A 56561-nucleotide genomic window follows, 5' to 3' on the forward strand; every position below is an offset into this window, starting at 1 on the left:
CTGCTGGAGGCGATGGAGGAACGCCAGGTCAGCATCGACGGCACCCCGCGGCCGCTGCCCGACCCGTTCGTGGTGGCCGCCACCCAGAACCCGGTGGAGTACGAGGGCACCTACCCGCTGCCCGAGGCCCAGCTCGACCGGTTCCTGATGAAGGTGCGGATCGACCTGCCTCCGCGCGACGCCGAGATCGAGGTTCTCGACCGGCACGCCCGCGGGTTCGACCCGCGCAACCTGGCCGCGGCCGGGCTGACCGCGGTGGCCGGGCCCGACGACCTGGCCGCCGCGCGGCAGGCCGTCGGCGCGGTCGTCGTCCACCCCCAGGTGCTCGCCTACATCGTCGACGTGGTCCGGGCCACCCGGGACACCCCGACGCTCTCGCTCGGGGTCTCGCCGCGCGGGGCGACCGCGATCCTCAACGCCTCGCGCGCCTGGGCCTGGCTCTCCGGTCGGGACTACGTCACCCCCGACGACGTCAAGACGCTCGCCTTCCCCACGCTGCGGCACCGGATCCAGCTGCGTCCGGAGGCCGAGCTCGAGGGGGTGACCGCCGACGCGGTGATCGAGTCGGTGCTGGCCGCCGTGCCCGTGCCGCGGTGACGCCGTGGTACTGACCCGGCGGGCCGGGCTGGCCGGCGTCGCCGCGCTGGTGGCGGTGCTGCTCGCCGGTCTGGCCGGGCTGCCCGCGGGCTGGGTGGCGCTGGCGCTCACGGCGCTGCTGGTCGCGCTGGTCGCCGTCGACGTGGTGCTCGCCGGGTCGCCCCGGCGGGTCCGGGCCGTGCGCGGCGGCGAGACGTCGGTCCGGCTGGGCGAGCCGGCCCGGACCACGCTGCTGCTGACCAACACCGGCCGCCGTCCGGTTCGCGGATGGGTGCGCGACGCCTGGATCCCGTCGGCCGGGGCCGTCGACGGGGTCAAGCGGCTCGACCTGCCCGTCCGGCAGCGGCGGCTGCTGACCACCACCCTGCACCCGACCCGGCGTGGCGACCGGCACGCCGGACCGGTGGTCGTCCGCTGCCTCGGCCCGCTCCGCCTCGCCGGCCGGCAGGCGGCCCAGCCGGCACCGTGGACGGTGCGGGTGCTGCCGCCGTTCACCAGCCGCAAGCACCTGCCCGGCCGGTTGGCCCGGCTGCGCGAGCTCGACGGCCGTTCGGTGGTGCTCCAGCGGGGTCAGGGCACCGAGTTCGACAGCCTGCGCGAGTACGTCCCCGGCGACGACGTCCGGTCGATCGACTGGCGCGGCACCGCCCGCTCGGCCACCGTGGTGGTCCGCACCTGGCGACCCGAGCGCGACCGGCACGTACTGGTGGTGCTCGACTCGGGCCGGACCTCGGCGGGGCGGGTCGGTGACCAGCCGCGGCTCGACCACCTGATGGACGCCGCGCTGCTGCTGGCCGCGCTGGCGGCCCGGGCCGGCGACCGGGTCGACCTGCTCGTCGTCGACCGGACCGTCCGTGCGTCGGTGGCGAGGGTGTCCGCGGCCGACGTGCTGCCGGCGTTCGTCCAGGCGATGGCCGACGTCGAGCCGCTGCTGGCCGAGACCGACCACCGGCTGCTGGTCACCGAGGTACTGACCCGGACCAGCCAGCGGTCGCTGGTGGTGCTGCTGACCGGTCTGGACCGGGTCGCGCTGGCCGAGGGCCTGGTGCCGCAGCTCGGGCTGGTGCTCCGCAAACACACCGTGGTGGTCGGTGCGGTCTCCGACCCGGCGGTGGACGTGCTGGCCGCCGGCCGCGAGGACGCCGCCGCGGTGTACGCCGCGGCGGCCGCCGAGGTCGACCGGAGCGCCCGGGCCGAGACCGCGCGGACGCTGCGGCAGCGCGGCGTCCAGGTGGTCGAGGCGCCGCCGGACCGCATCGCCCCCGACCTGGCCGACCACTACCTCGCGCTCAAGAAGACCGGCCGGCTCTAGCGGCCGCGCTTCGACAGGCTCAGCGCGCGTTTCCTCCTGCGCCTTCGACAGGCTCAGCGCGCGTTTCCTCCCGCGCGCTCAGTTGAGCTCGGGGTCCTCGGTCCAGGTGGAGAACAGCGCCACCTCGTCCGGCTGGCGGCGCAGCGTGGTCCGCCACAGGTCGAGCGGGTGGTCGCTGAACACGTCGGAGTAGACCGACGGCACGACGTGCCACATCCCGCGGGTGATCTCGTCCTCGAGCTGGCCCGAGGACCAGCCGGCGTACCCGGCGAAGATCCGCAGGTCGCGGTAGGCGCCGGCGACGATCTCGATCGGGGTGTCGAGGTGCAGCAGCCCGATCGAGTCGAACATCGGCCGCCAGCCGGGCGGTTCCTCGGAGCGGTCGGCCACGCTGGCCAGGCAGATCGCGCCGTTGGGCGACACCGGGCCGCCGTGGAACAGGAACTTGGGTCCCGAGACCGCCGGCACCCAGTCGGGCAGCACCGACTCGAGCGGAGTCTGGCTGATCTCGTTGAGGATCACCCCCAGCGCACCGTCGCCGTCGGAGTCGAGGACGAGCACCACCGACTGGTTGAACACCCCGTCGTCGAGCAGCACGCTGGCCACCAGCAGGTCACCGGCCGCGGGCACCCTCTCCCTCATCCGGCGGCCACCCGTCGCTGGGCCCGTCGGCGTCGCGCCAGGGCGGCCCAGCCCGCGGCGGCGAGCAGCCCGAGCACGATCCCGCAGCCGTCGGCGACCGCGTCGCGCCAGTCACCGTCGCGGGTCGAGTAGAACGCGTACTGGAGCAGCTCGCTGACCACCGCGTGGACGGCGAACACCGCCGGGACCAGCCAGCGGGCCCGTGCCCCGAACCGGCCGCCGGTGGTCCGGGTGGCCAGCAGCAGCGCGGCGACCGGCGCGGCGAAGATCAGCAGGTGACCGAGCTTGTCGACGTCGGGGAACCAGCCCGGCGACGGCGGCGACGACGGCCGGTAGATCGCCCACAGCTGGACACCGACGGCGAGCCCGCCGAGCAGCCACCACAGCCGGTGGACGCCGGGGTCGGCGGACCCGGCCGGGCGGCCGGACCGCGTCGGGGTCGTCGTCACCGGCCTCAGAGCGCGACCTCGGTCTCGACCGGGAGCTCCTCCGGCCCGCCGGCGGCCAGCCGCACCGCGCGGGCCACCGTGGTGTGCACGTCGGGGTTGAACACGCTCGGGGTGATGTAGGCGGCGTTGAGCTCGTCGTCGGTGACCACCGAGGCCAGGGCCCGCGCCGCGGCGAGCAGCATCGGCGGGGTGATCTCGTTCGACCGGGCGTCGAGCAGGCCGCGGAAGACGCCCGGGAAGGCGAGCACGTTGTTGATCTGGTTGGGGAAGTCCGAGCGGCCGGTGGCCACCACCGCCGCATAGCGGGTGGCCTCGGCCGGGTCGATCTCCGGCTCGGGGTTGGCGAGGGCGAAGACGATGCTCTGCTCGGCCATCGCGGCGACGTCGTCGGCATCGATCACCCCAGGGGCGGAGACGCCGATGAACACGTCGGCGCCGCGGACCGCGTCCTTGAGCGAGCCGGTGACGCCGAGGGCGTTGGTGTGCTCGGCCAGCCAGGCCAGCTGGCCGGTGATGCCCTCGCGGTCGCGGTGCACGACGCCGGCGATGTCGGCGACCACGATGTCCCGGGCCCCGGCGTGCAGCAGCAGCTTGATGATCGCGGTGCCGGCCGCGCCGGCACCGGACATCACGATCCGGACGTCCTCGAGCCGCTTGCCGACCACCCGCAGGGCGTTGAGCAGCGCGGCGAGCACGACGATCGCGGTGCCGTGCTGGTCGTCGTGGAAGACCGGGATGTCGAGGCACTCGCGCAGCCGCGCCTCGACCTCGAAGCACCGCGGCGCCGAGATGTCCTCGAGGTTGATCCCCGCGAACCCGGGGGCGACCGCCTTGGCCACCGCGATGATCTCGTCGGTGTCCTGGGTGTCCAGGCACAGCGGCCAGGCGTCGATCCCGGCGAACCGCTTGAACAGCGCGGCCTTGCCCTCCATCACCGGCAGCGCCGCCTGCGGGCCGATGTTGCCCAGACCGAGCACCGCCGAGCCGTCGGTGATCACCGCGATGCTGTTGCGCTTGATGGTCAGCCGGCGGGCGTCCTCGGGGTTCTTGGCGATCGCCGTGCAGACCCGGGCGACCCCGGGGGTGTAGATCATCGACAGGTCATCGCGGTTGCGGATGGGGTGTTTGGTCTCCATCTGGATCTTCCCGCCGAGGTGCATCAGGAAGGTCCGGTCGCTGACCTTGCCGATGGTGACGCCCTCGACCGAGGCCATCACCTGCACCAGCTGGTCGGCGTGGGTGGTGTCGCGGGCCGCGCAGGTGACGTCGATCTGCAGCCGTTCGTGACCCGAGGCGGTGACGTCGAGGGCGGTGATCGCGCCGCCCGCCTGCTCGACCGCGGTGGTCAGCCTGCTGACCGAGGTGCCGCCGGCGGGAACCTCGAGCCGGACGGTGATCGAATAGGAGACGGACGGGACGGCACTCACGTCCGCGATCTTCTCACGCACCGCGACGGCCGACGACCGGCTGACGATCCGCCGCGCAGGCTGCTGTGCTTGGTGTGTCAGCAGCCCTTCGACAGGCTCAGGGCACCATGGGGAGCGTCGGGCTCAGAGCACCCTGGGTGGGTGTGGCGCAGGCGCCGGTTCAGCGGCGGCGACGGCTGCGCTTGTCGCCGGTCTTCGGCGACGTCCTGCCCTGCGCCTCGCGCGCCATCTCGGCGCGGACCTGGCTCTTCGCCCGGGCGCGGGCCTCGGCGAAGTAACCGACCGGGTCGGTGATGATGCGGCGGACCCGGTCGTCGTTGCTGACGATCGTGCTCACGGCACGTCCTCCCTCCACCGGCAGCGTGTGGTCCGGTCCCGTCGCGGGGCCGGCGACCGGCCCCCGGGATGTCCCGGCGGGTGTCCGCGACACCCTAGCCGTGACCACCGACAGTCGGTCTGGCGCCCATTCTAGCCCGGCGGCGACCCGCTCGGCGGGAGTCACCGGCGGTCGCGTTCGGCCAGTGCGGCGGCCAGCAGCTTGGCCAGCAGGGTCATGGTGAGCAGGTCGTCCTCGGTCAGCTCGCCGACCTCGAGCGCGTCGAGGGTGAGCATCCCGTAGGGCACGCCGTTGGTGAACACCGAGACCGAGATGAACGTCCGGTAGTCGCGGTCCCGCTCCGCGTCCCACCCGGGCGGGGCCTCGGTGTCGATGTCCCGGCAGATCAGCGACCGGTTCTCGTGGACCATGGCCAGGGTGGCGTCGCCGGCCACCGTGCCGGCCACGAAGGTGGTCTGCGCCGAACCGGTGCGGCCGAGCGAACGCACCGGGACCAACGTCTCGGGCGGCCCGGGCAGCAGCTCGAACCAGCTGGCCCGCGACCGGTCCGGGCCGATGTAGTTGGCCGCCGCACTGAGGATCACCTGGATCGCCTCGGCGCACAGGCTGCGCCGTCCGACCGCATCGGCCCCGGCCAGCTCGCCGAGCAGGTTGGCCATCGGGTCGAGCAGGTCGGCCAGCGCCACCCGGGTCTCGACCCGGGCCTCGAGCTCGGCCTCCTCGGCCGAGGCCTGCAGCCGCCGCGCCCGCCGGGTCTCGATCTTGCCCACCACGAAGATCAGCACCGCCGAGGCGACCTGGAACCAGAACCAGAGGTTGCCCGGCCGCCACTGGCCCGAGGCGATCGCCCCGGCCACCGGGTTGAAGGCGACGAGCAGCACGCCGACCACGAGCAGCGAGACGCTGCTGCCCGTCGTCTGCTGCCGCTCGGTCACCGGGTCCACGTCGCTCAGTATCGACCGACGCACTGACACCGCCGGTCCCGACAGGCTCGGCACCGGCGACCCGGTCCCGAAACCGAGAACTCGCCAAGAGCGTCCCGTGATTCACACTGACCTCTTGCGTGTCGCCTTGACATCGGTGACTGTAGGCCGGTCGCACCCCTTCCCCCCGATCGGACGGCCATGGCCCCCCACCTGACCGCCGCCCGGACCGAGGCTCCCCGCACCGCGCTCCGCCGCGGTCGACGGGTCCTGCCCGGACCGGCCGCGCTCCTGCTCACCACCGTGCTCGCCACCAGCCTGGCCGGCGCCGCCGCCTCGACGCTCCCCGCCGCGGCCGACACCAAGGCGCCGTCCGGCACCGGCACGTCGGCGAAGAAGGCCGCCACCCCGACCGCGTTCACGCTCCGGGGCCAGGGCTTCGGCCACGGGCACGGGATGTCGCAGTGGGGTGCCTACGGCGCCGCGACCCAGGGGCTCACCGCCGACCAGATCCTGGCGTTCTACTACCCCGGCACCACGCCCGCGCTGCAGAAGAAGAACGCCTCGATCCGGGTCTGGATCACCGCCGACGACGACAACGTGCTCCGGTTGGTCCCCACTCCGGGGCTGACCGTCCGCGACGCCAGCGGGCACAGCTACCTGCTCCCGGCCGGCGCCGGCTACCGCTCCTGGCGGATCAGCCGGTCCGGGGCCGGCTACAAGCTGACCTACCTCAACCCGGCCGGCGCCTGGAAGACCCAGGGCGGCACCGGCCTGACCACCACCACCTGGACCGCCAGGAACGACGCCGGAATCGTCAAGACGATCCTCCCCGGTGGCATCACCGCCGAGTACCGGGGCACGCTCTCGCTGGTCAAGCGCGGGACCGGCGGCCGGACGGTCAACACGGTCTCGATGGAGAACTACGTCCGCGGCGTGGTCGGCTCGGAGATGCCGACCTCCTGGCCGATCGAGGCGGTCAAGGCGCAGGCGGTCGCGGCCCGGACCTTCGCGGCCAAGAGCGCCACCTACGTGGCCAGGAGCAGCAGCTACGACGTTTGCGACACCACCTGGTGCCAGGTCTACGAGCCCTACGCCGAGAGCCGGCGCGGGCAGCGCTGGGTCAACGAGACCGCGCGGGGCAACCTGGCGGTGTCCGGGACCGCCCGCGAGGTGCTCACCTACGACGGGTCGTTGGCGCTGACCCAGTTCTCGGCCTCCAACGGCGGCTGGACCACGGCGGGCAACCTTCCCTACCTGGTCGCCAAGGCCGATCCCTACGACCAGCTGATCATCCGCAACGCCTGGTCGCGGACGGTCAGCGCCGCCACCCTGCAGCGGCTCTGGCCGTCGGCGGGCACGGTGACCGGGCTCAAGGTGGTCAAGCGCGACGGCCACGGGCGCTGGGGCGGCCGTCCGACCCGGATCCAGATCATCGGCAGCAAGCGCACGGTTACGGTGTCGGGGTCGAGCTTCGCGGCCACCTTCGGTTTCCGCTCGACGCTGTTCACCGTCACTTCCTGACCGGGGGGTGACCACCCCCAGGAGAGGCCGGGCGTCGAGGATGCAGCGCAGCACCAGCCGTAGCCAGCAGGTCAGCAGCACGGGTCGGACCCCCGGGACCGACCGGACGTCGAGCACCGACCGGGCGTCCGGGACCACCCGCGAGAGCCGGCGGCGGGTCACCCGCGCCGCCTCGCTGGCCGCGGCCGTCCTCGGGCTGCCGGGGCTGCTGGCCCTGCCGGCCGCCGCGGACGGGCGAGCCGCCACGGTCCCGGCCGCGAGCGCGCTGCCGAGCTGTGCGGTGCTGGCGACCCGGCTGAGCCTGCCCGAGCGGATCGGCCAGATGATCATGGTCGCGCAGGACTCGCAGCGGTTCAGCCCGGCCGGGCAGCGGGCGATCCGGCGGGACCACATCGGCTCGGTGGTGCTGCTCGGCAACAGCAGCGCCGGGGTCGCCGTCACCCGCAAGCTGACCAACCGGCTCCGCGGCACGTCGCACCCGGCGCACGTCTCGATCCTGCTGGCCACCGACCAGGAGGGCGGGCTGGTCCAGCGGCTCCGCGGGCCCGGCTTCAGCCGGATCCCGAGCGCGGTGCTGCAGGCCCGGCAGTCCGACGCGACGCTGCGGACGAACGCCGCCCGGTGGGGCCGTCAGCTGGCCGCCGCCGGGATCGACGTCGACTTGGCGCCGGTCGCCGACGTCGTCCCCAAGGCCGACCGGACCACCAACGCCCCGATCGGCCGGCTCGACCGGTGGTACGCCTCCACCCCGCTGACCACCTCGCACAAGAACGCCGCGTTCATCGCCGGGATGCACACCGGGAAGGTGGCGGCGACCGCCAAGCACTTCCCCGGGCTCGGCCGGGTGACCGGTAACACCGACACCGCCACCCGGGTGGTCGACACCGTGACCACCCGGCACGACCGCAACCTCGGCAGCTTCCGCAATGACGTCCGCGCCGGGGTGGACCTGGTGATGATGTCCTCGGCGACCTACCAGAAGATCGACCGGCACCACCCCGCGGTGTTCTCCCGGACGGTGGTGATCGACATGCTCCGCACCGATCTGGACTTCCACGGCGTGGTGATCTCCGACGACCTGTTCGGGCGGGTGCTGAGCGGGACGCCGGTCCGGCAGCGCGGCGTGCGGTTCGTGGTGGCCGGTGGTGACCTGGCCCTGGTCGGCGACCCGAGCCAGGTGGACGCCGTCTACGGCGGGCTGCGCGACCGGGCCCGGACCGACGCCTGGTTCCGGCGCCGGATCGACCAGAGCGTGACCCGGATCCTGTCGCTCAAGGCGACCTACGGCCTGGCCGACTGCACCCCGGTCAAGCAGGGCTGAGACGGCTCGCGAGGGGGCACAATCCGGCCGCTCTGGCACCCTAGGGTGATGGAACCCCTGATCGCCGAGGACCTGCTGCTGCTCCTGCTCGACGACGAGAGCGGGAAGCTGCAGCCCAACGTCTACCTCGACTTGGCGGTGGGCAGCGCGCTGCTGGTGCAGCTGGCGCTGGACGCCTACGTGCGTCCCGACGGCCAGGAGCGCCGCTGGACCGCACCCCGGATCGAGGCCAGCAGCACCACGCCGGACGACCCGGTGCTGGCCGAGGCGCTCGCCGTGGTCGCCGAGAAGCCGCGGACCGGCCAGGACCTGATCGGACGGCTGGGCAAGAAGCGTCGCGACGTGCTGCTCGACCGGCTGGTGCAGGCCGGGGTGCTGGAGCGTCGCGAGGACAAGCTGCTCGGGCTCTTCCCGCGGGACCGCTGGCCCACCCGGGACGCCTCCCGGGAGACCGCGCTGCGCGGCCGGCTGGCCGACGCGCTGCTGCGCGGCGGCACCCCCGACGACCGGACGGCGGCCCTGATCGGGCTGCTGTCGGCGCTCGACCTGGCGCACAAGGTGGTCGACCGCCAGGGCGTCCCGGCCGGCGACGTGAAGCGCCGGGCCCGGGAGCTGGCCGAGAAGTACTGGGCGGCCGGCGCGCTCCGCGACGCCATCCAGGCCGCGCAGTCGGCGGTGATCGCCGCCTCGGTCGTCGCGACCACGGCGGCCACCACGACGGCGACCAGCTGAGACGCGGGCCGGCGAAAGAGCCGCGAAACGCCGAACGGCCACGGACGATGATCGTCCGCGGCCGTTCGGCGTACAGGTCTCGTGGAGGTGGCGGGAATCGAACCCGCGTCCTCGAGCGACGAACCAGGTCTTCTCCGGGCGCAGTCAGCTCAGCGTTCTACTCGGCCCCTGCACTCATGCTGACAAGTTGCAGACAAGCCCAGCCACTCAAGGTGTCCTCGTCAGGCTCAGTGGCCGCTCCTGACGAGTGAGTCTCCTAGTCGAGGCCAGGGTCCGGGTCGGAGACGCACCCGGTCTGACCCTTCGGTCACTGCTCAGGCAGCGAGAGCGAAGTCAGTGCGCTTAGAGTTGGCACTTGTTGGTTTCCAAGGGACATTAACGAGTTGACCTTGGATTCTCGGCCCGCTTCTCCTGGAACTATCGTCCCAAGTCGAAACCGATCACCCCCTGTTGAGTTGTGCACCGAGGCAACGCCGGGCTCGCACCCGTTGTTCCCGCGGCCTCCCATGCTAGCGCCTCCCCCGTCCGGCGCCAGGCGATTACCGCTCCGGCAGCACGTCGAGCTTGATCACCGACTTCACCGGGTTCTTCCAGTCCGCGCCCTGCGCGGCCTTGGCGCCGCCGACGATGGTCAGCACGAACCAGCCGACCCACATCAGCGGGACCAGGAAGTCGAGGATGTCCCACGGTGCGACCGAGGACAGGATCGCGGCCAGGATGCCGGCCACCCCGGCGATCAGCTGGAAGTTGAACGCCTTGGCCGCCTCGCGTCGGGTGCGGGTGCCGGGGCCGGACAGTGCGTAGACCAGACCGGGGCCGAGGATCCAGGTGAACAGCCCGAGGAAGTGCGCGATCGCCCCGGGGCCGGTGCTCTGGTCGGCCGGGGCCGGGACGTAGGACTGCTGGTAGACGCCCATCGGGCGCTGCGGCGGGGCGGCGGCGCTCCAGCTAGACCCGAAGGTCTGGGCGCCGGACGTCTGCGGCGGCGGCACCAGCCCGTAGAAGGCCTCGTTGAGCTCGCGGCGGGTGCCGGCCGAGAGGACCCGGCCGATCCGCGAGTCGAACTCGGCCTCGCTCAGCCGGCCGTCGGCGTAGGCCTCCTGCAGCCACTGCTCGGCGCGCTCGCGTTGTTCGGGGGTCACCGGCATCCGCAGACTCGGATGCTCGAACGAGGTGTTCATGACCACCACGATCCGCCCGGCGAGCGCCACGGACCATCGGGAGCGACCCCCGACCGACCCCGAACCGCCCCTGCGTCCCGCTCGGCACCGATGCCCTAGGGTCGAGATCATGTCGAGCCCCAGTCCCGAGAAGCCCGAGGTCGATTTCCCCGGCGGTGAGCCGCCGAGCGAGCTGCAGATCACCGACGTCACCGTCGGCGACGGCGCGGAGGCGACCCCCGGCAGCCAGGTGTCGGTCCACTACGTGGGCGTCGCCTACAGCACCGGTGAGGAGTTCGACGCCTCCTACAACCGCGGCGCCCCGCTCGACTTCCCGCTGGGCGCGGGCCGGGTCATCCAGGGCTGGGACCAGGGCGTGGCCGGGATGAAGGTCGGCGGTCGCCGCCAGCTGGTCATCCCGCCGCACCTGGCCTACGGCGACCGCGGCGCTGGCGGCGTGATCAAGCCGGGCGAGACGCTGATCTTCGTGGTGGACCTGCTCGGCGTCCGCTGAGCCGCCGGGCGGCGGTCACCAACCGCCGCCCCCGCCACCACCGCCGCCGCCGCCGGAGAAGCCGCCGCCGCCGCTGAACGAGCTGCCGCCGCTGCCGAACCCGGTGCCGCCCCCGCTGCCGCTGGACACCGGCGGCGCCACGGCGGTGTCGAGGTTCGAGGCGATCAGCCCGACGTTGAAGGCGTTGAAGTTGAACCCGGTCCCCCCGTACCAGTACGGCGTGCGGTCCGGGATCCGTCCGAGGTCGACCAGCCGCTGGCAGATCGAGGCCCAGCGCTCGGCCAGGTTGAAGGCGATCGCCCAGGGCAGGTACTTGCTGAAGATGTCCTCGCCCTCCTCGAACCGGAGCTGCTCGGCCTCGGCGGTGGCCAGGTACTTCTTGAACCCCTCGACCTGGTCGCAGACCGCCCGGCCGTCGGGGGTGCGCTGGCCGCGCCGGAGCTTGTTCCGCACCACCGCGATGGTGATGATGATCGGCGCGGCGAACACCAGCAGCACGACCGCCCACTTGGCGATCTGGAAGAGGAAGACCCCGATCATCGCCAGGGCGAACACGCCGATACTGCCCTTCGCCTTGGCCGGCGGCAGCTCGCGGAACCAGCCGCGCTGCTGAACCTCGGCCCGCACCTGGGTGACCATCTGGTCGTGGGCGCTCCGGATCGCCGCCCGCTTGTCGAGCCGGACGGCGGTGACGTCGGAGTGCGGCGGGAAGATCCCGTTGAGCAGCACCGCCTCGTGCGGCGCGTTCACCCGTCGCCGGTCGAGCAGCTGGACGCCGTGCTCGTCACCGCCGAGGTCGTCGATCCGGATCGCCCCGTTGACCGCGAGCGAGATCAGCGTGGCCGCGGTCTCGCGGGTGTCGACCTGTCCGTCGACCAGCACGCCGGCCTCGGCGACGGTGATCGGCGGCGGGCTGAAGGCGACCGGGATCTCGATGTCGTGCGGGCTGAACCCGACCCGGCCGCCGGGCGCGAACGTCCCGGGCGGGACGTCGAGATAGCGCAGGTCGCGGCCGCGCTTGCGCCAGTAGAGCAGCCCGAGCAGCGGCGAGCCGACCACGGTGAGCACCCCGACCCCGACCGCCGCGCCGATCCCCGCCTTCTCCCCCGTGGTCAGCTTCGAGGCGTCCGGCTCGAGGTGCGGCTTGTTGTCGGCGATCAGCCCGGGCTTGATCTTGACGCCGATGGTCACCCCGTCGCCGGGCCGGATCGCGCCCTGGCTGAAGCTCGCCGGGTTGGACTCCGGGAGACTGCTGATCCCGCTGTCGCACCGGGTGGTCGAGCGCGGCGGGCCGGCGTAGCACTCGGTGGCCTGCGGGCCGCCCGGCACCGAGGCGGTGATCGACAGCGACTGGATCTGTTCCTGCCAGTTGAAGCCGGTGGCGTCCCAGTAGAGCTCGTCGTAGCTGCCCGAGGTCCGCATCGCCCCGGTCACCTCGTAGGTCAGGACGTAGGTCGCGGTGTCGCTGGCCACCGTCTCGTCCGAGCTGCCGATCCGGTAGGTGGTCGTCACGTCGCGACCGCCGTTCTCCTCGTCGGTGCTCTCGCTGACGTTCGTGTTGACGTTCGGGTCCGGGCTCGAGGCCGTGAACCGGTTGATCGTGTAGACGATGTCCTGGTCCTGGTTCGCCCCGGTGTCGGGTTCGCGGGTGACCAGGGTCCGCTCGATGCCGTGCCGGCCGGAGCTGCTGCCGAACCGGTAGACGATCGTCTCCTTGACGTCGAGGACGCCGGAGGACTGCACCGTGTAGTCGATCCGGTAGGAGTCGATCAGCGCGTCGGCGGCGTGCGCACGGCCGGTGCCGGCCACGGCCAGACTCAGCACCACGCTGGCCGCCAGTCCGAAGGCCATCAGCACCCGGACGACCCGCCCGGCGGCACTCCGCCACGGCGGGCCCGCGGGCCGGGTCGGGATCGGTCGGTCGGGTTCGCTCATCGGCTCGGGCCTCGTCTCGGTCGGTCCGGGTGGTGGCTCTCGGTGCTGGCTTCTCGCTGCTCGACCTGGGGTGCCGGCGGTCAGCGTTCGCCGCGGTTGCGGGCGGCCAGCGCCCGCTCGGCCTCGCGCCGGGCGTCGCGGCTGGCGATCGACTGGCGCTTGTCGTACTCCCGCTTGCCGGTGCCGACGCCGAGCTCGACCTTGGCGTAGCCGTCGACGAAGTAGAGCGAGAGCGGGACCAGTGTGGTCCCGGTGGAGGTCAGCTCGCGCTCCAGCCGGGCGATCTCGCGCCGGTTGAGCAGCAGCTTCCGGGTCCGCCGGGCGGTGTGGTTGGTCCAGGTGCCGTGGCTGTACTCGGGGATGTGTGCCTGGCGCAGCCAGACCTCCCCGTCGTCGACGGTGGCGAACGCGTCGGCCAGCGAGGCCCGTCCCTCCCGGAGCGACTTCACCTCGGTGCCGGTCAGCACAATCCCCGCCTCGTAGACGTCGCCGATGGCGTAGTCGTGCCGGGCCCGGCGGTTCTGCGCCACGGTGGTCCGCACCCCCTTCTCCGGCTTGGTCTTCGGCTTCTGCTTGCCGTTCTGGATCACGTACCCGGCCTTGCTCATGCCGACCATCATCGCGGACGGGGCAACCCGATTGGCCCGGCGGACCCCGGACAGCTGGTCGACAGCAGCTCAGTACCAGCTCATCGGGTTCACCATCGACCCGTCCAGCCACACCATCAGGTGCAGGTGGCAGCCGGTGGAGAAGCCCGTCTGACCGACGTAGCCGATCAGCTGGCCCTGCCGGACGCGCTGGCCGACGCCGACCACGTAGCGGATCGCGTGGTTGTAGCCGGTGGTGACGTAGCGGCCGTCCACCCGGCCGTGGTCGATCATCAGCCGGTTGCCGTAGCCGACGTTGAAGTAGCGCTCCACCACCCGTCCGGAGTAGGCGGCGCGGATCGGCGCGCCGCAGCCGGCGCCGAAGTCGGTGCCGTCGTGCAGCTTCCAGACGTGCAGCACCGGGTGGAACCGCATCCCGTACCCGGAGGTGATCGGGCCGGCCACCGGGTAGACGAAGCCGTGGTGGCTGCTGGCGTCCGCAGCCGGCGGTGCCGCTGCCGCGGAGGAGGCCCGCGCCGCCTTCTCGCGGGCGATCCGGGCGGCGATCCGCCGGGCCACCGACGCGTTCTCGGCCTGCAGGGCGGCGTAGTCGCGCTTGTCCTGGGCCACCGCCCGGCCGGCGGCGTCGGCGGCGCGCTGCCGGCTGCCGACCAGCGCGGCGACCGACGCGGCCTGCTCGGCGGCCCGCCGTTCGAGGTCCTGGCTGGTGCGCAACGCGCGCGCCGCGGCCGCCCGGTCGGCGGCCACCCGGCGTTCGAGCTCGGCCTGGGCGGCCTGGTCGGTCTCCAGCCGGTGCTGCAGGACGGTCAGCCGGTCGAACTCGACCTGCGAAGCGTCGAGCAGGGTGGCCGACATCTGCACCCGGGACTGGAACTCGGCCAGCGAGCTGCTCTGCACCAGCAGCGCGTACGGCATCAGGGTGGTCTGCTTCTGGTACTGCTCGCTGACCGCCTGCGCGGTGAGCCGGCGCTGGGCGTCGAGGTCGGCGGTTCCCTGCTCGACCTTCGCCCGGGCGGCGGCCAGGGCCCGCTGCTGCGTCGCCAGCTTCGCGGCGGCCGTGCGGTCGGCCTGCCGGGCCGCGGTCAGTTTGGTGCGCGTGCCCGCCAGCATGCTCCGCGCCTGACGGAGCGTGGCCTCCGCGTTGCGGAGCGCGGCGACCGCGCGGACGAGCTGCTGGCTCGACCCGTCGAGGTCGTCCTTCTGGGCGCTCAGCTGGCGGTCGAGCCGCTTCTTCTGGTCGTCGAGGCTGTCGGCGTGCGCGGGCGTCAGCAGGGCGACGGCCGGGACGACCGCGAGCGCGAGCGCCAGCCCGGTGCCGAGCAGCAGCCGCCACCCGCCCGCGAGCGCACGCCCCACCGGGCCCGTCCGTGTCGTCGGCACGGGTCGGCGCCGGACGAACGCCTCCCCGCTGCTGTCCGGAACGCCATCGGCGTAGGGAAGATCCGGAACCACAGCTGTCCCCTCGTTCGGTCGACCGGAACGGGACACCCCCGGTGCCCGCGTCGGCCGAATCGTTCAGGTGCTGTCCACCTGCTCCACACACATCGCCCGGGCGCCTCTCACACCCGGAGGTACTTCCTGGTCGTGATCAAGGTCGGCACGACCGCCAGCAACAGACCGACGAGCGCGACGAAGGCCATCGACAGCCCGGCCTGGTTCCAGCCGATCCAGCCGATCGACTGGATCGACACCCGGGCCTTGCGGATGACGATGAAGTAGACGCCGGCCGCGAGCGTCCCGCAGGCCAGACCGATGCCCACCAGCGAGGCGATCACCGACTCGAGCAGGAAGGGCAGCGTGATGTAGAAGTTGCTCGCCCCGACCAGCCGCATGATGCCGATCTCGCGTCTTCGGGCGAACGCGGCGAGCCGGATGGTGTTGCCGATCTGCAGCGCGGCAGCGGCCAGCAGCAGCACCGAGGCGATGATCGTCCCGCGTTGCAACAGGTTCACCCAGCTGAAGAACGGATCGAGGAACTTCCGCAGGTCCTGGACGGTCTGCACCCCCGGCAGCCCGCCGACCGCGCTCACCACCCCCTCGTACTGCTCGGGGTTCTTGAGCTTGACCCGGTAGGACTCCTGCATCTGGTCCTCGGTCAACGAGCCCTGCAGCGGGTTGCCCTCGTAGGCCTTCTGGAACTCGGCGAACGCCTCGGCCTTGCTCTCGTAGATGACCGTCGCGACCTCGGGGTTCGACTGCAGGGCCTGCAGGATCGTCGCCTTCTGCGCGGTGGTCACGTCCTGACCCGGGTCGCAGTTGTCGCCCTGCGTCACCTTGGAGCACAGGAAGACGGTGATCTCGATCTTGTCGTACCACTTGCCCTTGACCAGGTTGACCTCTTGCTGGGCGAGGATGCCGGTGCCGAACAGCGACAGCGACACCCACATGGTCATGATCACCGCGAGGGTCATGGTGAGGTTGCGGCGCAGACCAGCACCGGCCTCGGCGAAGATGTGACGGAGACGCATCGTTCCTGATCTTCCTTACGTCTGGTAGCCGTAGACGCCGCGGCTCTGGTCCCGCACCACCTCGCCGTCGTCGAGCTCGATCACGCGCTTGCGCATCTGGTCGACGATGGTGGAGTCGTGGGTGGCCATCAGCACCGTGGTGTCGGCACGGTTGATCCGGTCGAGCAGCTTCATGATCCCCACGCTGGTGGCCGGATCGAGGTTGCCGGTCGGCTCGTCGGCGATCAGGATCATCGGCCGGTTGACGAACGCGCGGGCGATCGCCACCCGCTGCTGCTCGCCGCCGGAGAGCTCGTCGGGACGCCGGTCGCCCTTGCCGTCGAGCCCGACCAGGTCGAGCACCTCGGGCACCACGCGCTTGATCGTCGCGTTCGACTTGCCGATCACCTGCAGCGCGAAGGCGACGTTCTCGTGGACGGTCTTGTTGGGCAGCAGCCGGAAGTCCTGGAAGACGGTGCCGATCTGGCGGCGCATCGCCGGCACCTTCCAGCTGTGCAGCTTGGACAGGTCGCGACCGGCGACGAACACCCGTCCGCGGGTGCTGCGGAGCTCGCGCAGGATCAGCCGCAGGAACGTCGACTTGCCGGAACCGGAGGCGCCGACCAGGAAGACGAACTCGCCCTTGTCGATCTCGACGTCGACGTTCGACAGCGCGGCGCGGCGCTGGCCGTCGTAGACCTTGGAGACGTTCTCGAATCTGATCACAGCTGCTCTGCCGGCCGGGGTCGGGGACGGGGACGACGCGCGGTTTCCGCGCCGGGTGACGGCCGCTCCGAGTGTAGGTGAGGGAATCTCAGGTCCCGGGATTTGCCGGGCCGGGGCGCGTCGGGCTCAGCCGGCGGTGGCGACCTCGTGGGTCTTGCGCCAGCGGATGCCGGAGTCGAGGAAGCCGTCGATCTCGCCGTCGAAGACGGCGTCGGGGCTCGAGGTCTCGAACTCGGTCCGCAGGTCCTTGACCATCTGGTAGGGGTGCAGGACGTAGGACCGCATCTGCGCGCCCCAGGAGTTGCCGCCGTCGCCGCGGAGCGCGTTCATCTCGGCCTCGCGGTCCTGGCGGGCCTTCTCCAGCAGCCGCGACTGCAGCACCCGGAGCGCGGCGGCCTTGTTCTGCAGCTGGCTCTTCTCGTTCTGGCAGGACACCACGATGCCGGTGGGCAGGTGGGTGATCCGAACCGCCGAGTCGGTGGTGTTGACGCTCTGGCCGCCGGGCCCGGAGCTGCGGAACACGTCGATCCGCAGGTCGCCCTCGGGGATGTCGATGTGGTCGGCGGCCTCGGTCACCGGGAGCACCTCGACACCGGCGAACGAGGTCTGGCGCCGGCCCTGGTTGTCGAACGGGCTGATCCGCACCAGCCGGTGGGTGCCCTGCTCGACCGAGAGGGTGCCGTAGGCGAACGGCGCCCGGACGGTGAAGGTGGCTGACTTGATCCCCGCCTCCTCGGCGTAGGAGACGTCGTAGACCTCGGTCGAGAAGTGGTGCCGCTCGGCCCAGCGCAGGTACATCCGCAGCAGCATCGAGGCGAAGTCGGCGGCGTCGACGCCACCGGCCTCGGAGCGGATGGTGACCAGCGCCTCGCGCGGGTCGTACTCCCCCGACAGCAGGGTGCGCACCTCGAGCGACTCGATCGAGCTGCGCAGGCTGGCCAGCTCCTTGTCGGCCTCCTCGAGCGACTCGGCGTCGCCCTCGGCCTGGGCCAGCTCGGCCAGCACGCCGACGTCGTCGAGCCGGCGGCGCAGCGAGGTCACCCGCTCGAGCTCGCCCTGCAGACCCGACAGCTTGCTGGTGACCTGCTGGGCGTTGTCCTGGTCGTCCCAGAGGTCCGGACGCGCGACCTCGGCCTCGAGCTCGGCGATCTCCTTGCGCTTGGCCTCGGGGTCGATCACCGCCTCGATCGAGGAGAGCGCCCGGCCGAGGTCGGCGAGCGCTGCAGGGAAGTCGGTAGCCACAAACGTCCACTCTACCGACCGGCAGCCACCGGTTAGGCTCTCCGCCGACCCGGACGGCCCGCCGGGCCCCGCACCAGCCAGGAGTGAGCACGCCGATGACCGAGCACGTCCTGGCGATCGACATCGGCGGCACCAAGATCGCGGTCGCGGTGATCGACGCGAGCGGCACGGTGGTCACCGAGGCCCAGGCCCCGACCCCCGCGACGCTCGACCCGGAGGCGATCTTCGCCCCGGCTGCCGCCGCGATCGCCCGGATCGCCGCGGACGCCTCCTGGGACGGGCCGGTGCGCGTCGGGATCGGTTCGGCCGGCCCGATCGACGGCCCGGCGGGGACGATCTCACCGGTCAACATCCCCGGCTGGCGTCGCTACCCGATCGTCGACCGGGTCCGGACGGTGGTGGCCGCCGCGGTCGACGCCGCACCGGAGACGGTGGCGGTCGGGCTGGCCGGCGACGGGCACTGCTTCGCCCTGGGCGAGCACTGGCTCGGCGCCGGCCGGGACTGGACGTCGATGGTCGGGATGGTGCTGTCCACCGGCGTCGGCGGCGGCGCGGTGATCGACAACCGGCTGTTCACCGGCGTCACCGGCAACTCGGTGCACCTCGGCCACATCAGCGTCAACGCCTGGGGCGAGCGGTGCGTCTGTGGGTGCCACGGCTGCGTCGAGATGTACGCCCGCGGCCCGGCGATGGTGGCCGAGGCCCGCGCCCGCGGCTGGGACGGCGGCACCGACGCCCAGGCGCTGACCGCGGACGCCCGGGCCGGGCACCCGGTCGCGGTGGCGGTGATCGACCACGGGATGCGTGCGTTGGCCGCGGGGATCGCCTCCACCGCCACCAACCTCGACATCCGCACCTTCGTGCTCGGCGGCGGGGTGTCCAAGGCGGGCGCCGTGGTCTTCGACCCGCTGCGCCGCCACCTCGAGGACTTCGCCGCACTCCCCTTCGTCCAGCCGCTCGAGGTGCGCCCGGCCGAGCTCGAGAACGCCGGGATCCTCGGCGCGGCCGCGCTCGCGCTCGGCGACGCGCGGTTCGGCACCGCCTGACCGGTCGTCGGGCTCAGTCGTCGCGACGCCAGCGGAGCGGACGCCGGTCGGCGGCCGCGGCGACGAGCAGCGGACCGCGCCGCAGCACGAGGTAGCCGGCCAGCGAGCAGACGAGCGCGAGCACCGGTCCGCCGGTCCCGAACCAGCCACCGACGGCACCGACGAGCACCAGGCCGGCCACCGTCGCGGCATTCCGGGGGCCGGTCCGGCGGAGCTCCGCCGTCCGGGCGGTGATTGCGCACCAGCCGAGCATCACCAGCAGCACCGGGAGCCACGCGAGCGGACTGGCGAACGCCGTGGCCACCAGCCGGACCGAGCCGAGCAGACCGACCAGCCCTGCCGCGGCCCCGAGGCCGAGACGCCAGCCGCGGTTCACCGCCGGGGTCAGACGAAGCCGAGCAGCTGCTGCAGCCGGTCGACCCGGGCCATGTCGTCCAGGAAGCCGTCCGGGCTGGTCAGGTCGTTGTCGTCGTCCTCGGTGTCGATGATGTACTGCACCGTCTTGACGATCTCGCGCTGCTCGTGGGCCGAGTAGGTGTCCCACTGGGCGAGGATGCGGGCCATGTCGGCGTGGATCGCGAAGGCCCGCCGGATGTCCACCTGGTCGTTGCCGGCGAGGGCCCCGGTGACCATCGCCTGGTGGGAGGTCAGGGCCTCGCGCAGGACGGCCACCTCGTCGTCGGACATGCCGCCAATCTAGTTCGTTGCGGTGCCGGAGCAATGGGTGATTCCCCCGATGCGCCCGGGCCCCGGTCAGCGCCCCGTCAGCGCTCGGGTTGCGCGCGCAGGCCGTCGAGGATCAGGCCGAGCATCCGTGGTGAGCGGTCGTCGGGTCCCGGCGCGGCACGCCAGAGCCCGGCGGTCAGCTGCAGCACGTCCCCGGCGTCGACGTCGGCCCGGATGGTGCCGTCGGCCCTGCCGGCGTCGAGGATCGCCGCGATCGCGGCGACCACCGGGCCGCGGTTCTGCTCGTTGGCGGCCGCCCGGGCCCCGGGACCGAGCGCGTCACCGAGGCCGTGCTTGCGACGCATCGCCTCGACCAGCTCGGTGATCCACTCCCGGAGAGCCTCGATCGGCGTCCGGGTCGCCAGCAGCTCGGGCACGGTGCCGACCAGCCGCTCGACCTCCTCCTGGTAGACGGCGAGCACCAGGTCCTCACGGGTCGCGAAGTGGCGGTAGAGCGTGCCCGGCCCGACCCCGGCCCGCTGCGCGACCTGGTTGAGCGAGGTCTGACCGTCGGTCGCGAAGGCTTCGCGGGCCACCGCCAGGATGCGGGCCCGGTTCTCCCGGGCGTCGGCTCGGACCACGGCTCCTCCTTGCTATTCGGAGAGCTCTCCGGTAACTTTCCGGAGAACTCTCCACCTAACCTAGAGGAGCACTGTGGACTACCTCAAGCTGGGCCGCACCGGCCTGGACGTGTCACCGATCGCCATCGGCGCGATGAGCTACGGCGAGCCCGACCGCGGCCACCCGGTCTGGTCGAAGGACGAGGACGAGGCGCGACCGCTGATCCGGCACGCCCTCGAGGCCGGCATCAACCTCTTCGACACCGCCAACCTGTACTCGAACGGGTCGAGCGAGGAGATCCTCGGCCGAGCGCTGCGCGACTTCGCCGACCGCGACGCCGTGGTCATCGCCACCAAGCTGCGTCACCCCATGCGGCTCGGTCCTAACGGCCGCGGCCTGTCGCGCAAGGCGGTGATGACCGAGGTCGAGCACTCGCTGCGGCGGCTCGGCACCGACTACATCGACCTCTACCAGATCCACCGCAACGACCACGCCACGCCGTGGGAGGAGACCCTCGAGGCGCTCGACGACCTGGTCCGGGCCGGTAAGGTCCGCTATCTCGGCGCGTCCTCGATGCACGCCTGGGAGTTCGCCAAGGCGCTGCACCTGCAGCGCGAGCACGGCTGGGCGCGGTTCGTCTCGATGCAGGACCACTACAACCTGCTGGCCCGCGAGGAGGAGCGCGAGATGATCCCGCTCTGCCTCGACGAGGGCGTCGGCGCCATCGTGTGGAGCCCGCTGGCCCGGGGGCGGCTGGCGCGGGCCTGGGACGAGGCCCGGTCGACCGCCCGGTCGGAGACCGACGGCGCTTACGCCGACCTGCTCTATCCGCCCACCCAGCAGGAGTCGGACCGGGCCGTCGTCGAGGCCGTCGGCCGGGTCGCCGCGGCGCGCGGCGTGAGCCGGGCGCAGGTGGCCCTGGCCTGGCTCCGGCACCAGCCGGTGGTCACCGCTCCCCTGGTCGGCGCCGGCACCACCCAGCAGATCGACGACGCGGTCGCCTCGCTGTCGATCGAGCTGACCGACGACGAGCTCCGGGCGCTCGAGGCGCCCTACACCCCGCGGTACGACTGGCAGGGCGTGTCCGACGAGGCCGAGCTCGAGGCGATCCGTCGTCGGGTGCCGGGGATGGCGCTGTCGTCCTGAGGGACGGACCCGCCCCACCGCCGGGGTGGTCGGTGGGCGCAAAGGGACTCGAACCCCTGACCCCCTGCTTGTAAGGCAGGTGCTCTAACCAACTGAGCTATGCGCCCGCGGACGTCGCCGGGTCATCCAAGCAGGTCGGCGGGCGCCGATCCAGCCGCGCGATCGTCACGAGCGAGCCGCTCGGAGTCTGCAAAGCAGAGGCTCGGAATCCGACACGTCCCGCGTGCGCCCCAGTGCATCACTGGTTGGAGCACGACGTAGGCAGCGTGCTGCACTCTCGGCGGGAGGCGACTCCAGCGCGCGGCGCGACGCAGCCGGCGCTCGAACATCCGGGCCAGCGGGTCGTCATCCGCCACCTTCACACGCCGCTCCTGCCCGCCAACCGGGCCAGCTCGGCGGTGATGTCGCGGGTGGCGCTGATCCGGGCGCGGTCGACCGAGACGATCCGCTGCTCGGCGTCGAGCAGCACGGTGGCGCGGGTGGCACAACCGCGGCCGGCGTCGAAGGCGTGGAAGCGCTGCGCGACCGCCCCGTGCGGCCAGAAGTCGCTGAGCAGCGGGAAGACGAAGCCCTCGGTCTCGGCGAAGACGCGGAGCGCGTACCGGGTGTCGGTGGAGATCGCCAGCACCTCGGCACCCGCCTCCCGGACCGCCGGATAGCCGGCGGACAGCTCGCGCAGCTCACCGGTGCAGACCGCGGTGAAGGCGAACGGGAAGAAGACCAACGCCACGGGCCGGCCGCGCAGCGCGCTGAGCCGCCGCTCGACCCCGTGGGTGTCGGGCAGCGAGAAGTCGCGGACGGCGTCCGCCGCGAGGCGGTCAGCGACCACGGGTCACCGGCGCGACCCCTTCGGCGGCACCAGCTTGCTGGCCGACCAGTCCGAGGAGAGCGAGAAGGTACTGGTCACCGCCAGCCCGGCGGTCACCGCGCCCTCGGCGACGTCGGTGGCGTCGACGAACCCGTCCCGACCGACCTTGGGCGTGAGCAGCCAGATGTAGCCGGAGTCGTCGAGGTCGGTCAGCGCGTCGACCAGGCCGTCGACCAGGTCGCCGTCCCCGTCGCGCCACCAGAGCAGCACGACGTCGACCGCCTCCATCGCCTCCTCGACGAGCTCGCCGTCGACGGCGTCCTCGATGGCCACCCTGATGTCGTCATCGGCGTCCTCGTCCCACCCGAGCTCCTGAACCACCAACCCGGGCTTGAGGCCCATCTTGCTGACGACCGAGGTCTCACCATCCCCGGGCCGTGCCGTCGCACTCAACGAACTCCTGCCTTTCCTCCGGCTGCTGCGGCCGCCGGTGCCCCGCCGGCCGCTTCCTTAGCGCTCAGCCTGCCAGAGCCGACCGGAGCGGGGAAGTCTGCGCCGCATCGACGGCCGATGTCCTCGGGCGTCGTTTCACCGCTGTCGCGCGTGCCGGATGCGAGCGGCGGGGCTCAGGAGAAGGCGCTGATCCCCGTGACGGCCCGCCCGACGATCAGCGACTGCACCGAGTCGGTGCCCTCGTAGGTGAAGACCGCCTCGACGTCGGCGTGGTGCCGGGCGACGTGGTGGTCGAGCAGGATCCCGTTGCCGCCGAGCACGTCGCGGGCCAGGGCGCAGACCCGGCGGGCGGCCGCCGCGGTGTGCAACTTGGCCAGCGCCGCGTGCTTGAGCTCGGCACGACCCCCGGTCTCGAGCTGGCTCATCCGGACGCAGACCTGCTGGGCGCTGGTGATGTCGACCAGCATGTGGCTCAGCTTGTCCTGCACCAGCTGGAACGAGGCGAGCGGCTTGCCGAACTGCTCGCGCCGCAGGGCGTAGGTGAGCGCGGCCTCGTAGGCGGCGACGGCGTGCCCGACCGCCTCCCAGGCCACGCCCTGCCGGGTGCGGGCCAACACCCGGTTGGTGTCGGAGAACGAGTTCGCCCCGGCCAGCCGGGCGTCCGCGCCGACCTCGACGCCGTCGAGCCGGATCTGGGTCTGCCAGACCGCCCGGTGCGCGGTCTTGCCGGTGATCGGACGCGCGGTGTACCCGGGCACCGGGTGCTCGGCCCCGTCCGGGTGCTCGACCACGAACGCGCCCACCTTGCCGTCGTCGTCGCGGGCCCAGACCACCACCAGGTCGGCGATGCTGCCGTTGCCGATCCAGCGCTTCTCCCCGGTCAGCCGCCAGCCGGACCCGGTCCGCTCGGCCCTCGTCTCCAGCGCGACCACGTCGGAGCCGTGGTTCGGCTCGGTCAGCGCGAAGGCCCCGAGCTTCTCCAGGGTGGCCATGGCGGGCAGCCAGCGAGCTCGCTGCTCCTCCGACCCGAGCAGGCCGATGGTCCCCATCGCCAACCCGGAGTGGACACCGTGGAAGGTGCTGAAGCTGCCGTCACCGCGGGCCAGCTCGGCGATGATCATGCCGTCGGCGAGCGGGCTCAGCCCGGCCGAGCCGTGCCCGCTGACCGTGCCGCCGACGATCCCGAGCCGGCCGTAGCTCTTGAGCAGGTCCCACGGCAGCTCGGCGCGCTCCCACAGGTCGCCGGCGACCGGGATCAGCTCGTCGTCGCAGAACGCCCGCACCCGGTCGCGGGTGGCCCGCTCCTCGTCGGAGAGCAGGTCGTCGACGGCGTAGAGATCGGTGCCGCGCGACCGACCCAGGTCGTCCCCGTTCGGGAAGACGGGCTCGGTGCCCGGGTCGCGGACCTGATCGGCGGGGTGGGACGGCTCGGCCATGATCGACTCCTTCGTCGGCTGGGATCCCAGCCTAGGCGGGCCCGTCGACGCAACACCGGGTCAGCTGCCGCACCAGGCCAGCAGCTCGTCGACCGGCCAGGTGTTGACGATCCGCTCCGGCGGGATGCCCATCGCCTCGGCCCGTTCGCAGCCGTAGGCGACGAAGTCGAGCTGGCCGGGCGCGTGTGCGTCGGTGTCGATGCTGAACAGGCACCCCATCTCGAAGGCCAGCCGGAGCAACCGGGTGGGCGGGTCGCGCCGCTCGGGCCGCGAGTTGATCTCCACCGCGGTGCCGAACTGCCGGCACGCCTCGAACACCACCTCGGCGTCGAACGACGACTCGGGCCGGGTGCCGCGCTCGCCGGTGATCAACCGGCCCGTGCAGTGGCCGAGGACGTTGACCCGCGGGTTGGCGATGGCCCGGACCATCCGGTGGGTCATCGTCTCCGAGTCCGAGCGCAGCTTGGAGTGCACGCTGGCCACCACCACGTCGAGCTCGCCGAGCAGACCGGACTCCTGGTCGAGCCCGCCGTCCTCGAGGATGTCGACCTCGATCCCCTGCAGCACCCGGAACGGTGCCAGCTCGGCACCGAGCGCGCGGGTCACGGCCAGTTGCTCGCGCAGCCGCGCGGCGGTCAGCCCACGGGCCACGGTCAGCCGCGGCGAGTGGTCGGTGATCACGCAGTACTCGTGGCCGAGCGCGCGGGCGGTGGTCATCATCTCCTCGAGCGGGCTGCCGCCGTCGCTCCAGGTCGAGTGGGTGTGCAGGTCTCCCCGCAGCACCGCCCGGACGGTCTCGCCGCCCGCGGCGAGCGGCTCGGCGTCGTCGCGGAGCTGCTGCAGGTAGTCGGGCACGCGCCCCTCGACGGCCTGGGTGATCACCGCCGCGGTCTTGGGCCCGACGCCGGTCAGCCCGCTCCAGTCGGCCGAGGCGGCGTGGGCGGCGTAGTCCTCGGGAGCCAGCGCCTCGACGGCGTCGGCGGCCCGGCGGTAGGCCTTGACCCGGTGCGTGTCGGCCCGTGACCGCTCGAGCCAGAAGCCGATCTCGCGCAGCGCCTCCACCGGCGAGGGTCGCGTCGCGCTGCCGATCGCCCCGAGCTCCACGGTCCCCGAGCTTAGGGACCCCGCTGTCGGAGCCGTGCCCTAGGCTCACCGGTCGTGGCGGCCACCTCGCGGGGGATTTCGAAGTCGCTGCTGCCCCCGCCCAAGACCCGGGCCTCGATCGCCAAACGGCTGTCGGCGGTCACCGGGCAGCTGGCCACCGCAGCGGTCACCGCGATGGAGGCCCGGCACGAGTGGTACTCCCAGCTCGACGCCCGGCACCGCAGCTGGATCACCCTGGTCGCCCAGGCCGGCATCGACGGCTTCGTCCGCTGGTTCGCGGACCCGGACCCCAGCCGGCCGAGCACCACCGAGGTGTTCGGGTCCGCGCCCCGCGAGCTGGCCCGCCGGATCTCGCTGTTCCAGACCGTCGAGCTGGTCCGGACCACGATCGAGGTGGTCGAGGAGCAGATCGACGAGGTGATGCCGAAGAACGACCGGCCGTTCCTGCACGCTGCGATCGTGCAGTACAGCCGCGAGGTCGCCTTCAGCGCCGCCGAGATCTACGCCCGCGCGGCCGAGCTGCGCGGCGCCTGGGACGCCCGGCTGGAGGCGCTCGTGGTCGACGCGGTGCTCCGCGGCGAGACCGACGAGACCGTGCTCTCGCGCGCCTCGACGCTGGGCTGGAAGACCACCGCCGCGGTGGCCGTCGTGGTCGGGCCGGGACCGACGGCCGAGGCCACCCCGACCATCGAGTCGATCCGGCACGAGGCGGCGATCGCCGGCATCGACCTGCTCGGCGCCGTCCAGGGCGACCGGCTGGTGCTGCTGCTCGGCGGTGACAGGCTCACCGAGCCCGACCACCCGTTGGTCGTGGTCCGCCGGTTCGTCGACGAGTTCGGCCCCGGACCGGTGGTGGTCGGCCCGGCGGTCGAGCACCTGATGGAGGCCTCGGTGAGCACCCGGGCGGCGCTGTCCGGTTTCCGGGCCGCGGTGGCCTGGCCCGAGGCACCGCGGCCGGTGAGCGCGCAGGACCTGCTGCCCGAACGCGCGCTGTCGGGCGACGGGCACGCCCGCCGCTCGCTGGCCCGCGACCTGTACGGCCCGCTGGCCGCCTCCGGGGTCGACCTGATCGACACCCTGGTGGCCTTCTTCGACCAGGGGTCCTCGGTCGAGGGCGCGGCCCGGACCCTGTTCGTGCACGCCAACACCGTCCGCTATCGGCTCCGCCGGGTGGGCGAGCTGACCGGCTACAGCCCGACCGACGCGCGGGACGCCTACGCCTTGCGGCTCGCGCTGACCCTGGGCCGGCTGCTGCCCCCGGCCGAGACCGCCTGACCAGCCCGCCTGACCAGCCCGCCTGACGAGAGGACGCTGCCGTGCCCGATCCGACCCCCGACCCGACGCCGGACCCGACGCCGGAGCAGACCTTCACGGCGGTGGTCGAGCTCAACGGGAAGACCGCCACCGGGATCGAGGTGCCGGCCGCCGTGGTGGAGGCACTCGGCGGCGGCCGCCGGCCGGCGGTCCGGGTGCGGATCGGGTCCCACACGTTCCGCACCACCCTGGGCAGCATGGGCGGCCGGACGATGATCCCGCTCAGCGCGGAGCACCGGGCCGCGGCCGGGGTCGCCGCGGGCGACACCGTCGGGGTCGCGCTGGTGCTGGACAGCGCGCCCCGCGAGACCGAGGTGCCCGAGGACCTCGCGGCCGCGCTGGCCGGCGACGAGCCGGCCCGGACGCACTTCGCCGGCCTCACCGCGAGCCAGCAGAAGGACTGGGCGACCTGGGTGGCGTCGGCCAAGAAGCCGGAGACCCGCGAGCGCCGGGTGCAGGCCACCCTCGACGGACTCCGGGCGGGCCGCAAGACGCACTGAGGCCCGCTCGCGGGTCCCTCCTCCCGGCGGGGATGGTCAGAGCCGTTTGTAGGGATCCCACAAACGGCGCCGAGCAGATTCGTCGTGTCGCTGCGCGGCGTTCACCGTCAGGTCACGAAAGAGTAAACGCGTGCTCGCCATCGTCGCGCCCGGTCAGGGTGCCCAGACGCCCGGCTTCCTCTCGCCCTGGGTGAAGGAGTCGAGCTTCGCCGAGCGTCTCGACTGGCTCTCCGCCGTCTCCGGGCTCGACCTGGTCGATTACGGCACGACCGCCGACGCCGCCACCATCCGCGACACCGCGGTGGCCCAGCCGCTCCTGGTCGCCTCCGGCCTGCTCGCCGCGCTCGAGCTGTTCCCGCACCCGGCCGACGCGTTCCCGTTCATCGGGGTCGCCGCGGGCCACTCGGTGGGCGAGATCACCGCCGCCGCCGGCGTCGGGGTGCTGTCCGCCGAGCAGGCGATGGTCTTCGTGCGCGAGCGCGGCCGGGCGATGGCCGCGGCCAGCGCGGCCCGGCCGACCTCGATGACCGCCGTGGTCGGGGGCAAGCCGGAGGAGGTGCTGGCCGCGATCGAGAAGCACGGTCTCACCCCGGCCAACCACAACGGCAGCGGCCAGATCGTCGCCGCCGGCACCGTCGAGCAGCTCGAGGCGCTGGCCGGTGACCCGCCGGCGCGGGCCCGGCTGATCCCGCTGAGCGTCGCCGGCGCCTTCCACACCGAGCACATGCGTCCCGCGGTCGAGCGGCTGACCGCGCTGGCCCGCTCGATCTCCACCCACGACCCGCGCACCCGGCTGCTGTCCAACGCCGACGGCCAGGTGGTCGGCGACGGCAGGCAGGTGCTCGACCGGATCGTCGCCCAGGTCGCCAACCCGGTGCGGTGGGACCTCTGCCTGGCCACCATGGCCGAGCTCGGCGTCACCGGGCTGCTCGAGCTGCCGCCCGCCGGCACCCTGACCGGGATCGCCAAGCGCAACCTCAAGGGCGTCGAGCTGTTCGCGCTCAACACCCCCGACCAGCTTCCCGACGCCGCCGACTTCGTCCGCAGCCACGGCGGCATCGCCGCCGAGACCACCATCGCCTGCCACGCGTCACGCTGGCAGATCAGCGCCCCGGCCGACACCGGCGACCCGGTGCCGGCGGGCCTCTGAGCAGCCCGTCGCCGCCGCTCAGCCCCCGTGCCCGGTGCCCGGCTTCGGCCGCGCACCGTCCGGCTCGACCCGGCCCGGTTTCCCCCGGGACGGCCGACCGGGCAAGATCGACCCGCGAGTTCCCCAGCAGACCCAGCACCATCCACGAGGAGACCAGCAGCCATGCCCAGCACCGAAGAGATCCGCACCGACCTCGCCGACATCGTCAACGAGGTGGCCGGTGTGCCCGCCTCCGACGTCCAGCTCGACAAGTCGTTCACCGACGACCTCGACGTGGACTCGCTGTCGATGGTGGAGATCATCTACGCGGCCGAGGAGAAGTTCGGCGTGAGCATCCCCGACGAGGAGGCCAAGAACCTCAAGACCGTCGGCGACGCCGTCGCCTACATCGAGCGCGCCGCGTCCTGAGCTGACGCGCTCCCGCGCCAGCCAGCCGTTCCCGTCCGCCGTTCCCGTCCGCCGTTCCAGGGAGACACCGAGCATGAGCCGCAGCACCGTCGTCGTCACCGGGCTGGGGGCCACCACCCCGCTGGGTGGTGACGTCGCCAGCACCTGGGAGGGCATGCTCGCCGGCCGTTCCGGGGTCAGCGCCATCACCGCGGACTGGGCGGCCGATCTGGCCTCGCGGATCGCCGGCCAGCTGGCCGTCGACCCGGCCGAGAAGCTGGAACGGGTCGAGGCCCGGCGGCTCGACCGGTTCTCGCAGGTCGCGGTGGTCGCGGCCCGCGAGGCCTGGGAGGACGCCGGCTTCGGCTGGGGCGAGGACAACCCGGTCGACCGGGACCGGCTCGGCGTCTCGGTCGCCACCGGCATCGGCGGGATGCACACCTTCCTCGGCCAGTGGGACGCACAGAAGGAGCGCGGTCCGCGCCGGGTCAGCCCGCTGACCGTGCCGATGCTGATGGCCAACGCGGCCGCGGCCAACATCAGCCTCCGGCTCGGCGCGCGCGCCACCGTCCACACGCCGGTCTCGGCCTGCGCGTCGAGCAACGAGGCGCTCAGCGACGCCCGCGACATGATCGAGCTCGGCCGCGCCGACGTGGTGGTCGCCGGCGGCGCCGAGGCGTGCGTGCACCCGTTCACCGTGAACGCGTTCAGCCAGATGCAGGCGATGAGCCGACGCAACGACGACCCGGAGCGGGCCAGCCGCCCCTGGGACACCGGCCGCGACGGCTTCGTGCTCGCCGAGGGCAGCGCGATCTTCGTGCTCGAGCGGCTCGAGCACGCCCAGGCACGCGGCGCGCGGATCTACGGCGTGCTGGCCGGCGCCGGGATCACCGCGGACGCCTACGACATCGTCCAGCCCGACCCGAGCGGCACCGCCCAGGCCAAGGCGATGAAGCGGGCGCTGGCCGAGTCCGGGCTCGAGGCCCGCGACATCGTCCACGTCAACGCGCACGCCACCTCGACCCCGGCCGGTGACGGCGCCGAGGCCGGCTCGATCCGCGAGGCGCTCGGCCAGGACACCACCGCGGTCGTCACCGCGACCAAGTCGATGACCGGTCACCTTCTCGGGGGCGCCGGCGCGCTGGAGTCGATGGCCACCCTGCTCGCCCTGCACGACCGCAAGGTGCCGCCGACGATCAACCTCGACGATCCCGAGCCGGGTCTCGGGATCGACATCGCCACCAGCGTCCGCGAGCTGCCCGAGGGCGACCTCGCCGGGATCAACAACTCGTTCGGCTTCGGCGGGCACAACGTCGCCGTCGCCTTCACGAACCAGTACGCGTCGAACCGCTGACCGTCGCCGGCTGCATCCGGGCCCGCCGTCGCGGGTAAGGGTGGGTCATGAAGGTCGGAGACCGGGTCAGCTGGGGCACCTCGCAGGGACGCACCCAGGGCAGGATCGTCGAACGCAAGACCAAGCCGTTCACGTTCGCCAAGCAGAAGTTCGACGCGAGCGAGGACGAGCCCTACTTCATCGTGGAGAGCGAGAAGACCGGCGCCAAGGCCGCCCACGACGGCAAGGCGCTGCGCCAGCTCAAGTCCTGACCGCGCTTCGACAGGCTCAGCGCGCGTCCCGACGCCATGCCCTGAGCGCGCCCACCGTGCCCTGAGCCTGTCGAAGGGCGGCTCAGTCGAACGTGGTGAGGTCGAGCACCAGCCGGCCCCGGACGCCGCCGGCCTCGAGCCGCCGGTGTGCCTCGGCCGCCCGGCTGGCCGGCAGCACGTCGGCCACCCGGAGCGGCAGGGTGCCGTCGGATGCCTGCTCGCGGAGCCGCTCGAGCTTCTCGGTCTTGGTGGCGTGCTGGCCGACCATCACCGGGTGCACGGTCACGCCCACCGGTGCGGGGGCATCCCAGCCGCGGACCACCGCCAGCCCACCGCCGGGTCGGACCAGTGGCAGCGCCTGCTCGTTGAACAGCGCACCGTCGAGCACCGCGGCGACCCCCTCCGGCGCCACCTCGCGGACGGCGGCGGCGAACCCCTCGCCCCGCGGCAGCACCACGTCGGCGCCCAGCCGGCGGACCAGGTCGACGTCCTCGGGCTTGGCGTCGGCCAGCACCCGCAGCCCGTCGGCCTGAGCCAACCCGACCGCGTACCCGCCAAAGGCACCTGCCGCCCCGGTGACCAGCACCGTCTCCCCCGCGCCGAGCGCGACCGCGTCGAGCGCCAGCCGGGCGGTCAGCGCGTTCATCAGCAACGTCGACGACTCGGCCTGCGTGGCGCCCTCGGGCTGGTGGACCACCGACGCCGCCGGCAGCACGACCTGTTCGGCGTAGGCGCCACCCGTCGGCGAGGCCGGCACCAGCAGCGCGACCACCCGGTCGCCCACCGAGAACCGGTCCACGTCGGGCGCGACCTCCTCGACCACGCCGGCCGCGTCCATCCCGGGGATCCACGGCGGCTGCCGCCCCTCGAACCGGGCGGCCTGTGCGCCGGCGCGGAGCAGCGTGTCGGTCGGGTTCACCGCCGCGGCGTGCACCCGGATCCGGACCTGGCCGGGACCCGTCGTCGGCTCGGGCAGCTCCACCACCTCGAGCGCGTCAGGGCCACCCCAGCTGCGCACACCGATCGCTCTCATGACCAGGACAATCGTCGCCGGCGGGCGGGCATTCCCGCCGTCCGGGACCGTCCCGGTTCCCGCTCAGCGACCGACCGCGTACCCCTGCATCCCGCGCGGGTTGGCCGCGGCGCGGAGCAGCCCGGTCGACGGGTCGTGGCTCAACGCCGAGATCCGGCCCAGGCTCCAGTCCGGTGCCCGGCGGACCCGGTGCCCTCGGGCGGCGAGGTCGTCGATCACCGCGGCGGGGAACCGGCCCTCGATCTCCACGCCGGCCGGCAGCCAGGTCCGCGGGTCGAACGAGCTGACCATCGCCGTGGTGTTGAAGCTGGGGTGGTCGATGGCGGCCTGCAGGTCGAGGCCGCCGAGCGCGTGGGTCAGCCAGAAGACCAGCGGCCACTGGTCCTGCTGGTCGCCGCCGGGGGTGCCGAAGGCGGTGACCGTCCCGTCGGGGTGCAGCGCGAGCGACGGGCTCAGCGTGGTGCGCGGCCGCCGTCCCGGCAGCAGGGTGGACGGCAGCCCCGGCTCGAGCCAGGTCATCTGCAGCCGGGTCCCGAGGCAGAAGCCCAGGGCCGGGATCGTCGGCGAGCTCTGCAGCCAGCCGCCGCTCGGGGTCGCGGTGAGGACGTTGCCCCACCGGTCGACCACGTCGAGGTGGCAGGTGTCGCCGCGCGCCGGCCCGGGCCGGGCAGTCTCCCGGGAGCTCTGCGGCGTCCGGGTGTCCGCGGTGGTCGGGTCGTCGGTGCGCTCCTCGGACCGCCGGACCGCGGCGGCCATCCGGGGCTCGTGCCCGCCGAGAGATCCGGGCCGCAGGTCGGTCGAGGCCTCGGCGCCGATCAGCCGGCGGCGCTCGTCGGTCCGCGCCGGGTCGAGGAGCGCGGCGAGCCGGGCCGCCGCCTCGTCGGTGCCCGGGGTCAGGTCGGCGTCGCCGTACCAGGCGTCGCGGTCGGCCAGCGCGAGCTGGAGCGCCTCGAGCACGGTGTGCACCAGCGCGCCGTCGTGGGCGAACGCGTCGAGCAGCTCCGGGCCGTCGGGCAGCAACGGGTCGAGCAGCCCGAGGGTCTGCAGGAAGCTCGGACCCTGCGACCACAGCCCGGCTTTGACGATCGTGTGGCCGCGCCAGTCGGCGTTGGCCGGCGGCTCGTAGCCGGGACGGAAACCGGCGAGGTCGGCGCCGGTCAGCACCCCGGCGTGCGGGCTGCCGCTGGCGTCGACCACCGCGGTCCGGACGAACGCCTCGATCTCCTCGGCGACGAAGCCCTCCGACCAGGCGGTCAGCATCGCCTCGCAGCGGGCCTCGCGGGTCGGCCCCACGGCAGCGTCGAGCAGCCGGCGGTAGGTGGCGGCGAGCGCCGGGTAGCGGACGATCGTCCCGGTCCCGCCGTGCCGGCCGACGGCGTCGAGCACCGGCAGCCAGTGCGCGGCCGAGGTCGGCCAGTGGTCGCGGAAGGTGCGCTCCATCCCGCGGACGGTGCGGACGACCTGGTCGAGCACCGGGTGGCCGTCCTCGGCGTACCCGAGCGCGAAGCGGAGCACCCGCGCGGGTTCGAGGGTCCCGTGGTCGCGCAACAGCGTGAGCCAGGCCGGCGTGGCGCCGGGGATCGCGGCGGCGAGCAGCCCGGTGCCCGGCACGACCTCGAGGCCCTCGGCCCGGTAGCGGTCGACGTCGGCGGCGGCCGGCGCCGGTCCCTGTCCGCACAGCACCACCGGCTCCCCGCCGGCCGGACGCAGGATCAGGGTGGCGTCGCCGCCGGGTCCGTTGAGGTGCGGCTCGACGACCTGGAGCACGAAGCCGGCGGCCACCGCGGCGTCGAAGGCGTTGCCGCCCTCCTCGAGGACGGCCATCCCGGCCTGACTGGCCAACCAGTGGGTGCTGCCCACCATGCCGAAGGTGCCGCGGAGCTCGGGTCGGGTGGTGAACACCCGATCGAGCCTAGGCAACGCCGTCCGGCCCGCTCACCCGCCCCTGCCTGGCCGAACCCAGCCCGCCACCTCGCACCGGCTGGTGCCACGTCGCACGCCCTATACGCGGTGCGAGGTGGCCGCAGGGTGTGCGACGTCGGGTCTGGGGGTGGGTGCGAGGTCGCCGCAGGGTGTGCGAGGTGGTCGCAGGGTGTGCGACGTCGGATCGAAGGACGGCGGGCGAGGCGGGAGGACGCGAGGGCGAGGGCAGTCGGACGGTCTCAGCCGACCTGGTGCAGCCAGCGGACGGGGGCGCCGTCACCGGCGTGCCGGAAGGGTTCGAGCTCCTCGTCCCACGGACGCCCGAGCAGCTCGTCGAGGCTGGTGGCCAGGTCGGCGCCGCCGAGCGCCTCGGTGAGGATCGCCTTCTTCAGCCGGTCCTCGGGCACCATGATGTCGCCGTGCAGGCCGGTGACGGCGTGGAAGATGCCGAGCCGCGGGGTGTAGGAGTACCGCGCCGCCTCGGTGGCCGCGGTCGCCTCCTCGGTGACCTCGAAACGCAGGCGCTGCCAGCCCTTGAGCGCGCTGGTCAGCCGCGCGGCGGTCCCGGTCGGGCCGCTCCAGGAGTACTCCGTGCGGTACGAGGCGCGCTCGGCCGGCTGCCCGGTCCAGTCGAAGTGGACGGGCAGGCCGAAGACACCGCCGACGGCCCACTCGACGTGCGGGCACAGCGCCGACGGCGCGGAGTGGATGTACAGGACACCACGGGTCGTGCTCATGCGCTCCTCCAAGGCTCGAGGTCTGCCTTCCCCTGCATCCTCGAAACCGCGGTGGACCGCTGCGGCCCATTGTGCCTCATCCGTCACAGCCGCACCAGGCGTCGAGCGCCACCCCGGCCGCGGCCCGCGCCCGCCTCGGTACGGTGAGCCCCATGGTCGAGACCACCACCCGCACGCTCCCGTACGGCTCCTGGCCGTCCCCGGTGACCGCCGAGCTGATCACCGCGAGCAGCACCGGGCTCGGTGACCCGGTCGCCCTCGGCGACGCGACGTTGTGGACGGCTGCGCTGCCCGGCCGCGCGGGCCGGGTCAGCCTGCTCCGGCGGGCGGCGGACGGCACGGTCGAGGAGGTCGTCGGCGGCGACTTCTCGGTCCGGAGCCGGGTGCACGAGTACGGCGGCGGCGAGTGGGCGGTCTCCCCCGCCGGGCCGGAGGCTCCGCCCGGAGCCGCGGTGGTGGTGTTCGCGCACTTCGACGACAACCGGCTCTACCGGGTCGACCTCGACGCCGACGGACACGCCGCGGCGCCGGTCGCGCTGACGCCCGCGGACCCCGGGCTGCGGTACGCGGCGCTCGAGGTACACGGGGGGCTCGGGGTGCTGCTGGCCGTCCGCGAGGACCACCGCGAGCCGGGCGAGGCGGTCACGACGGTCGTCCTGCTCGGGCTGGACCCCGACGACGCCCGGACGCGCGAGGGCGGCCGGGTGCTCTGCTCGGGCGCCGACTTCTACGCCGACCCGACGCTCGGTCCGCTCGACGCCGACGGCGCACGGCGGCTGGCCTGGGTCGAGTGGGACCACCCGGCGATGCCGTGGGACGCCACCCGGGTGCAGACCGCGGTGCTCGACCCGGCCACCGGCGAGCGCGGTCCGGCCACCCAGGTGGCGGGCGGGCCGGCCGAGTCGGCCGTCCACCCCGGCTGGACGCCGACCGGCGACCTGCTGCTGGTCTCGGACCGCACCGACTGGTGGAACCTCTACCGCTCGGCCGGCGGCACCGCCGAACCCGAGCCGCTGTGCCCGCGCGAGGCCGAGTTCTGCCCACCGCCCTGGACCCTCGGCGGACGGCCGTACGCGTTCGCCGGCGAGGACCGGCTGGTCTGCCGGTGGACCAGCGACGGCACCGACCGGCTCGGCGTGCTCGACCTCGGCAGCGGCGAGCTGACCACGCTCGAGACCGACGCCGTCGACGTCGGGGCGCCGAGTGTGTCGGGACCCGTCGTCGCGCTCGCCCTCGGGTTCGCCGACCGCCCGCGCGAGGTGGCGCTGCTCGACCTGGCCGGAGGCGACTGGACGACGCTGGCCCGCTCGAGCGACACCGACCTGCCCACGGGCCTGGTCTCGGTGGCCGAGCCGGTCAGCTGGGACGGCGCGGCCGGGACGGTGCACGCCTGGTACTACCCGCCGACCCACCCCGAGGTCAGCGGGCCGGACGACGAGCGGCCGCCGCTGATCACCGTCTCGCACGGCGGTCCGACCTCGGCCTCGCTGCCCACCTTCAGCCTCGCGCTGCAGTACTGGACCTCGCGCGGCTTCGCCGTCCTCGACGTCAACTACGGCGGCAGCACCGGGTACGGGCGCCCCTACCGGGACCGGCTGCAGGGCGCCTGGGGACTGGTCGACGTGGCCGACTGCGCCGACGGCGCGACCGCGATGGCCGACCAGGGCCGGGCCGACCGCGAGCGGCTGGCCATCCGCGGCGGCAGCGCGGGCGGCTACACCACGCTGCGGGCGCTGACCGCGACCGACGTGTTCACCGCCGGGATCAGCCTGTACGGCATCGGCGACCTCGAGGTGCTGGCCCGCGACACCCACAAGTTCGAGTCGCGCTATCTCGACGGGCTGGTCGGGCCCTACCCGGAGCGGCGCGACGTCTACCTCGAGCGGTCCCCGATCCACCACGTCGACGAGCTGTCCTCGGCGATCCTGCTGCTCCAGGGCCTCGAGGACGCGGTGGTGCCGCCGAACCAGGCCGAGCTGTTCGCCGCGGCCGCCCGCGACAAGGGGCTGCCGGTGGCGCTGATCCTGTTCGAGGGCGAGGGGCACGGGTTCCGTCGTCCGGAGAACGTCCGGGCCAGCCTCGAGGCGCAGCTGTCGTTCCTCGGCCAGGTCTTCGGCTTCGTGCCCGCCGACCCGGTGGAGCAGGTGGAGATCGAGAACCTGCCGGCGCGCTAGGCCGCGGGCGGGCGGGCGCCGAAGATCGCCTGTCCGACCCGGACGGTGGTGGCGCCGTGGGCGATGGCCAGCTCGAAGTCGCCGGACATCCCCATCGACAGCTCGACGGCACCGGCCGGCGCGAACCCCGCGTCGGCGACCTCGGCGGCCAGCCGCTGCATCAGCACGAAGCAGTCGCGGACCCGGTCCTCGTCGTCGCTGTTGGCGGCCAACGTCATCAGCCCGCGGAACTCCAGCCGGTCGGCCTGGTCGACGGCCCGGACCAGGTCGAGCACCTCGGCCGGACCGACCCCGGACTTGGTGTCCTCGCCCGAGGAGTTGACCTGGACGAAGACGTCGAGGGTCCGGTCGGCGGTCTCGAGCCGGCGGTCGAGCGCCTCGGCCAGGCGGACACTGTCGAGGGCGTGGAACTCGGTGGCGAAGGCGGCCACGTCCTTGGCCTTGTTGGTCTGCAGGTGGCCGATCATGGCGAACCCCAGGTCGGGCAGGTCGGCGAGCTCGGCGGCCTTGGCGGCCGCCTCCTGCACCTTGTTCTCCCCCAGCACCCGGACGCCGGCCGCGTAGGCCTCGCGGAGCAGCGCGGTCGGGTGGGTCTTCGACACAGGCAGCAGCCGCACCGCCGCCGGGTCGCGTCCGGCCGCCCGGCAGGCCTCGTCGATCCGGGCCCGGACCCGGGCCAGGTTGGCGGCGACCCCGCTCACGGTTTCGACACTGGTCACGGCTCCACTCTAGGAAGCCGCCGGCGGACGCCGGTCAGCGCGGCGGGCGGCGGAGGACGACGTCGCCGTGCCGGGCGAGCACCGGCCAGCTCGTCCAGACCGCCCAGCTGCGGGCGGCGGCCGGGCCCGAGCCGCGGTTGCGCACGTGGAACGCCCCCGATCCGGTCGCCAGGTAGGCCCGCAGGTCGGCCTGCCAGCCGGCGGTGTCGCGGATCCGGCGGAGCTGCCGGGGCGTCCGCGGGCCGTGCGGCCCGACCGTCAGCGCCGGTGGTGGGTCGTAGGCGTACCCGCCGTAGTCGACGACCACCCGGCACCCGCGCTCGACCGTCCGGCCGACCTGGTCGAGCTCGATCAGCACCGTCGGCTCGTCGCTGGTCAGGCAGCCGGGCAGCGTCCGGACGACCGGCGCGAGGGCGGCCGCCGGGAACCGGGTGCCGAGCCGCTGACCGAGCCCGGGCAGCCCGAGGGCGAGGACGGCGACGACCAGCAGGACACCCGCCGCGGCGCGCGGACCGCGTCCTCGCCGCGGGACCCGGCAGCGCAACCCGAGCAACCGGGCCGCCGCCGCGGCGACCACCAGCGCGGCCGGGCCGGCCAGCACGGCCGGGTACTGCCGGAACAGGTTCGGGGTCAGGGCGAACAGCAGCAGCCCGTAGGCGAGCGCGAGCAGCACCGGCAGCCGGGCCGTCGGGACGCCGGCCGCGAGCGTCAGCGCCACGACCGCGAGCAGCACCACCCCGGCGAGCACCGGGTGCGCGGGGCGCCACGGCTCGAGCCCGCCGATCAGCGTCAGCCGGTGCCACACCGTGCTCGGCTCCCCGCTCCGGCCGAGCTGGACGGTGACCACCTGGTGCCACATGGCTCGCGGGGCGGCCACGAAGAACGGCAGGTAGACCAGCGCGCCAGCGGCGGTGAACCCCGCCAGCAGTCCCGGCAGCCGACGACGCCGCTCCGGCGCGAGCTGCCAGACCGCGACCAGCAGCGCAGCCAGCACGCCCCAGATCTTGACCCCGGCCCCGAAGCCGAGCGCCAGCCCGGCCAGCAGCGGCCACCCGGACCACGAGCGGTGCCCGGACGAGACCCGGTCGGCGCGCGCGAGCGCGAGCAGGGCGAGCAGCAGGGTGACGTTGCCCAGCCCCTCGAGCATGGTGGTCCGCTCGACGTAGACGGCCGGCCACCAGACCGCGTAGAACAGCCCGCCGAGCAGCGCGGGCCACGCGCCGAGAGGGCGGGCGATCCGCGTCACCAGCACGGCGTTCGCCGCGCCCATGGCCACCCAGGCCAGACGGGCGGCCGCGAACCCGAGTCCTTCGTGGGTGAGCGCACCGAGCGTGGCGAACGGGGCGAGCGCGACCAGCACCCCCGGCGGCTGGAGGAAGAGGAAATCGCGGTACGGCGTCGCGCCGTGCACCCAGGCCAGCGCGGCGGCCATGTGCACGCCGTCGTCGTAGCTGCCGAGACCGAACAGCCCGCCCCCGCGGAGCAGCGGGACCAGCCGGCAGACCAGCGCGACCGCCGCCACCAGGACGGCCGGGCCGAGCGCCCCGACGACCCGGCTCACCCGCCGGGGCGGGGAGGTGCCGGCCCGCGGCCCGGCGGGCGCCGGGTCCGGCGGGCCGGTCCCGGATCCGGACAGTGTGCTGGTCACCGGGCCGGAGGTTAGGGAGCCGCCCTCACGACGACGGTGACAGGCAGGTCCGCGCCGGGTGAACGCCGACCCAACTCTGGGCGACCGCCCTCAGCCCCCGCTCGGGAACGGCGGACGGATCAGGGCCACCGAGCGCCGAGCGAGATCAGCCCGAGCGCGGCGAGCACCGCGAACCCGAGCCCGAACCCGGCGTAGCGCGAGCTGACCTCGCGGTCGACCTTGTCCTTGCCCACCGAGGAGCCGATGTCCTTGTAGACGTCGCGGAGCTGGCCGGCCGACTGCGCGGTGTAGGCCTTGCCGCCGGAGATCCGGGCCACGTTGGCCAGCTCGGCCCGGTCCACCGGGACCGGCTCGCGCTGGCCCTGCACCTCGATATAGCCGTCCGGAGTGCCGTAGGCGATCGTGTAGATCGGGACGTCCTGGGCCTTGGCCGCGCGGGCGCCGTCGGCCGCCGAGCGCCCCACCTGGGTCTTGCCGTCGCTGAGCAGGACGATCCGGCCCGGCGGCTTGCTCTGCGGATTGCCCGGGTCGGCCGGCGCCTGAGCCAGCGCGGCCAACGAGGCGAAGATGCCGTCACCGATCGCCGTCGACGGACCGAGCTCCATGCTCTGGATCGCGGCCAGCGCGGCCGGGCGGTCGAGCGTCGGTGGCAGCAGCACGCTCGCGGTGCCGTCGAAGGCCACCACGGCGACGTTGTACTTGGGCGGCAGGGACTGGACGAACGCCTGCGCCGCGGTCTTGGCGGCCTCGAGCCGGCTGGGTTCGACGTCGGTTGCGGCCATCGAGTTGGAGACGTCGATGGTCACCACCACGGTGGCCCGCTCGCGCGGCACCTCGACGGTGGCCTTGGGTCGGGCGATGGCCAGGGTCAGCGAGACCAGACTGGCCAGCGACAGCGCGACGGCCAGGTGCCGGCGCCAGTTCGCCTCGCGCGGGATCACCAGGTCGAGCATGGTCCGGCCGACCTGCCGGTTGCGGTTGGCCTTGCGCCGCAGCAGACCGAGGTAGAGCCCGATCAGCACCGGGACGGCCAGCAGCAACCAGAGCCACTGCGGGGCCAGGAAGGACAGCATCGGGACGATCAACGGGCTCATCGTGCCCTCCAGTGTGCCTGCGCCGGGGTCACGGCCACCTCGCCGCCAGGGTGACCGCGCCGAGCGCGGCGAGCACGGCGAAGACGAAGCCGTACAGCGCGAACCGCGAGGTCACCTCGCGCTTGGCCGGCTCGGAGCCGACCGAGGAGCCGATCCGCTCGTAGACCGTTTTGAGCTCGTCGGCCGAGGCGGCCTGATAGGCGATCCCGCCGGTCTGCTCGGCGATGCCCTTCAGCTGCGCGTCGTTCGGCGGGACGGCGTAGCGCTGCCCGTCGAGGTCGACGAAGCCGTTCTCGGTGCCGTAGGCGATCGTGTAGACCGGCACTTTCTTGCTGGCCGCGTCGGCGGACGCCTGGGCCGGCGCCTTGCCGGTGGTGTTCTCGCCGTCGCTGAGCAGCACGATCGCCGCCGGGGCGGTCGAGTTCGGGTTCTTCGGGTCCTTGGGCGCCTGGCTGACCGCCTGCAGCGCGGTGTCGATCCCGGCGCCGATGGCCGTCGAGTCCTGCAGCTCGATGGTGTCGACCGCCCGGATCGCCACCTGGTGGTCCTGGGTCGGCGGGGTGAGGATCGTGACGTTGCCGGCCATCGAGACCACCGACACGTTGAACTTGGCCGGGAGGCTGGTGATGAACGCCTTGGCCGCGGTCTTGGCTGCGTCGAGCCGGGTCGGCTTGACGTCGGTGGCCGCCATCGACCGGGACGCGTCGAGCACCACCACCACGGTGGCCCGCTCGCGCGGCACCTGGACGGTGGCCTCGGGACGGGCGAAGGCCATGGTGAGCGCGCCCAGGCTGAGCAGGGCCAGCGCGACCGAGAGGTGCCGCCGCCACTGCGACTGCTTGGGCATCACCACCTCGAGCATCGAGGTGTTGGTGAACCGCATCCCGCGCCGGTTCTTGCGCCGGTTGAGCAGCACGTAGACCGCGATCAGCGCCGGGATGGCCAGCAGGATCAGCAGCCGCAGCGGCGAGGCGAAGTCGTCGGGGACGAACGGCAGCGAGGCCATCGGGGTCGGCAGGCCGGTCACTTGGCCACACCCTGCGGCGGGGCGTGCAGCATCGAGGCGACCCGGCGGTAGGCCAGCACGAACCGGGCGATGTCCTGCACCCAGTCCCGGTCGGTGCGCAGCTGGATGTGGCCCACACCAGCACGACGCAGGGCGATCCGGATCCGTTCCCGCTGGGCGGCACTGGCCGCGTCCATCCGGGCCCGGGCGTTGGCGTCGGCGGTGTTGATGTAGCGCTGGAAGTTGGTTTCCGGATCGCGGATGAGCATCTCGCCGACGTTGGGGAACTCGATCTCGCGGGTGTCGACGACCTCGATGGCCAGCACCTGGTTGCGCACCCCGAGCCGGCGCATCGAACGCTCCCACGGCGGCTCGACGTTGGGGTCGAGCTCGTGGTCGCCGGGGGTGAGGAAGTCGCTGACCACCACCCGCAGGCCGCGGCGGCGCTGGGTCCGGGCCAGCTGGTGGATCGCGGCGGGCAGGTCGAGCGGGCCGGTCGCGTGGTCGGGGACGAAGGGCTCGTCGAGCATCTTGCGGAGCAGCCCGTAGAGCGCGGAGCGACCGGAGCGGGCGGGCAGCCGGCGCAGCGTGTCGGGGCGCATGACGTAGCCGCCGAACCGGTCGCCCATCTTCTGGCTGAGGAAGCCGATGGTGGCCACCGCGGCGATGCCGAGGTCGCGCTTGGTGACGCCCTCGGTCCCCCAGTTCATCGACGGGGTGACGTCAAGCAGCGCCCAGACCTCGAGCTCGCGGTCGGCCATGGTGTCGCGGACGTACGGCGTGGTGGTGCGCGCGGTGACCGCCCAGTCGATCTTGCGGACGTCGTCCTCACCCGGCCGGTACTGGCGGGCGTCGTTGGCGTCGGTGCCCGGGCCGGGCAGCAGGCCGAGGTGGTCGCCCTGGAGGAAGCCCTCGAGCCGCCGGACGATCGTCAGCTCGAGCCGACGCAGCGCCGCCTCGGGGGCCAGCTTCTTGAGCGGGATCGTCGGCCGGGTCGGCACCCCGAGCACCGAGGCCGCGGCGCCGACGTCGGGCGGCGGCGCGCTGAACGCCGGGCTGCCGCTCGGGGCCGGATAGGACGGGTAACCGGACGCGCCAGTCGGCGGCGGGTACTGACCCGGGGCCGGGTAGCCGCCGGGTGGCGGGTAGGAGTCGGGCGGCGGGTAGGAGCCGGGCGGCCCGGGTGTCGGGCCCGGTGGTGGGTAGGACAAGACGGTCCGTTCAGCTGAAGTCGGGCTGGCGCTGCATCGGCCGCTGACCCGGGTGGGCGCCCTGGCCCTGCTGGCCCTGGTTCCAGACCGGAGTGGGCGGCGGCACCATCGCCACGATCCGCTCGACCACCTGCGACGGCGGGATGTTGTCGGCGACGGCGTCGAAGCCGAGGGTGAGCCGGTGGCTCATCACGTCCTTGGCCACCGCCTGCACGTCGGTCGGCAGCACGTAGTCGCGGCCGTGGATCAGCGCCAGCGCGCGCGACGCGGCGACCAGACCGAGGGTGGCGCGCGGGCTGCAGCCGATCTGGATCACCGAGGTGAGGTCGGGCATGTTGAACTCGGCCGGCGTCCGGGTGGCCAGCACCAGCCGGACGATGTACTCGGCGACCAGGTTGTGCACGAACACCTCGGAGGCCTGCCGCTGCAGGCCGCGGACCAGGTCCGGGTTGAGGATCGGGGTCGAGGTGGGCGGGTCGACGCTCATCCGGCGGAGGATCTCGAACTCCTCGTTGCCGCGCGGGTAGGGCACGTCGACCTTGAGCAGGAAGCGGTCCCGCTGCGCCTCGGGCAGCGGGTAGACGCCCTCGGACTCGACCGGGTTCTGGGTGGCGATGACGATGAACGGGTCCGGCGTCGGGTAGGTGTGACCGCCGATCGAGACCTGCTTCTCGGCCATCAGCTCGAGCATCGCCGACTGCACCTTGGCGGGCGCGCGGTTGATCTCGTCGGCCAGCACGAAGTTGACGAACACCGGGCCGAGCTCGATGTCGAACTTCTCCTGGCTCGACCGGTAGATCCGGGTGCCGACGATGTCGGACGGCACCAGGTCCGGGGTGAACTGGACCCGGGAGAACGAGCCGCCGACCACGGTGGCGAAGCTGCGCACGGCGAGCGTCTTGGCCACACCCGGGACGCCCTCGAGCAGGCAGTGCCCCTTGGCCAGCAGCGCGACCATCAGCTGCTCGACCATGTGCTCCTGGCCGACGATGACCCGCTGGACCTGGGCGATCGCCTCCCCGAGCAGGCGGGAGGACTCCTGGTTGCTCCCGGTCGGGTGCGGACTGCTCACGCGATCTCCTTCGAGTCGGCTGGCGGGCGCCGCGGGCCCCGATCGGTCGCAGGTGCCGGCGGGGTGTCCGGAGCGCGGTCATTCTCGCAGACCATTCCATCATCACCACGGGGCACAAACCCGGGTCGGCCCGGCGGCCGCGCCGGGCCGATCGCGACCGCGGCACCGGGGCCCGGCGGCCGCGTCGAGCTGTGGGGCTGCTCCCGGCGCCGTGCAGAATGGGCCCCCTGCCGACGGGTGCCGGTGCCCGCAGACGGGAGTGGAGATCGCGATGTCGAACGACGCGGCGGGCTGGGGCGCGGGCCCCGCGGTCCCGCTGACGCCGCTGCTCCCCGACGACCCGCCCAAGATCGGCGACTACTGGATCGACGCCCGGCTCACCGCGACCCCGGCCGGGGTCGCCTACACCGGGCACGCCGGCTCGTCGGCCGACCCGGCCGGCGAGACGCCGGCCATGGTCATCTTGCTGTCCGAGGGGGCGGCCGCCGACCCGGCGGCCCGCGACCGGCTGGCCGGCGTGGTCAACCAGATGTGGATCGACACCGTGCTGGCGCGCGGCGGCCAGGGCCAGGACACCGGGAAGTTCGCCCGCAAGTACCGCGCCGACACCGACGACCCGATCGCCCCGGACGACCGGCAGCCGGCCCCGTGGGTGGCGCTGGCCTACGACGGGTCGCCGGCTGCCGCGCAGGAGGCCGCCCGGGTGCTCGACGAGGTCGAGCTGGCCACCCTCCCGCCGTCGGGGTCGCCGTCCGGACCCGACTACCGGCACTACTGGCGTGACCGCGTCCAGCCCGGGCTGGCCCGGATGTGGCCGCTGCCCTGGCCCGGTCGCTACGACCGGGCCGGCTGGCGGACGATCCTGGTCTCCTGGCTGCTGATGCTGCTGCTCGGCGCGCTGGCCGTGCTGATCGCCATCCTGATCTTCCACAACCTGCCGCCGCAGGCCCCGCCGACGCCGACCGGCGGCTCCGGCAGCCCGCCGCCGCAGTCCAGCTCGTCGTCGCCGCAGTCCGGCTCACCGTCACCGCAGTCCGGCTCACCGTCCCCGCAGTCGGGCTCCCCCTCGCCGCAGTCCGGGTCGCCGTCGGCCGCCTCGCCGTCCGGGTCGCCGTCGCGGTCCGGGACCCCGACCGGGTCGCCGTCGTCGTCGCCGAGCCCGAGCGGGACCCAGTCCGGCCCCGGCCAGCCGAGCCCGACGGAGTCCGGGACCGCCGGGTCGAGCCAGTCGCCCCCGTCGCGCTTGTGAGTGGGCGCGCTCGTGAGTGTCCGGCGCAGCAGGAACCGGAGCCGAGGACGACGGCGGCCGGGCGCGCCAGGATGACCCTCACCGGCCGGGGATGAGACCATCGCCGCTGTGACGGGCACCGGCGAACAGACCGCGGCACCGCCGACGGCGCGCGCCGGACACCGGACGGGCGAAGGGGCGTCCGACCGGCCCCCGAAGCTGATCGTCTCCGACCTCGACGGCACCTTCCTCTCCCCCGACGGCACGGTCAGCCCGCTCAACGCCGAGGCCGTCCGGGCCGCCGAGGGGGCCGGGATCACGGTGATGTTCGCGACCGGACGCCCGATCCGCTGGCTGACCCCGGTCGCCGACCTGCCCGGCGTCCACCCGCTGGTGATCGCGAGCAACGGGGCCGTGCTCTACGACCTGGCCCGCCGCGAGATCGTCGACCAGCAGCTGATCGCGGTGGCCGCCGCGGCCGACGCGGTGGCCGAGATCCGCACCGCGCTGCCCGACGTCGCGTTCGGCGTCGAGACCGGCGAGGAGGTCGGCTACGAGGAGCACTACCAGCTGACCCACCGGCTCGACGCGGGCACGGCCGGCGGATCGACCCCGTGGGTCAGCCGCGGCCGGGCCGAGGACCTGGTCCGGGCCGGCGACTTCGTCAAGCTGCTGGTCCAGCACCCCGAGCTGAGCGCCGACGCCCTGGTCGCGGAGTTGCGGACGCTGGTCGGTGACCGCTTGACCGTCACCCACTCGGTGCTCAGCGGGCGCGCCCTCGCCGAGGTCAGCGCGCTCGGGGTCAGCAAGGCCACCATGCTGGCCCGGCACGCCGCACGGCTGGGGATCGAGCCGGCCGACGTCGCCGGGTTCGGCGACATGCCCAACGACGCCGACCTGCTCGGATGGGTGGGTCGGCCGCACGTGATGGCCGACGCGCACCCGACGCTCGACGGGCTCGGGCTGCGGATCGGCAGCAACGCCGACTCGGCCGTCGGCCGGGTGCTGCTCGGCTGGGTCGGCCGGTGACCGACACCGCCGACCGGACGACCACGCCGACGACCAGGGCCGCGGATCCGACCCCGGTGGCGCCGCCGACCGGCACGGGGTCCGCGCTCCCGGGCTGGCTGCGCGCGCTGCTGGTCGGGCTGCTGCCCACGGTCGTCGGGCTGTACGTGGCCGCGACCACGCTCGGCGGCCGAGCCTGGCCGTGGCGGCCGAACATGGCCGACCTGGCGGTCTACCGACGGGCCGGCGCTGCGCTGCTGACCGGCCAGGACATCTACCACCTGCCCGACTCGCTGCCCTTCCTCTACCCGCCGTTCGCGGCGGTGATCGCGGTGCCGCTCGCGCTGCTGCCGAGCACCGTGGTGGAGATCGGCTGGACGGTGGCCAACGTCGCCGCCCTGCTGGTGATCATGCACCGGTTCGGGGTGCGCGGCTGGGCGCTGAGCCTGCTCGGCACCGCGGTGATCTGGTTCGTCGAGCCGGTCAACCAGACCCTCGGCTACGGGCAGGTGGGGATCTTCCTGGTCGCGCTGGTGGTCGTCGACCTGGTGCCGCGGTCGAGGACCGACACCTTCGTCGCCGACGACCCGGCGCGGGCCTCGGTGCGGCAAGGCCGACTGGTCGGCGTGCTGACCGGGCTCGCGGCGGCGATCAAGCTCACCCCCGGGCTGTTCTTCCTGCTGCTCGCGGCCGGGCGGCGCGGCCGGGCGGCCCTCGGGGTGCTGATCGGCTTCCTCGCGGTCACCGTGGCCACCGCGGCGATCGTCCCGGGCGTCTCGCTCGGCTACTGGACCCGGTTGGCCCGCGGTGACACCGGGCTGGGCCACAGCATCATCTACACCACCAATCAGTCGGTCTACGGCGCCTGGCTGCGCGACTTCGGGCTGGGCCGGGCCAGCAGCCTGTCAGGGCTGGCCGTGTGCGGCCTGGTCGCCCTGCTCGGCGTGGTCGTCGGGGTGGTCTGGCTGCGGCGCGGCGACGCGCCGACCGCGGTGGTGCTCGGCGGGGTGGCCACGCTGCTGGCCTCGCCGGTCTCCTGGTCGCACCACTTCGTCTGGGTGGTGCCGCTCGGGCTGGTGCTGTTCCGGCTCCGCGGGCACCCGGTGCTGCGGACGATCGGGTTCGTCTTCGTCGGCTGGGTGGTGGCCGCGCCGTTCAAGGTGCTGCCGCGGGGCGGGGACGTCGAGCTGACCTACCGGTGGCCGGCGGACCTGCTGGCCTCGATCACCCCGATCCTCGGGGTGCTGCTGCTGGTGGCCGCCGGTCTCGCCGCCCGACGGCCCCGTCCGGAGGGTGCGATCCGTCCAGACGGGTCGTGACAAGCCTCACTCCCCCGCGACCGCCGACGAGGCGACGATCAGTCCATGATCATGAAGCGCGTCGGACCGGTGCTCGTGCTGGCCCTCACCTCGGCGATGACGGCGGAGTACCTGCTCGGCGACCAGTACCTGAGCAAGCAGGGCGTCGGGCAGCAGCTCGCCGCGCTGGCCCTTTTCGTGCTGTTCTACGGCAGCGCGGCGGTGCTGATCCGCGAGGTGGTCCGTCGCCGGGGTCTCGGGTGGCCGAGCCTGCTCTGTCTGGCGCTGGGCTTCGGCATCGCCGAGGAGGGTCTGGTCACCCAGTCGCTGTTCAACCCCGACTACGCCGGACAGCACCTGCTCACCCTCGGTTACCTTCCCAGCCTGGGCATCGGCGCGGTCTGGACGATCTTCGTCCTCACCCTGCACGTGGTCTGGTCGATCGGTTCCCCGATCGCGCTCGTCGAGGCGAACGCCGGCACCGCACCTCGGCTCGGCCGGGTCGGGCTGGTGATCACCACCGGCTGCCTGCTGATCGGCGCGGCCGGGACGTTCGCGGCCAACCTGGCCATGAGCCCGACCCGGTTCCTGGCCTCGCCCTACCAGCTGGCCGGGGCGTTCGTGTTCGCGGTGATCATGATCACCGCCGGGCTGCTGCTGCCGCACCCGGCCGGTGATCACCGCGAGGTGGGCACGAAGCGACTGGCCGCCGCCGTGCTGGTGGGCCTGGGCGCGACCAGTTGCTTCCAGCTGGCCCGCCAGCTCGACCATCCGGCGTGGCTGGTCTGCCTGGTCATGATCGCGCCGCTCATTGCGGGGGCCTGGGCCACCCGCCGGTGGGGGCTGCCGGCCGCCGGGCTGGCCGTCGGCGCGTTGCTCACCTACGCCTGGGTGGGACTGGGCAACGCGGTCCGGGCCGGCCGCGCCGAGACCCTCGAGCAGAGCGTGATCGTGCTGGCCTATCTGGTGGTGCTCGCGGTCACCCTGATCCGGACGGCGCGGCGGGCCGCAGGTCGTAGACTCCTCGCCCAGCACGGGGCGGTAGCTCAGCCGGTCAGAGCAGGGGACTCATAATCCCTGGGTCGCGGGTTCGAGCCCCGCCCGCCCTACGACGCTGACCCGCCGGTCGCGCCGCCGTCGGGTAGAAAGGCCCGCATGCCTGCGCGGTCGTCGACGACATCGGTGTCCTTCGAGTACGGGGACGGGCGGGTCGAGGCCGAGCTCCCCGCCGACACCCTGGTGCTCCGGGCCGGGATCACCCGGCCCGAGCCGGAAGCGCTCCCCGACCCGGTCGCCGCCACCCGCGAGGCGATCGCCCACCCGCTCGACGCGGCTCCGCTGGGTGACCAGGTGGGCCCCGGGTCGACGGTGACCGTCGCCTTCCCCGACCGGGTCAAGGGCGGCGCCCACGCCACCGCGCACCGCAAGGTCGCGCTGGCCGCGGTCCTCGACGAGCTCGACCGAGCGGGCGTCCGCGCCGCCGACGTCCGGCTGGTCTGCGCGATCGGGCTGCACCGCAAGAACCGCCGCGACGAGTTCGAGAGCTACCTCGGCGCCGAGACCCTGGCCCGGCTCGACCCGGCGCAGGTGGTCAACCACGACAGCGAGGACCCCGACGGGGTGGTCGCCTTGCCGGACTCCGCCCTCGGTGACACGGTCGAGGTGAACCGGGCGCTGGTGGAGTCGGACCTGACCGTCCTGATCGGGCACACCGCCGGCAACCCCTACGGCGGGTTCAGCGGCGGCTACAAGATGCCGGCCACCGGGCTGACCACCTGGCGCTCGATCCGCACCCACCACACGCCCGCCTCGGTCGACCGCGACGACTTCGTCCCGGTCTCGACCCGGAGCCGGTTCCGCGACCAGCTCCGGGCGATCGGCGAGGCCACCGAACAGGCGATGCCGCGGCCGTTCTTCGCGGTGGACGCCGTACTCGACGCCTCCGCCCGGCAGCTCGGCGTGTTCGCCGGCGCGATCCCCGCGGTGGAGCAGCAGAGCTGGCCGCTGGCCACCGCCCGCACCGAGCTGGCGGTGCCCGGCCCACCGGCCGACGTGCTGGTGATCGGGCTGCCACGGACCTTCCACTACGGCCCGGGGATGGGTGCCAATCCGATCCTCGCGATGCAGGCGGTCGGCGCCTCGCTGGTCCGAGCCCAGGGCGCGCTGCAGCCGGACCCGGTGATCATCGCCACCGCCGTGCTCGACGGCTGGGACGACGCCGCCGAGTTCCCGTCCTACCGGGCCACTTACGAACGACTGGTGGAGACCGGCGACCCGGCCGCGATGACCGCGTTCGAGGACGAGTTCTGCACCAACGCGGACTGGGTGCGCCAGCACCGCGAGGCCTTCACCTACCACCCGTTCCACGCCTTCTCGATGGTCTACGTCGGTGGGCTGGCCCGCCGACGGGCCCGGGAGGTGATCATCGCCGGCGCCCGCGACCCCGGGCTGGCCCGCGGGATGGGCGCGGTGCCCGTCCCCGACCTCGACGCCGCGCTGGCCCGGGCCCGCGAGCTGGTGGACGGCGCACCGCGGGTGATCGCCGTCCCGGAGCTGTCGACGCCCGCCTACCACCTGGTGCCCGGAGCCGACCGGTGACCGGCCCGGTCGTCCCGGCGTCCGGACCGGCCACGGTCGCGGTGGTCGGGCTGGGGGCGATGGGCGGACCGGCGGCCGCCGCGCTGGGCGCGGCGGGTCACCGGGTGCGGGGGGCGGACCCGTCCGCGCGGGCCCGCGACCGGGCGGCGGGTGCCGGCGTCGACGTCCACGAGGACCCGGCTGCGGCGGTGCGGGGTGCGGAGCTGGTGCTGCTGTCGCTGCCCACGCCCGCGGTGGTCCTCACCGTGATCGACGAGCTCGCCGACGCCCTCGCCGACCGGGTCGACGGCGTGCTGGTCGCCGACCTGTCGACCACCGGACCCGAGGCGGCGCGTGAGGCCGCCGCGCGGGTGCGGGCGGCCGGTGGCCGGTTCGTCGACGCGCCGATCCTCGGCCGACCGGCCGCGTGCGGACGGTGGACGCTGGTGTGCGGCGGCGACGCGACCGACGTCGACCGGCTGCGGGCGCTGTCCGTCGGCGTGCTGGCCGCCGGCGTCGAGCGGATCGGCGCGGTGGGGGCGGGCGCGACGCTCAAGGTGCTCAACAACCTGATGTTCGGGGCGATCAACGCGGTCACCGCCGAGGTGGTCGACCTCGCCGAGCGGGCCGGGCTCGACCCGGCCCGGTTCGCCGCCGTGGTGGCGGGTTCGGGGGCGGCCACGGTCTCGCCCCTGTTCGCCGACCTGGCCCCGCGGATGGCCGCCCGGGACTACGCGCCGACGTTCACCGTCGACCTGCTGGCCAAGGACGTCGGGCTCGGGGTGCGGCTGGCCGACGGCCTCGGGGTCGAGGCCACGGTCAGCCGGACGGTGGCCCGGCTGACCGCGGCGGCATCGGCGGCCGGGCTGGGCGCCCGGGACACCGCGGCGCTGGTCGAGCCGCTGCGGGACCGCCCGGCCGACGGACCGGCGGACCCTGCTCGCTAGGGTCGGGATCACGGACGCCGGAGCCCGCCGCGAACGTCGGGGCCGGCCGCGTCCGTGGAGGAGTTGATCATGGAGTACCGGCAGCTCGGACGGTCCGGCCTGATGGTCTCGACCCTGACCATGGGGACGATGACCTTCGGCGGCAGCGGCAACTTCGCGGCCATCGGCGCCACCGACATCGACGGCGGGCGGCGGCAGATCGACATGTGTCTCGACGCCGGGGTGAACCTGATCGACACCGCCAACATGTACAGCCGCGGCGTCAGCGAGGAGATCGTCGGCGCCGCGATCAGGGGCCGCCGCGACGACGTGCTGCTGTCGACCAAGGTGCGGTTCCCGATGGGTGAGGGACCCAACGACGAGGGGCTGTCGCGGCACCACATCCTCAACCAGGTCGAGGCCAGCCTGCGCCGGCTCGGCACCGACCACATCGACATCTACCACGTGCACGAGTGGGACGGCCTGACCCCGATGGAGGAGACCCTCCAGACCCTCGACACGCTGGTCACCTCGGGCAAGGTTCGCTATCTCGGCATCTCCAACTACGCGGCCTGGCAGCTGATGAAGATGCTCGCCCTGGCCGACGCCCACGGCTGGCAGCGGTTCGTCAGCAACCAGATCTACTACACGCTCGAGGCGCGCGACGCCGAGTACGAGCTGGTGCCGCTGTCGATCGACCAGGGGCTGGGGATCATGGTCTGGAGCCCGCTCGCCGGCGGGCTGCTGTCGGGCAAGTACCGGCGCAACCAGCAGGCCAGCGAGGGCCGTCACCTCGGCGAGTGGAGCGAGCCGCCGGTCCGCGACCAGGAGAAGCTCTACGACACCATCGAGCTGGTCGTCGAGATCGCCGACGGCCACGGGGTCTCCCCCGCTCAGGTCTCGCTGGCCTACCTGCTGACCAAGCCGGGCGTCACCACGTTGGTGATCGGCGCCCGCAAGGACGAGCAGCTGGCCGACAACCTGGCCGCCGCCGACCTGGTGCTGACCACCGAGGAGATCGACCGGCTCGACGAGGTCAGTGCTCCCCCGCTGACCTACCCGCACTGGCACCAGCTGGCGGCCGCGCAGGCGCGGTTCAACACCTCCGACCTGGCGCTCTACGGCCCGCGCCGGCCGGCCTGACTCGGGCCGTCGGCGGTGCTGACCCCAGCCCAGGCCGCCACCAGCGCCGAGACCGTCGGATAGCGGTCCTCGGGCGCGTCCGCGCAGGCGCGCTCGGCCATCGCGGCCTGCGCGGTGCTGCCGCGCCACCCACCGTCCGGCGAGGCCAGCAGCTGCTGGACAGTGCGCCCGAGGGTGACCACCGTGCTGCGCTGGTCGATCAGCGCACCGCGGACGCTCTCCTCGGGTGCCAGGTACCGGCTCGACCCGTACAGCCGCTCGCTGTCGAGGACGAACGGGCCCGGGCGGTACTCGTCGAGGTCGATCAACCGGATCCGCCGCGCGGCGGCGTCCCAGAGGAAGCAGCTGTCGTAGAGGTCGCCGGCGATCCAGCCCGCGGCGGCGATGACGCGGTGCGCGTCGAGCAGGTCGCCGACCGCGGCGGTCACCGTGGCGACCGGCAGGCGGCGGAACCGGTCGAGGGCGCTCGGGCCGCCCTCCGCCTGCGGACTGAGCACCTCCCCGTCGCACCAGGGGTAGACCAGCGTCGGCCCGTCGAGCCCGTCGAGCACCCCGACCAGCGGGACGACGACCGGGTGCCGGACAGCGGCGTGCAGGGCCGCGGCCCGCGCCAGCGAGGCGGCCAGGGTCGGCGAGGGCGTACCGGGACCGCGGCCCTTGACGAACCACCGCCGTCCTGCGTGCTCGACGCCGAAGGCGAGCGCGCCCGAGGTCTCGTTGGCGAACCGGACGAACGCGCGGGACGGGTCGAAGGCGCCGGCGTGGACCGCGGCCCGGAACTCGTCCGGGCCAGGGATCGGCTCGCTCACCAGGCGCGACGGCCGAGGAACGCCAGCAGCCGGGTCTGCTCGTCGGCGTCGGCGGGCGGCTCGAGCTCCGGCCCGAACACCCCCGGCATCCGGGCCGCGTCGCCGTAGACCTCGACCTTGGCGCGGGCGAACTCGAGCTCATCGGCGCTGAGGCCGGTGTCGCCGCCGGTCGCCCGGGCGAGGTCCCAGCGGTGCACGATCAGGTCGAAGCAGTAGTAGTCCTCGATCGACTGCTCGAACGTGGTCGGGCCGAAGTGGCCGTCGAACCCGCGCCGGGCGGTGTCCGGGTCGTCGAGCAGCGCCTGGAGCCCGTCGCGGGTCTCGGCCCAGGCGGCGACCGGGTCGTCGTCGGCCGACGTCGGCGTCTGCAGGGTCAGCCCGGCCGGGGTGACGGAGGCGCGCTCGGCCCCGACGACGTGGACCAGCACGTCGCGGGCGGTCCAGTCCTCGCACGGCGACGGCGCGTCCCAGGCGTCGACGGGCACCGCCTCGACCGCGGCGGTGAAGCGGGCGGCCAGGCTCCGGTAACGGTCTGCTGGAGTGCTCATGCCCCCGAGTCTGGCCACGTCCGGCCCGGTCCGCTTGAAGATTCCCGACGTCCTCGCCCGCCCGGTGGCACCCGCACTGGGCTGGTCGACGCGCCCTTCGACAAGCTCAGGGCGCGAACTACGGCCGCTGAGCTGGTCGACGCGCTCCCGTTCCCTGCCCTTCGACAGGCTCAGGGCGCGAACTACGGCCGCTGAGCCTGCCGGCGCGCTCCCCTTCGACAAGCTCAGGGCACCGTGGGCGGGGTGTTGCTCAGGGAACGTGGGTGGGGGTGCTGCTCGGGGCACCGTGGGCGGCAGGCCCGAGGAACGCGCGCTGAGCTTGTCGAAGCGCCGGAGGCGTCAGGCGCCGAGGCGGTCGGCGAGGGCGGCGAGCCAGTCGGCGACGCCGGCGGGGCCGTCGACCACCACGTCCGCCTGGTCGGACAGGGCGCGTTCCTCGGTCGAGCCGGAGCAGACCAGCAGGCCGCGGACACCACGGGCGGCCAGGCCTCGGACGGCGGCGAAGGCGGGCAGGTCGCCCAGGTCGTCGCCGGCGAAGACCACCTGGCGGGCGCCGCGCTCGGCGACCAGGGCTTCGATCGCGTGGCCCTTGTCCATCCCCGGCAGCCGGATCTCGAGCACCTGCTTGCCGGGCTCGAGGTGCAGCCCGTGCTGCTCGGCCAGCGCCGTGACCGGCCCGCGCAGCCGCTCGAACGCCGCGGCCGCGTCGGGGAGCTCGCGGGTGTGGATCCCGATGGCCCGACCCTTGTCCTCGACCCGCGCCCCCTCGGCGTCATGCGCGGCGAGCAGCGCGGGGACGGCCTCCGCCACGGCGGCGAGCTCGGGCGGGTCCGGCGGCACGTCGTAGCGGTCACCGTCGGCGTCCCAGCGCTCGACGCCGTACTGGCCGAGCACCACCATCGAGCCGAGTCCGTCACGGCCGGCGAACCCGCCGAGCCGGACCGCGGTCCGCACCGGTCGCCCGGTGATCACCGCCACCGTCCCGACCACCCGGCCGAGCCGGGCCAGCGCGTCGACCGCGGCCGGGTCGGCGAACGCTCGCTCGGGGTCGTCGACGATCGGGGAGAGCGTGCCGTCGAAGTCGGCGGCGACCAGCGTGGTCGCCGGCTCGGCGGTGATCGCGGCCAGCACTTCGTCCGCCCCGGGCCCCTGCTGCACGGACCACACTCTTCCAGAGCGCGCGCGGTCCGGTGATCTTGGGCCGGAGGTGGTCCCGTAGGGTCGAGGTCACCGACGAGGAGGTGCCCGCCATGGCCGCCCAGCGCACCGAGCGCACGCCGTCCACGACCACCGACCCGCAGCTGCCCACCTCGAGCTTCGTGGTGGTCGCCAACCGGCTCCCGGTCGACCGGATCGAGCACCCGGACGGGAGCGTCGACTGGCGGACCTCCCCCGGGGGCCTGGTCACCGCGCTCGAACCGGTGATGCGGAGCCACGACGGCGCCTGGATCGGCTGGCACGGCGCGCCCGACGAGAAGCTCGACCCGTTCGAGGACGGCGGGCTCCAGCTGGTGCCGATCCCGCTCAGCTCGTCCGAAGTCGAGGAGTACTACGAGGGGTTCTCCAACGGGACGCTCTGGCCGCTCTACCACGACTGCGTCGCCCACCCGGAGTTCCACCGGGAGTGGTGGGACGCCTACGTCGAGGTCAACCAGCGGTTCGCCGACGCGGCCGCCCGGGTCGCCGAGCACGGCGGCACGGTCTGGGTGCAGGACTACCAGCTCCAGCTCGTCCCGCAGATGCTCCGGGCCCAGCGGCCGGACGTCCGGATCGGCTTCTTCCTGCACATCCCGTTCCCGCCCACCGAGCTGTACCAGCAGCTGCCGTGGCGCCGCCAGATCCTCGAGGGACTGCTCGGCGCCGACCTGGTCGGCTTCCAGATCCCCGGCGGGGCACGGAACTTCCTCCGGCTGGTCCGCGAGCGCACCTACCTGGTGCCCAAGCGCGACCGGGTCGAGATGGACGACGGGCGCACCGTCACCGCCCGCGCCTACCCGATCTCGATCAACTCCGCCCAGTTCAACGAGCTGGCCCGCGACCCGAAGACCGTCCAGCGGGCCGCGGAGATCCGGCACGACCTCGGCGACCCGAAGTACCTCTTCCTCGGCATCGACCGGCTCGACTACACCAAGGGCATCTTCCAGCGGCTGCGGGCGTTCGGCGAGCTGGTCGAGGACGGCCAGATCGACCCGGAGGAGGCGGTCTTCGTCCAGGTCGCCACGCCGTCGCGCGAGCGGGTCGACTCCTACCGGCTGCTCCGCGACGACATCGACCGGCTGGTCGGGCGGATCAACGGCGAGATCGGCCGGATCGGCCGCCCACCGATCACCTACCTGCACAGCTCCTACCCGCGCGAGGAGATGGCCGCGCTCTACCGAGCCGCCGACATCATGGTCGTCACCCCGCTGCGCGACGGGATGAACCTGGTGGCCAAGGAGTACCTGGCCTGCCGCCAGGACGACACCGGCGCCCTGGTGCTGAGCGAGTTCACCGGCGCGGCCAAGGAGCTGCGGCAGGCGTACATGGTGAACCCCTACGACATCAACGGGCTCAAGGACACCATGGTGCGCGCACTCACCGACGACCCGCGGGCGCGGGCCCGGCGGATGAAGGCGCTGCGCAAGCAGGTGTTCGACCACGACATCGACCGGTGGGCCGAGGACTTCCTCACCGACCTCGGCAAGGCCGACCCGCAGGACCGCCACGAGAACCGCTGAACCGCAGTCCCGAGCCGCCCGGAGGCCGCTCCGACCGGCCGCCGACGTCCGTCGCGGCGGATTCGGAGCGGACCGGGCCGGCTGGTATGGTTCGTAGCCGCGCCAGCGCCCGGTCCGACCTCGGTCCGGACGGTCCGCGATCCCCTGTAGCTCAATTGGCAGAGCATTCGACTGTTAATCGAAGGGTTGTTGGTTCGAGTCCAACCGGGGGAGCACCTCACACCACCGTCCGTCCTGGACGGCGACGCGCGCCCGTAGGGTGACGCCGTGGATCTCCAACTGACCGGTCGGGTCGTGCTCGTCGTCGGCGGCAACGGGCTGATCGGCTCCGCCGTGGTCACCCGCCTCGAGGAGGAGGGGGCGACGGTCGTGGTCGGATCGCGCAGTGCGACCCGTGGCCTGCGGCTCGACGCGACCGACGACGCCTCGGTCACCTCCGCGGTCTCGGCGGTGCTCGCCGAGCACGGTCGTCTGGACGGTCTGGTGGTCACCGCCGCGCCGGCCGCCCAGACCCTCGACCCGGCCCGACAGGCGGACCCCGCGCAGGTGATCGAGGCCGTCGACGCCAAGGCCGTCGCCTTCCTGCGGGTGGCGAACGCCGTGCTGCCCACCATGGTCGAGGCCGGCTACGGCCGGATCGTCGGGGTCAGCGGGCAGAACGCCTTCCTCACCGGGAACGTCACCGGTTCGGTCCGCAACGCGGCCCTGATCATCGCCGCCAAGAACCTGGCCGACGCGGTCGCCGGCTCCGGCGTCACGGTCAACACGGTGAGTCCCGGCGCCGTCAGCCCCACGCCGGCCCGCGAGGTCCAGCAGGGTGCGCCCGGCCAGTCGAGCCCGGACCAGATCGCCGACCTCATCACGTTCCTGCTCTCACCGCGGACCGCCGCGGTGTCCGGCGAGTCGATCGCGACGGGCCACCGGGTGCGCGGGGTCGTCAGCCTCTGAGCCGGGTCAACCGGCGTGGCGGCGCCCGCGCCCGGTCCAGCCGAGCGCCTCGCCGATCGTCGAGAGGCTGGCGTGGTAGCGGACGGCGAGCGTGGTCACCGAGGTCCCGTCGGCGTACTCGGCCCGGATCCGCTCCGGCTCGATGGGCAGCAGGTGCCGCTGGTGGTTGCGCTCGGGCGGGATGCCGGTCTGCGCGAAGTGCCGCTGGACGGTCTTGCCGCTGATGCCGTAGTCCCGACCCACCGCCGCGGGCGGCTCACCGGCGGCCAACCGCTCCGCCATCACCGGCCACGGCAGACCGGCCAGCCAGGCGCGGTAGGCGGCGGACTGGGTGGGACCGTCCGGTCGGGGGGACGGCGACGTGGTCACGTCGACGAGCGTGGCACGCGCCGGGGGCAGCCACGGACGGCTCGGGTAGCAATTGGCCGAGAACCTGATCAGCGGCTCTCATCTGCGGCCGGAAGGACGCCCGAGCAGCGGTCGGACCAAGACGACGCCCCGCGACCGCTCCCTCCACAGGCCGACCGCGGGGCGCCGCCGCTTCTCCCGAACACCGGCGGATTCGGACGTACGCAAACGAGGGCCGGAACCCTCGCGGCGAGAAGTTTCT

General features: G+C 73.5%; 56 protein-coding genes, 3 tRNA genes and 1 other RNA gene. 25 read left to right on the plus strand and 35 right to left on the minus strand.

What is annotated here, in order from left to right; all coding sequences use genetic code 11:
- Positions 1-597 (plus strand): AAA family ATPase (locus FHX74_RS16765; RefSeq protein ID WP_182561372.1); only part of this gene is annotated, 597 nt, incomplete at its 5' end.
- Between the two features lie 4 nt (positions 598-601).
- A complete protein-coding gene (locus tag FHX74_RS16770; RefSeq protein WP_182561373.1) occupies positions 602-1909 on the plus strand; it encodes a DUF58 domain-containing protein in 1308 nt (435 codons plus the stop codon).
- Between the two features lie 78 nt (positions 1910-1987).
- On the opposite strand, the gene FHX74_RS16775 is transcribed toward FHX74_RS16770, so the two are convergent.
- From FHX74_RS16775 to FHX74_RS21180, 5 genes are all read right to left on the minus strand, one after another.
- Positions 1988-2551, minus strand: coding sequence for a YqgE/AlgH family protein (locus FHX74_RS16775; protein WP_182561374.1), 564 nt, complete (start codon positions 2549-2551; stop codon positions 1988-1990).
- The gene (locus FHX74_RS16780) at positions 2548-3000 is read right to left on the minus strand and encodes a VanZ family protein (protein WP_235970894.1); all 453 of its coding nucleotides are present in this window, start codon (positions 2998-3000) and stop codon (positions 2548-2550) included. Before FHX74_RS16780 ends, FHX74_RS16775 begins: the two co-directional genes overlap by 4 nt.
- 5 nt (positions 3001-3005) lie before the next feature.
- Positions 3006-4427: an NAD-dependent malic enzyme gene (locus FHX74_RS16785; RefSeq protein WP_182561375.1), complete on the minus strand. Its 1422-nt coding sequence runs from the start codon at positions 4425-4427 to the stop codon at positions 3006-3008.
- A gap of 160 nt (positions 4428-4587) precedes the next feature.
- The gene (locus tag FHX74_RS16790; protein WP_182561376.1) at positions 4588-4764 is read right to left on the minus strand and encodes a hypothetical protein; all 177 of its coding nucleotides are present in this window, start codon (positions 4762-4764) and stop codon (positions 4588-4590) included.
- A 161-nt stretch (positions 4765-4925) separates the two neighbouring features.
- Positions 4926-5708, minus strand: a complete 783-nt coding sequence (locus tag FHX74_RS21180) for a GAF domain-containing protein (RefSeq protein WP_182561377.1) — start codon at positions 5706-5708, stop codon at positions 4926-4928.
- A 180-nt stretch (positions 5709-5888) separates the two neighbouring features.
- Between FHX74_RS21180 and FHX74_RS16800 the strand changes: the two genes are divergently transcribed.
- The 3 genes from FHX74_RS16800 to FHX74_RS16810 are packed head-to-tail and all read left to right on the plus strand — an operon-like array spanning position 5889 to position 9264.
- Positions 5889-7211 (plus strand): SpoIID/LytB domain-containing protein, encoded by a 1323-nt coding sequence (locus tag FHX74_RS16800; protein WP_182561378.1) that lies wholly within the window; start codon positions 5889-5891, stop codon positions 7209-7211.
- 40 nt (positions 7212-7251) lie between these two features.
- Positions 7252-8532: a glycoside hydrolase family 3 protein gene (locus FHX74_RS16805; RefSeq protein ID WP_182561379.1), complete on the plus strand. Its 1281-nt coding sequence runs from the start codon at positions 7252-7254 to the stop codon at positions 8530-8532.
- A 48-nt stretch (positions 8533-8580) separates the two neighbouring features.
- A complete protein-coding gene (locus tag FHX74_RS16810; protein WP_182561380.1) occupies positions 8581-9264 on the plus strand; it encodes a GOLPH3/VPS74 family protein in 684 nt (227 codons plus the stop codon).
- A 79-nt stretch (positions 9265-9343) separates the two neighbouring features.
- On the opposite strand, the gene ssrA is transcribed toward FHX74_RS16810, so the two are convergent.
- Positions 9344-9712, minus strand: a transfer-messenger RNA (tmRNA) gene (gene ssrA / locus FHX74_RS16815).
- A 91-nt stretch (positions 9713-9803) separates the two neighbouring features.
- A complete protein-coding gene (locus FHX74_RS16820) occupies positions 9804-10475 on the minus strand; it encodes a DUF1707 and DUF4870 domain-containing protein (protein WP_182561381.1) in 672 nt (223 codons plus the stop codon).
- Between the two features lie 79 nt (positions 10476-10554).
- Between FHX74_RS16820 and FHX74_RS16825 the strand changes: the two genes are divergently transcribed.
- Positions 10555-10938 carry an FKBP-type peptidyl-prolyl cis-trans isomerase gene (locus FHX74_RS16825; RefSeq protein WP_182561382.1) on the plus strand — a complete coding sequence of 128 codons (384 nt, stop codon included), beginning with the start codon at positions 10555-10557 and terminating at the stop codon, positions 10936-10938.
- 15 nt (positions 10939-10953) lie between these two features.
- Here FHX74_RS16825 and FHX74_RS16830 read toward each other — a convergent pair whose 3' ends face one another.
- The 6 genes from FHX74_RS16830 to prfB all read right to left on the minus strand — a co-directional run bounded on the left by FHX74_RS16830 (position 10954) and on the right by prfB (position 17896).
- A complete protein-coding gene (locus FHX74_RS16830; protein ID WP_182561383.1) occupies positions 10954-12873 on the minus strand; it encodes a DUF2207 domain-containing protein in 1920 nt (639 codons plus the stop codon).
- An 80-nt stretch (positions 12874-12953) separates the two neighbouring features.
- Positions 12954-13481 carry an SsrA-binding protein SmpB gene (smpB, locus tag FHX74_RS16835; RefSeq protein WP_182561384.1) on the minus strand — a complete coding sequence of 176 codons (528 nt, stop codon included), beginning with the start codon at positions 13479-13481 and terminating at the stop codon, positions 12954-12956.
- Positions 13482-13550: 69 nt separating this feature from the next.
- Entirely contained in the window at positions 13551-14837 is a 1287-nt protein-coding gene (locus FHX74_RS21185; RefSeq protein WP_182561385.1) for a peptidoglycan DD-metalloendopeptidase family protein, read from the minus strand.
- Positions 14838-15040: 203 nt separating this feature from the next.
- Positions 15041-15949 carry a permease-like cell division protein FtsX gene (ftsX, locus tag FHX74_RS16845; RefSeq protein WP_220484138.1) on the minus strand — a complete coding sequence of 303 codons (909 nt, stop codon included), beginning with the start codon at positions 15947-15949 and terminating at the stop codon, positions 15041-15043.
- Positions 15950-15964: 15 nt separating this feature from the next.
- Entirely contained in the window at positions 15965-16654 is a 690-nt protein-coding gene (gene ftsE / locus FHX74_RS16850; RefSeq protein WP_182561386.1) for a cell division ATP-binding protein FtsE, read from the minus strand.
- A gap of 126 nt (positions 16655-16780) precedes the next feature.
- Positions 16781-17896 carry a peptide chain release factor 2 gene (gene prfB / locus FHX74_RS16855; protein ID WP_182561387.1) on the minus strand — a complete coding sequence of 372 codons (1116 nt, stop codon included), beginning with the start codon at positions 17894-17896 and terminating at the stop codon, positions 16781-16783.
- 83 nt (positions 17897-17979) lie between these two features.
- On the opposite strand from prfB, the gene FHX74_RS16860 reads away from it, so the two are divergent.
- The gene (locus FHX74_RS16860; protein WP_328823885.1) at positions 17980-18942 is read left to right on the plus strand and encodes an ROK family protein; all 963 of its coding nucleotides are present in this window, start codon (positions 17980-17982) and stop codon (positions 18940-18942) included.
- 13 nt (positions 18943-18955) lie between these two features.
- On the opposite strand, the gene FHX74_RS16865 is transcribed toward FHX74_RS16860, so the two are convergent.
- The 3 genes from FHX74_RS16865 to FHX74_RS16875 form a co-directional block, all read right to left on the minus strand.
- A complete protein-coding gene (locus FHX74_RS16865) occupies positions 18956-19318 on the minus strand; it encodes a hypothetical protein (RefSeq protein WP_182561388.1) in 363 nt (120 codons plus the stop codon).
- An 8-nt stretch (positions 19319-19326) separates the two neighbouring features.
- Positions 19327-19629, minus strand: a complete 303-nt coding sequence (locus FHX74_RS16870) for a hypothetical protein (protein WP_182561389.1) — start codon at positions 19627-19629, stop codon at positions 19327-19329.
- 77 nt (positions 19630-19706) lie between these two features.
- Complete coding sequence (locus FHX74_RS16875) at positions 19707-20249, minus strand: TetR/AcrR family transcriptional regulator (RefSeq protein WP_182561390.1); 543 nt, start codon at positions 20247-20249, stop codon at positions 19707-19709.
- Between the two features lie 73 nt (positions 20250-20322).
- Here FHX74_RS16875 and FHX74_RS16880 point away from each other — a divergent pair, with 73 nt between their 5' ends.
- Positions 20323-21375: an aldo/keto reductase gene (locus FHX74_RS16880; protein WP_182561391.1), complete on the plus strand. Its 1053-nt coding sequence runs from the start codon at positions 20323-20325 to the stop codon at positions 21373-21375.
- A gap of 33 nt (positions 21376-21408) precedes the next feature.
- On the opposite strand, the gene FHX74_RS16885 is transcribed toward FHX74_RS16880, so the two are convergent.
- From FHX74_RS16885 to FHX74_RS16905, 5 genes are all read right to left on the minus strand, one after another.
- Positions 21409-21482, minus strand: a tRNA-Val gene (locus tag FHX74_RS16885).
- 251 nt (positions 21483-21733) lie between these two features.
- A complete protein-coding gene (locus tag FHX74_RS16890; RefSeq protein WP_182561392.1) occupies positions 21734-22204 on the minus strand; it encodes a redoxin domain-containing protein in 471 nt (156 codons plus the stop codon).
- A 3-nt stretch (positions 22205-22207) separates the two neighbouring features.
- Positions 22208-22636, minus strand: a complete 429-nt coding sequence (locus FHX74_RS16895) for a DUF3052 domain-containing protein (RefSeq protein WP_235970895.1) — start codon at positions 22634-22636, stop codon at positions 22208-22210.
- Positions 22637-22809: 173 nt separating this feature from the next.
- Positions 22810-24072, minus strand: coding sequence for an acyl-CoA dehydrogenase family protein (locus FHX74_RS16900; protein WP_182561393.1), 1263 nt, complete (start codon positions 24070-24072; stop codon positions 22810-22812).
- A gap of 60 nt (positions 24073-24132) precedes the next feature.
- Positions 24133-25176 carry a PHP domain-containing protein gene (locus FHX74_RS16905; protein WP_328823886.1) on the minus strand — a complete coding sequence of 348 codons (1044 nt, stop codon included), beginning with the start codon at positions 25174-25176 and terminating at the stop codon, positions 24133-24135.
- A gap of 54 nt (positions 25177-25230) precedes the next feature.
- Here FHX74_RS16905 and FHX74_RS16910 point away from each other — a divergent pair, with 54 nt between their 5' ends.
- The 6 genes from FHX74_RS16910 (at position 25231) to FHX74_RS16935 (ending at position 30132) form a co-directional block, all read left to right on the plus strand.
- Positions 25231-26451, plus strand: coding sequence for a PucR family transcriptional regulator (locus tag FHX74_RS16910; protein ID WP_328823887.1), 1221 nt, complete (start codon positions 25231-25233; stop codon positions 26449-26451).
- Positions 26452-26492: 41 nt separating this feature from the next.
- Positions 26493-26990, plus strand: a complete 498-nt coding sequence (locus tag FHX74_RS21190) for a YdeI/OmpD-associated family protein (protein ID WP_328823888.1) — start codon at positions 26493-26495, stop codon at positions 26988-26990.
- A 130-nt stretch (positions 26991-27120) separates the two neighbouring features.
- Positions 27121-28140, plus strand: a complete 1020-nt coding sequence (locus tag FHX74_RS16920) for an ACP S-malonyltransferase (protein WP_182561394.1) — start codon at positions 27121-27123, stop codon at positions 28138-28140.
- 162 nt (positions 28141-28302) lie between these two features.
- Positions 28303-28548 carry an acyl carrier protein gene (locus tag FHX74_RS16925; RefSeq protein WP_182561395.1) on the plus strand — a complete coding sequence of 82 codons (246 nt, stop codon included), beginning with the start codon at positions 28303-28305 and terminating at the stop codon, positions 28546-28548.
- 73 nt (positions 28549-28621) lie between these two features.
- Entirely contained in the window at positions 28622-29881 is a 1260-nt protein-coding gene (locus FHX74_RS16930) for a beta-ketoacyl-[acyl-carrier-protein] synthase family protein (protein ID WP_182561396.1), read from the plus strand.
- 47 nt (positions 29882-29928) lie between these two features.
- Positions 29929-30132, plus strand: a complete 204-nt coding sequence (locus tag FHX74_RS16935; RefSeq protein WP_182561397.1) for a hypervirulence associated TUDOR domain-containing protein — start codon at positions 29929-29931, stop codon at positions 30130-30132.
- An 82-nt stretch (positions 30133-30214) separates the two neighbouring features.
- On the opposite strand, the gene FHX74_RS16940 is transcribed toward FHX74_RS16935, so the two are convergent.
- The 3 genes from FHX74_RS16940 to FHX74_RS16950 form a co-directional block, all read right to left on the minus strand.
- Positions 30215-31165, minus strand: a complete 951-nt coding sequence (locus tag FHX74_RS16940; RefSeq protein ID WP_182561398.1) for an NADP-dependent oxidoreductase — start codon at positions 31163-31165, stop codon at positions 30215-30217.
- Between the two features lie 63 nt (positions 31166-31228).
- On the minus strand, positions 31229-33067 hold the full coding sequence (locus FHX74_RS16945) for a gamma-glutamyltransferase family protein (protein ID WP_182561399.1): 1839 nt from the start codon (positions 33065-33067) through the stop codon (positions 31229-31231).
- Positions 33068-33327: 260 nt separating this feature from the next.
- Complete coding sequence (locus FHX74_RS16950; RefSeq protein ID WP_182561400.1) at positions 33328-33825, minus strand: DUF3145 domain-containing protein; 498 nt, start codon at positions 33823-33825, stop codon at positions 33328-33330.
- Between the two features lie 152 nt (positions 33826-33977).
- Here FHX74_RS16950 and FHX74_RS16955 point away from each other — a divergent pair, with 152 nt between their 5' ends.
- Positions 33978-35999: a S9 family peptidase gene (locus FHX74_RS16955; protein ID WP_182561401.1), complete on the plus strand. Its 2022-nt coding sequence runs from the start codon at positions 33978-33980 to the stop codon at positions 35997-35999.
- Here the strand turns inward: FHX74_RS16955 and FHX74_RS16960 are convergent.
- From FHX74_RS16960 to FHX74_RS16985, 6 genes are all read right to left on the minus strand, one after another.
- Positions 35996-36718, minus strand: coding sequence for a YggS family pyridoxal phosphate-dependent enzyme (locus FHX74_RS16960; protein WP_182561402.1), 723 nt, complete (start codon positions 36716-36718; stop codon positions 35996-35998). The genes FHX74_RS16955 and FHX74_RS16960 overlap by 4 nt on opposite strands.
- Positions 36719-36752: 34 nt before the next feature.
- A complete protein-coding gene (locus tag FHX74_RS16965) occupies positions 36753-38366 on the minus strand; it encodes a glycosyltransferase family 39 protein (protein WP_182561403.1) in 1614 nt (537 codons plus the stop codon).
- 119 nt (positions 38367-38485) lie between these two features.
- The gene (locus FHX74_RS16970; protein ID WP_182561404.1) at positions 38486-39460 is read right to left on the minus strand and encodes a VWA domain-containing protein; all 975 of its coding nucleotides are present in this window, start codon (positions 39458-39460) and stop codon (positions 38486-38488) included.
- A 28-nt stretch (positions 39461-39488) separates the two neighbouring features.
- Entirely contained in the window at positions 39489-40466 is a 978-nt protein-coding gene (locus FHX74_RS16975) for a VWA domain-containing protein (RefSeq protein ID WP_182561740.1), read from the minus strand.
- 17 nt (positions 40467-40483) lie between these two features.
- Positions 40484-41476 carry a DUF58 domain-containing protein gene (locus FHX74_RS16980; RefSeq protein ID WP_182561741.1) on the minus strand — a complete coding sequence of 331 codons (993 nt, stop codon included), beginning with the start codon at positions 41474-41476 and terminating at the stop codon, positions 40484-40486.
- A gap of 211 nt (positions 41477-41687) precedes the next feature.
- Positions 41688-42749 (minus strand): AAA family ATPase, encoded by a 1062-nt coding sequence (locus FHX74_RS16985; protein WP_182561405.1) that lies wholly within the window; start codon positions 42747-42749, stop codon positions 41688-41690.
- 271 nt (positions 42750-43020) lie between these two features.
- Between FHX74_RS16985 and FHX74_RS16990 the strand changes: the two genes are divergently transcribed.
- The 3 genes from FHX74_RS16990 (at position 43021) to FHX74_RS17000 (ending at position 46304) form a co-directional block, all read left to right on the plus strand.
- Complete coding sequence (locus FHX74_RS16990; RefSeq protein WP_235970896.1) at positions 43021-43998, plus strand: hypothetical protein; 978 nt, start codon at positions 43021-43023, stop codon at positions 43996-43998.
- A gap of 108 nt (positions 43999-44106) precedes the next feature.
- Entirely contained in the window at positions 44107-45006 is a 900-nt protein-coding gene (locus tag FHX74_RS16995) for an HAD family hydrolase (protein WP_182561406.1), read from the plus strand.
- On the plus strand, positions 45003-46304 hold the full coding sequence (locus FHX74_RS17000; protein WP_182561407.1) for a glycosyltransferase 87 family protein: 1302 nt from the start codon (positions 45003-45005) through the stop codon (positions 46302-46304). The genes FHX74_RS16995 and FHX74_RS17000 overlap by 4 nt, the downstream gene beginning before the upstream one ends.
- Positions 46305-46310: 6 nt before the next feature.
- Here the strand turns inward: FHX74_RS17000 and FHX74_RS17005 are convergent, their stop codons facing one another.
- Positions 46311-47054, minus strand: coding sequence for a hypothetical protein (locus FHX74_RS17005; protein WP_182561408.1), 744 nt, complete (start codon positions 47052-47054; stop codon positions 46311-46313).
- Between the two features lie 264 nt (positions 47055-47318).
- Between FHX74_RS17005 and FHX74_RS17010 the strand changes: the two genes are divergently transcribed.
- The 4 genes from FHX74_RS17010 to FHX74_RS17025 all read left to right on the plus strand — a co-directional run bounded on the left by FHX74_RS17010 (position 47319) and on the right by FHX74_RS17025 (position 50929).
- Positions 47319-47392, plus strand: a tRNA-Ile gene (locus tag FHX74_RS17010).
- Between the two features lie 46 nt (positions 47393-47438).
- The gene (locus FHX74_RS17015; RefSeq protein WP_182561409.1) at positions 47439-48881 is read left to right on the plus strand and encodes a lactate racemase domain-containing protein; all 1443 of its coding nucleotides are present in this window, start codon (positions 47439-47441) and stop codon (positions 48879-48881) included.
- Positions 48878-49807 (plus strand): NAD(P)-dependent oxidoreductase, encoded by a 930-nt coding sequence (locus FHX74_RS21195; RefSeq protein WP_182561410.1) that lies wholly within the window; start codon positions 48878-48880, stop codon positions 49805-49807. The genes FHX74_RS17015 and FHX74_RS21195 overlap by 4 nt, the downstream gene beginning before the upstream one ends.
- A gap of 69 nt (positions 49808-49876) precedes the next feature.
- On the plus strand, positions 49877-50929 hold the full coding sequence (locus tag FHX74_RS17025) for an aldo/keto reductase (RefSeq protein WP_182561411.1): 1053 nt from the start codon (positions 49877-49879) through the stop codon (positions 50927-50929).
- On the opposite strand, the gene FHX74_RS17030 is transcribed toward FHX74_RS17025, so the two are convergent.
- From FHX74_RS17030 to otsB, 3 genes are all read right to left on the minus strand, one after another.
- On the minus strand, positions 50905-51738 hold the full coding sequence (locus tag FHX74_RS17030; RefSeq protein ID WP_220484139.1) for a hypothetical protein: 834 nt from the start codon (positions 51736-51738) through the stop codon (positions 50905-50907). The genes FHX74_RS17025 and FHX74_RS17030 overlap by 25 nt on opposite strands.
- Positions 51735-52286 carry a TIGR03086 family metal-binding protein gene (locus FHX74_RS17035; RefSeq protein WP_182561412.1) on the minus strand — a complete coding sequence of 184 codons (552 nt, stop codon included), beginning with the start codon at positions 52284-52286 and terminating at the stop codon, positions 51735-51737. Before FHX74_RS17035 ends, FHX74_RS17030 begins: the two co-directional genes overlap by 4 nt.
- A gap of 339 nt (positions 52287-52625) precedes the next feature.
- Positions 52626-53444, minus strand: coding sequence for a trehalose-phosphatase (otsB, locus tag FHX74_RS17040; protein ID WP_328823890.1), 819 nt, complete (start codon positions 53442-53444; stop codon positions 52626-52628).
- A gap of 92 nt (positions 53445-53536) precedes the next feature.
- Here otsB and FHX74_RS17045 point away from each other — a divergent pair, with 92 nt between their 5' ends.
- The 3 genes from FHX74_RS17045 (at position 53537) to FHX74_RS17055 (ending at position 55951) form a co-directional block, all read left to right on the plus strand.
- Positions 53537-55003: an alpha,alpha-trehalose-phosphate synthase (UDP-forming) gene (locus FHX74_RS17045; RefSeq protein ID WP_182561414.1), complete on the plus strand. Its 1467-nt coding sequence runs from the start codon at positions 53537-53539 to the stop codon at positions 55001-55003.
- Positions 55004-55143: 140 nt separating this feature from the next.
- Positions 55144-55216: transfer RNA gene (locus FHX74_RS17050), tRNA-Asn, on the plus strand.
- Between the two features lie 54 nt (positions 55217-55270).
- Complete coding sequence (locus tag FHX74_RS17055; protein WP_182561415.1) at positions 55271-55951, plus strand: SDR family NAD(P)-dependent oxidoreductase; 681 nt, start codon at positions 55271-55273, stop codon at positions 55949-55951.
- Between the two features lie 6 nt (positions 55952-55957).
- Here the strand turns inward: FHX74_RS17055 and FHX74_RS17060 are convergent, their stop codons facing one another.
- Positions 55958-56320, minus strand: a complete 363-nt coding sequence (locus FHX74_RS17060) for a hypothetical protein (RefSeq protein ID WP_182561416.1) — start codon at positions 56318-56320, stop codon at positions 55958-55960.
- Positions 56321-56561: the final 241 nt, after the last annotated feature.

Source organism: Microlunatus kandeliicorticis (assembly GCF_014137855.1).
GTDB lineage: Bacteria > Actinomycetota > Actinomycetes > Propionibacteriales > Propionibacteriaceae > Microlunatus > Microlunatus kandeliicorticis.

Excerpts from the sequence above, each read along its gene's own strand:
- FHX74_RS17005 (WP_182561408.1), bottom strand. The coding sequence starts at position 47,054 with ATGGTCGAGCTGGCGGGCCAGCTGGAAGCAACTGGTCGCGCCCAGGCC.
- FHX74_RS16870 (WP_182561389.1), bottom strand. The coding sequence starts at position 19,629 with ATGTCCGACGACGAGGTGGCCGTCCTGCGCGAGGCCCTGACCTCCCAC.
- FHX74_RS16990 (WP_235970896.1), top strand. The coding sequence starts at position 43,021 with ATGTCGAACGACGCGGCGGGCTGGGGCGCGGGCCCCGCGGTCCCGCTG.
- FHX74_RS16830 (WP_182561383.1), bottom strand. The coding sequence starts at position 12,873 with ATGAGCGAACCCGACCGACCGATCCCGACCCGGCCCGCGGGCCCGCCG.
- ftsX (WP_220484138.1), bottom strand. The coding sequence starts at position 15,949 with ATGCGTCTCCGTCACATCTTCGCCGAGGCCGGTGCTGGTCTGCGCCGC.
- FHX74_RS17025 (WP_182561411.1), top strand. The coding sequence starts at position 49,877 with ATGGAGTACCGGCAGCTCGGACGGTCCGGCCTGATGGTCTCGACCCTG.
- FHX74_RS16825 (WP_182561382.1), top strand. The coding sequence starts at position 10,555 with ATGTCGAGCCCCAGTCCCGAGAAGCCCGAGGTCGATTTCCCCGGCGGT.
- FHX74_RS16925 (WP_182561395.1), top strand. The coding sequence starts at position 28,303 with ATGCCCAGCACCGAAGAGATCCGCACCGACCTCGCCGACATCGTCAAC.
- FHX74_RS17045 (WP_182561414.1), top strand. The coding sequence starts at position 53,537 with ATGGCCGCCCAGCGCACCGAGCGCACGCCGTCCACGACCACCGACCCG.
- FHX74_RS16810 (WP_182561380.1), top strand. The coding sequence starts at position 8,581 with ATGGAACCCCTGATCGCCGAGGACCTGCTGCTGCTCCTGCTCGACGAC.
- FHX74_RS16935 (WP_182561397.1), top strand. The coding sequence starts at position 29,929 with ATGAAGGTCGGAGACCGGGTCAGCTGGGGCACCTCGCAGGGACGCACC.
- FHX74_RS16930 (WP_182561396.1), top strand. The coding sequence starts at position 28,622 with ATGAGCCGCAGCACCGTCGTCGTCACCGGGCTGGGGGCCACCACCCCG.
- FHX74_RS16900 (WP_182561393.1), bottom strand. The coding sequence starts at position 24,072 with ATGGCCGAGCCGTCCCACCCCGCCGATCAGGTCCGCGACCCGGGCACC.
- FHX74_RS16950 (WP_182561400.1), bottom strand. The coding sequence starts at position 33,825 with ATGAGCACGACCCGTGGTGTCCTGTACATCCACTCCGCGCCGTCGGCG.
- FHX74_RS16955 (WP_182561401.1), top strand. The coding sequence starts at position 33,978 with ATGGTCGAGACCACCACCCGCACGCTCCCGTACGGCTCCTGGCCGTCC.
- FHX74_RS17015 (WP_182561409.1), top strand. The coding sequence starts at position 47,439 with ATGCCTGCGCGGTCGTCGACGACATCGGTGTCCTTCGAGTACGGGGAC.
- FHX74_RS16970 (WP_182561404.1), bottom strand. The coding sequence starts at position 39,460 with ATGAGCCCGTTGATCGTCCCGATGCTGTCCTTCCTGGCCCCGCAGTGG.
- smpB (WP_182561384.1), bottom strand. The coding sequence starts at position 13,481 with ATGAGCAAGGCCGGGTACGTGATCCAGAACGGCAAGCAGAAGCCGAAG.
- FHX74_RS16940 (WP_182561398.1), bottom strand. The coding sequence starts at position 31,165 with ATGAGAGCGATCGGTGTGCGCAGCTGGGGTGGCCCTGACGCGCTCGAG.
- FHX74_RS16805 (WP_182561379.1), top strand. The coding sequence starts at position 7,252 with ATGCAGCGCAGCACCAGCCGTAGCCAGCAGGTCAGCAGCACGGGTCGG.
- FHX74_RS17035 (WP_182561412.1), bottom strand. The coding sequence starts at position 52,286 with ATGAGCACTCCAGCAGACCGTTACCGGAGCCTGGCCGCCCGCTTCACC.
- FHX74_RS16800 (WP_182561378.1), top strand. The coding sequence starts at position 5,889 with ATGGCCCCCCACCTGACCGCCGCCCGGACCGAGGCTCCCCGCACCGCG.
- FHX74_RS16775 (WP_182561374.1), bottom strand. The coding sequence starts at position 2,551 with ATGAGGGAGAGGGTGCCCGCGGCCGGTGACCTGCTGGTGGCCAGCGTG.
- FHX74_RS16975 (WP_182561740.1), bottom strand. The coding sequence starts at position 40,466 with ATGGCCTCGCTGCCGTTCGTCCCCGACGACTTCGCCTCGCCGCTGCGG.